General features: G+C 70.2%; 58 protein-coding genes, 2 tRNA genes and 1 riboswitch (2 of these 61 running past the window's edge). Of the genes, 29 read left to right on the forward strand and 31 right to left on the reverse strand.

Features of this window, described 5'->3' with window-relative positions:
* From pknB to H4W81_RS36080, 7 genes are all read right to left on the reverse strand, one after another.
* Positions 1 to 438 carry the 5' portion of a Stk1 family PASTA domain-containing Ser/Thr kinase gene (pknB, locus tag H4W81_RS36050; protein WP_192778885.1) on the reverse strand. 1,410 nt of this gene lie to the left of the window's left edge, so the window shows 438 of its 1,848 coding nt (coding positions 1-438); it begins with the start codon at positions 436 to 438; its stop codon lies beyond the left edge, outside the window.
* Positions 439 to 520: 82 nt separating this feature from the next.
* Positions 521 to 1,978 (reverse strand): serine/threonine-protein kinase, encoded by a 1,458-nt coding sequence (locus tag H4W81_RS36055; protein WP_318782219.1) that lies wholly within the window; start codon positions 1,976 to 1,978, stop codon positions 521 to 523.
* Positions 1,975 to 3,432, reverse strand: coding sequence for a peptidoglycan D,D-transpeptidase FtsI family protein (locus H4W81_RS36060; protein WP_192778886.1), 1,458 nt, complete (start codon positions 3,430 to 3,432; stop codon positions 1,975 to 1,977). The genes H4W81_RS36055 and H4W81_RS36060 overlap by 4 nt, the downstream gene beginning before the upstream one ends.
* Complete coding sequence (locus H4W81_RS36065) at positions 3,429 to 4,778, reverse strand: FtsW/RodA/SpoVE family cell cycle protein (RefSeq protein WP_192781249.1); 1,350 nt, start codon at positions 4,776 to 4,778, stop codon at positions 3,429 to 3,431. The genes H4W81_RS36060 and H4W81_RS36065 overlap by 4 nt, the downstream gene beginning before the upstream one ends.
* Before the next feature lie 30 nt (positions 4,779 to 4,808).
* A complete protein-coding gene (locus tag H4W81_RS36070) occupies positions 4,809 to 6,089 on the reverse strand; it encodes a Stp1/IreP family PP2C-type Ser/Thr phosphatase (protein WP_192778887.1) in 1,281 nt (426 codons plus the stop codon).
* Complete coding sequence (locus H4W81_RS36075) at positions 6,086 to 6,556, reverse strand: FHA domain-containing protein FhaB/FipA (protein ID WP_192778888.1); 471 nt, start codon at positions 6,554 to 6,556, stop codon at positions 6,086 to 6,088. Before H4W81_RS36075 ends, H4W81_RS36070 begins: the two co-directional genes overlap by 4 nt.
* Before the next feature lie 17 nt (positions 6,557 to 6,573).
* Positions 6,574 to 7,314, reverse strand: a complete 741-nt coding sequence (locus H4W81_RS36080) for an FhaA domain-containing protein (protein ID WP_183652927.1) — start codon at positions 7,312 to 7,314, stop codon at positions 6,574 to 6,576.
* A gap of 162 nt (positions 7,315 to 7,476) precedes the next feature.
* Here H4W81_RS36080 and H4W81_RS36085 point away from each other — a divergent pair.
* The 3 genes from H4W81_RS36085 (at position 7,477) to H4W81_RS36095 (ending at position 12,672) form a co-directional block, all read left to right on the forward strand.
* Positions 7,477 to 7,559: transfer RNA gene (locus H4W81_RS36085), tRNA-Leu, on the forward strand.
* Between the two features lie 380 nt (positions 7,560 to 7,939).
* A complete protein-coding gene (locus tag H4W81_RS36090; RefSeq protein WP_192778889.1) occupies positions 7,940 to 10,711 on the forward strand; it encodes a hypothetical protein in 2,772 nt (923 codons plus the stop codon).
* Entirely contained in the window at positions 10,708 to 12,672 is a 1,965-nt protein-coding gene (locus H4W81_RS36095; RefSeq protein WP_192778890.1) for a hypothetical protein, read from the forward strand. Before H4W81_RS36090 ends, H4W81_RS36095 begins: the two co-directional genes overlap by 4 nt.
* 31 nt (positions 12,673 to 12,703) lie before the next feature.
* Here H4W81_RS36095 and H4W81_RS36100 read toward each other — a convergent pair whose 3' ends face one another.
* On the reverse strand, positions 12,704 to 13,723 hold the full coding sequence (locus tag H4W81_RS36100; protein ID WP_192778891.1) for a hemolysin family protein: 1,020 nt from the start codon (positions 13,721 to 13,723) through the stop codon (positions 12,704 to 12,706).
* Positions 13,720 to 15,051, reverse strand: coding sequence for a hemolysin family protein (locus H4W81_RS36105; protein WP_192778892.1), 1,332 nt, complete (start codon positions 15,049 to 15,051; stop codon positions 13,720 to 13,722). Before H4W81_RS36105 ends, H4W81_RS36100 begins: the two co-directional genes overlap by 4 nt.
* Positions 15,052 to 15,292: 241 nt before the next feature.
* Between H4W81_RS36105 and H4W81_RS36110 the strand changes: the two genes are divergently transcribed.
* Positions 15,293 to 16,522, forward strand: a complete 1,230-nt coding sequence (locus H4W81_RS36110) for an LCP family protein (RefSeq protein ID WP_318782220.1) — start codon at positions 15,293 to 15,295, stop codon at positions 16,520 to 16,522.
* A 51-nt stretch (positions 16,523 to 16,573) separates the two neighbouring features.
* Here H4W81_RS36110 and H4W81_RS36115 read toward each other — a convergent pair whose 3' ends face one another.
* Positions 16,574 to 17,230 (reverse strand): GOLPH3/VPS74 family protein, encoded by a 657-nt coding sequence (locus H4W81_RS36115; protein ID WP_192778893.1) that lies wholly within the window; start codon positions 17,228 to 17,230, stop codon positions 16,574 to 16,576.
* A gap of 66 nt (positions 17,231 to 17,296) precedes the next feature.
* Between H4W81_RS36115 and H4W81_RS36120 the strand changes: the two genes are divergently transcribed.
* The 3 genes from H4W81_RS36120 to H4W81_RS36130 are packed head-to-tail and all read left to right on the forward strand — an operon-like array spanning position 17,297 to position 19,369.
* Positions 17,297 to 17,830, forward strand: coding sequence for a DM13 domain-containing protein (locus tag H4W81_RS36120; RefSeq protein WP_192778894.1), 534 nt, complete (start codon positions 17,297 to 17,299; stop codon positions 17,828 to 17,830).
* Positions 17,831 to 17,840: 10 nt separating this feature from the next.
* Positions 17,841 to 18,446, forward strand: coding sequence for a TenA family protein (locus H4W81_RS36125; protein WP_192778895.1), 606 nt, complete (start codon positions 17,841 to 17,843; stop codon positions 18,444 to 18,446).
* Positions 18,447 to 18,490: 44 nt separating this feature from the next.
* On the forward strand, positions 18,491 to 19,369 hold the full coding sequence (locus H4W81_RS36130; protein WP_192778896.1) for an Fpg/Nei family DNA glycosylase: 879 nt from the start codon (positions 18,491 to 18,493) through the stop codon (positions 19,367 to 19,369).
* 5 nt (positions 19,370 to 19,374) lie between these two features.
* Here the strand turns inward: H4W81_RS36130 and H4W81_RS36135 are convergent, their stop codons facing one another.
* The 3 genes from H4W81_RS36135 to H4W81_RS36145 form a co-directional block, all read right to left on the reverse strand.
* Positions 19,375 to 19,698, reverse strand: a complete 324-nt coding sequence (locus tag H4W81_RS36135) for a rhodanese-like domain-containing protein (protein ID WP_192778897.1) — start codon at positions 19,696 to 19,698, stop codon at positions 19,375 to 19,377.
* Positions 19,699 to 19,908: 210 nt separating this feature from the next.
* A complete protein-coding gene (locus tag H4W81_RS36140; protein WP_192778898.1) occupies positions 19,909 to 20,979 on the reverse strand; it encodes a sensor histidine kinase in 1,071 nt (356 codons plus the stop codon).
* Positions 20,976 to 21,665 carry a response regulator transcription factor gene (locus tag H4W81_RS36145; RefSeq protein WP_192778899.1) on the reverse strand — a complete coding sequence of 230 codons (690 nt, stop codon included), beginning with the start codon at positions 21,663 to 21,665 and terminating at the stop codon, positions 20,976 to 20,978. Before H4W81_RS36145 ends, H4W81_RS36140 begins: the two co-directional genes overlap by 4 nt.
* Positions 21,666 to 21,724: 59 nt before the next feature.
* On the opposite strand from H4W81_RS36145, the gene H4W81_RS36150 reads away from it, so the two are divergent.
* From H4W81_RS36150 to H4W81_RS36160, 3 genes are read left to right on the forward strand one after another with little or no spacing between them, the layout of a single operon-like run.
* Positions 21,725 to 21,892: a hypothetical protein gene (locus H4W81_RS36150; protein ID WP_192781481.1), complete on the forward strand. Its 168-nt coding sequence runs from the start codon at positions 21,725 to 21,727 to the stop codon at positions 21,890 to 21,892.
* Positions 21,893 to 22,114, forward strand: coding sequence for a DUF6412 domain-containing protein (locus H4W81_RS49620; RefSeq protein WP_192781482.1), 222 nt, complete (start codon positions 21,893 to 21,895; stop codon positions 22,112 to 22,114).
* Positions 22,115 to 22,143: 29 nt separating this feature from the next.
* Complete coding sequence (locus H4W81_RS36160; RefSeq protein WP_192778900.1) at positions 22,144 to 22,758, forward strand: YidC/Oxa1 family membrane protein insertase; 615 nt, start codon at positions 22,144 to 22,146, stop codon at positions 22,756 to 22,758.
* On the opposite strand, the gene H4W81_RS36165 is transcribed toward H4W81_RS36160, so the two are convergent.
* Together H4W81_RS36165 and H4W81_RS36170 are read right to left on the reverse strand one after the other, a co-directional pair.
* The gene (locus H4W81_RS36165; protein WP_397127719.1) at positions 22,728 to 23,174 is read right to left on the reverse strand and encodes an ATP-binding protein; all 447 of its coding nucleotides are present in this window, start codon (positions 23,172 to 23,174) and stop codon (positions 22,728 to 22,730) included. The genes H4W81_RS36160 and H4W81_RS36165 overlap by 31 nt on opposite strands.
* A 135-nt stretch (positions 23,175 to 23,309) precedes the next feature.
* Positions 23,310 to 25,148 carry a sensor histidine kinase gene (locus H4W81_RS36170; protein WP_192778901.1) on the reverse strand — a complete coding sequence of 613 codons (1,839 nt, stop codon included), beginning with the start codon at positions 25,146 to 25,148 and terminating at the stop codon, positions 23,310 to 23,312.
* A gap of 62 nt (positions 25,149 to 25,210) precedes the next feature.
* Between H4W81_RS36170 and H4W81_RS36175 the strand changes: the two genes are divergently transcribed.
* Positions 25,211 to 25,753 (forward strand): methylated-DNA--[protein]-cysteine S-methyltransferase, encoded by a 543-nt coding sequence (locus H4W81_RS36175; RefSeq protein ID WP_192778902.1) that lies wholly within the window; start codon positions 25,211 to 25,213, stop codon positions 25,751 to 25,753.
* Here the strand turns inward: H4W81_RS36175 and H4W81_RS36180 are convergent.
* Complete coding sequence (locus H4W81_RS36180; RefSeq protein WP_192778903.1) at positions 25,750 to 27,096, reverse strand: purine-cytosine permease family protein; 1,347 nt, start codon at positions 27,094 to 27,096, stop codon at positions 25,750 to 25,752. The two genes, H4W81_RS36175 and H4W81_RS36180, sit on opposite strands and share 4 nt — an antisense overlap.
* Positions 27,086 to 27,196: riboswitch (TPP riboswitch) on the reverse strand. Its footprint overlaps the gene before it by 11 nt.
* 530 nt (positions 27,197 to 27,726) lie before the next feature.
* Positions 27,727 to 28,122, reverse strand: coding sequence for a hypothetical protein (locus tag H4W81_RS36185; RefSeq protein WP_192778904.1), 396 nt, complete (start codon positions 28,120 to 28,122; stop codon positions 27,727 to 27,729).
* Between the two features lie 326 nt (positions 28,123 to 28,448).
* On the opposite strand from H4W81_RS36185, the gene H4W81_RS36190 reads away from it, so the two are divergent.
* The 3 genes from H4W81_RS36190 to mptB are packed head-to-tail and all read left to right on the forward strand — an operon-like array spanning position 28,449 to position 31,033.
* Positions 28,449 to 28,796, forward strand: coding sequence for an STAS domain-containing protein (locus H4W81_RS36190; protein WP_192778905.1), 348 nt, complete (start codon positions 28,449 to 28,451; stop codon positions 28,794 to 28,796).
* Positions 28,793 to 29,509 carry a glycosyltransferase family 2 protein gene (locus H4W81_RS36195; RefSeq protein ID WP_192778906.1) on the forward strand — a complete coding sequence of 239 codons (717 nt, stop codon included), beginning with the start codon at positions 28,793 to 28,795 and terminating at the stop codon, positions 29,507 to 29,509. Before H4W81_RS36190 ends, H4W81_RS36195 begins: the two co-directional genes overlap by 4 nt.
* Before the next feature lie 45 nt (positions 29,510 to 29,554).
* Positions 29,555 to 31,033 (forward strand): polyprenol phosphomannose-dependent alpha 1,6 mannosyltransferase MptB, encoded by a 1,479-nt coding sequence (mptB, locus tag H4W81_RS36200; RefSeq protein WP_318782223.1) that lies wholly within the window; start codon positions 29,555 to 29,557, stop codon positions 31,031 to 31,033.
* On the opposite strand, the gene H4W81_RS36205 is transcribed toward mptB, so the two are convergent.
* Positions 30,933 to 33,122: a hypothetical protein gene (locus H4W81_RS36205; protein WP_192778907.1), complete on the reverse strand. Its 2,190-nt coding sequence runs from the start codon at positions 33,120 to 33,122 to the stop codon at positions 30,933 to 30,935. The genes mptB and H4W81_RS36205 overlap by 101 nt on opposite strands.
* Positions 33,123 to 33,181: 59 nt before the next feature.
* Here H4W81_RS36205 and H4W81_RS36210 point away from each other — a divergent pair, with 59 nt between their 5' ends.
* The 5 genes from H4W81_RS36210 (at position 33,182) to serS (ending at position 37,288) form a co-directional block, all read left to right on the forward strand.
* Positions 33,182 to 34,366, forward strand: coding sequence for a glycosyltransferase 87 family protein (locus tag H4W81_RS36210; RefSeq protein WP_192778908.1), 1,185 nt, complete (start codon positions 33,182 to 33,184; stop codon positions 34,364 to 34,366).
* A 13-nt stretch (positions 34,367 to 34,379) separates the two neighbouring features.
* A complete protein-coding gene (locus H4W81_RS36215; protein ID WP_318782225.1) occupies positions 34,380 to 34,796 on the forward strand; it encodes a DUF4446 family protein in 417 nt (138 codons plus the stop codon).
* Between the two features lie 13 nt (positions 34,797 to 34,809).
* Positions 34,810 to 35,730 (forward strand): prephenate dehydratase, encoded by a 921-nt coding sequence (pheA, locus tag H4W81_RS36220; RefSeq protein WP_192778909.1) that lies wholly within the window; start codon positions 34,810 to 34,812, stop codon positions 35,728 to 35,730.
* Positions 35,731 to 35,786: 56 nt separating this feature from the next.
* Positions 35,787 to 35,963, forward strand: a complete 177-nt coding sequence (locus H4W81_RS36225) for a hypothetical protein (protein WP_192778910.1) — start codon at positions 35,787 to 35,789, stop codon at positions 35,961 to 35,963.
* A 62-nt stretch (positions 35,964 to 36,025) separates the two neighbouring features.
* Complete coding sequence (gene serS / locus H4W81_RS36230; protein WP_192778911.1) at positions 36,026 to 37,288, forward strand: serine--tRNA ligase; 1,263 nt, start codon at positions 36,026 to 36,028, stop codon at positions 37,286 to 37,288.
* Between the two features lie 322 nt (positions 37,289 to 37,610).
* Here the strand turns inward: serS and H4W81_RS36235 are convergent, their stop codons facing one another.
* Complete coding sequence (locus H4W81_RS36235) at positions 37,611 to 38,156, reverse strand: TetR/AcrR family transcriptional regulator (protein WP_192778912.1); 546 nt, start codon at positions 38,154 to 38,156, stop codon at positions 37,611 to 37,613.
* 89 nt (positions 38,157 to 38,245) lie between these two features.
* Between H4W81_RS36235 and H4W81_RS36240 the strand changes: the two genes are divergently transcribed.
* Positions 38,246 to 39,388 carry an FAD-dependent oxidoreductase gene (locus H4W81_RS36240; RefSeq protein ID WP_192778913.1) on the forward strand — a complete coding sequence of 381 codons (1,143 nt, stop codon included), beginning with the start codon at positions 38,246 to 38,248 and terminating at the stop codon, positions 39,386 to 39,388.
* Positions 39,389 to 39,452: 64 nt separating this feature from the next.
* On the opposite strand, the gene H4W81_RS36245 is transcribed toward H4W81_RS36240, so the two are convergent.
* The gene (locus H4W81_RS36245) at positions 39,453 to 39,656 is read right to left on the reverse strand and encodes a cold-shock protein (protein ID WP_183652851.1); all 204 of its coding nucleotides are present in this window, start codon (positions 39,654 to 39,656) and stop codon (positions 39,453 to 39,455) included.
* Between the two features lie 224 nt (positions 39,657 to 39,880).
* Here H4W81_RS36245 and H4W81_RS36250 point away from each other — a divergent pair, with 224 nt between their 5' ends.
* A complete protein-coding gene (locus H4W81_RS36250) occupies positions 39,881 to 40,690 on the forward strand; it encodes a Cof-type HAD-IIB family hydrolase (protein ID WP_192778914.1) in 810 nt (269 codons plus the stop codon).
* Here the strand turns inward: H4W81_RS36250 and H4W81_RS36255 are convergent.
* Together H4W81_RS36255 and H4W81_RS36260 are read right to left on the reverse strand one after the other, a co-directional pair.
* Positions 40,681 to 41,202, reverse strand: a complete 522-nt coding sequence (locus H4W81_RS36255; RefSeq protein WP_192778915.1) for a bacterial proteasome activator family protein — start codon at positions 41,200 to 41,202, stop codon at positions 40,681 to 40,683. The two genes, H4W81_RS36250 and H4W81_RS36255, sit on opposite strands and share 10 nt — an antisense overlap.
* Positions 41,203 to 41,207: 5 nt before the next feature.
* Positions 41,208 to 42,164: an NAD(P)H-quinone oxidoreductase gene (locus H4W81_RS36260; RefSeq protein WP_192778916.1), complete on the reverse strand. Its 957-nt coding sequence runs from the start codon at positions 42,162 to 42,164 to the stop codon at positions 41,208 to 41,210.
* A 115-nt stretch (positions 42,165 to 42,279) separates the two neighbouring features.
* Between H4W81_RS36260 and H4W81_RS36265 the strand changes: the two genes are divergently transcribed.
* Positions 42,280 to 44,145, forward strand: a complete 1,866-nt coding sequence (locus H4W81_RS36265; protein WP_318782227.1) for a MinD/ParA family ATP-binding protein — start codon at positions 42,280 to 42,282, stop codon at positions 44,143 to 44,145.
* Positions 44,146 to 44,189: 44 nt separating this feature from the next.
* Positions 44,190 to 44,462 carry a hypothetical protein gene (locus tag H4W81_RS36270; RefSeq protein ID WP_192778917.1) on the forward strand — a complete coding sequence of 91 codons (273 nt, stop codon included), beginning with the start codon at positions 44,190 to 44,192 and terminating at the stop codon, positions 44,460 to 44,462.
* 49 nt (positions 44,463 to 44,511) lie between these two features.
* Here H4W81_RS36270 and H4W81_RS36275 read toward each other — a convergent pair.
* A tRNA-Ser gene (locus H4W81_RS36275) sits at positions 44,512 to 44,598 on the reverse strand.
* Between the two features lie 83 nt (positions 44,599 to 44,681).
* On the opposite strand from H4W81_RS36275, the gene H4W81_RS36280 reads away from it, so the two are divergent.
* Together H4W81_RS36280 and H4W81_RS36285 are read left to right on the forward strand one after the other, a co-directional pair.
* Positions 44,682 to 44,987 carry an STAS domain-containing protein gene (locus H4W81_RS36280; protein WP_192778918.1) on the forward strand — a complete coding sequence of 102 codons (306 nt, stop codon included), beginning with the start codon at positions 44,682 to 44,684 and terminating at the stop codon, positions 44,985 to 44,987.
* A gap of 13 nt (positions 44,988 to 45,000) precedes the next feature.
* Positions 45,001 to 45,813 carry a BtrH N-terminal domain-containing protein gene (locus H4W81_RS36285; RefSeq protein ID WP_192778919.1) on the forward strand — a complete coding sequence of 271 codons (813 nt, stop codon included), beginning with the start codon at positions 45,001 to 45,003 and terminating at the stop codon, positions 45,811 to 45,813.
* Here the strand turns inward: H4W81_RS36285 and H4W81_RS36290 are convergent.
* Genes H4W81_RS36290 through H4W81_RS36300 form a run of 3 tightly spaced genes read right to left on the reverse strand, consistent with a single transcriptional unit; the run spans position 45,796 to position 48,308 of the window.
* A complete protein-coding gene (locus H4W81_RS36290; protein WP_225958960.1) occupies positions 45,796 to 46,467 on the reverse strand; it encodes a TIGR03943 family putative permease subunit in 672 nt (223 codons plus the stop codon). The genes H4W81_RS36285 and H4W81_RS36290 overlap by 18 nt on opposite strands.
* Before the next feature lie 5 nt (positions 46,468 to 46,472).
* Positions 46,473 to 47,450, reverse strand: coding sequence for a permease (locus H4W81_RS36295; RefSeq protein WP_192778921.1), 978 nt, complete (start codon positions 47,448 to 47,450; stop codon positions 46,473 to 46,475).
* Between the two features lie 18 nt (positions 47,451 to 47,468).
* A complete protein-coding gene (locus H4W81_RS36300; RefSeq protein WP_192778922.1) occupies positions 47,469 to 48,308 on the reverse strand; it encodes an NUDIX hydrolase in 840 nt (279 codons plus the stop codon).
* A 137-nt stretch (positions 48,309 to 48,445) separates the two neighbouring features.
* On the opposite strand from H4W81_RS36300, the gene H4W81_RS36305 reads away from it, so the two are divergent.
* A complete protein-coding gene (locus H4W81_RS36305; protein ID WP_192778923.1) occupies positions 48,446 to 49,381 on the forward strand; it encodes a DUF4328 domain-containing protein in 936 nt (311 codons plus the stop codon).
* Here the strand turns inward: H4W81_RS36305 and H4W81_RS36310 are convergent.
* The 3 genes from H4W81_RS36310 to H4W81_RS36320 form a co-directional block, all read right to left on the reverse strand.
* Positions 49,364 to 50,176: a class I SAM-dependent methyltransferase gene (locus tag H4W81_RS36310; protein WP_192778924.1), complete on the reverse strand. Its 813-nt coding sequence runs from the start codon at positions 50,174 to 50,176 to the stop codon at positions 49,364 to 49,366. The genes H4W81_RS36305 and H4W81_RS36310 overlap by 18 nt on opposite strands.
* 102 nt (positions 50,177 to 50,278) lie before the next feature.
* Entirely contained in the window at positions 50,279 to 51,175 is an 897-nt protein-coding gene (gene sigJ / locus H4W81_RS36315) for an RNA polymerase sigma factor SigJ (protein ID WP_192778925.1), read from the reverse strand.
* 122 nt (positions 51,176 to 51,297) lie between these two features.
* Positions 51,298 to 52,359 (reverse strand): GlxA family transcriptional regulator, encoded by a 1,062-nt coding sequence (locus H4W81_RS36320; protein WP_192778926.1) that lies wholly within the window; start codon positions 52,357 to 52,359, stop codon positions 51,298 to 51,300.
* A 97-nt stretch (positions 52,360 to 52,456) separates the two neighbouring features.
* Between H4W81_RS36320 and H4W81_RS36325 the strand changes: the two genes are divergently transcribed.
* A complete protein-coding gene (locus tag H4W81_RS36325) occupies positions 52,457 to 52,852 on the forward strand; it encodes a hypothetical protein (protein WP_192778927.1) in 396 nt (131 codons plus the stop codon).
* Between the two features lie 16 nt (positions 52,853 to 52,868).
* On the opposite strand, the gene H4W81_RS36330 is transcribed toward H4W81_RS36325, so the two are convergent.
* Together H4W81_RS36330 and H4W81_RS36335 are read right to left on the reverse strand one after the other, a co-directional pair.
* Positions 52,869 to 53,249 (reverse strand): YbaB/EbfC family nucleoid-associated protein, encoded by a 381-nt coding sequence (locus H4W81_RS36330; protein WP_192778928.1) that lies wholly within the window; start codon positions 53,247 to 53,249, stop codon positions 52,869 to 52,871.
* Positions 53,250 to 53,262: 13 nt separating this feature from the next.
* Positions 53,263 to 53,652, reverse strand: a complete 390-nt coding sequence (locus tag H4W81_RS36335; protein WP_192778929.1) for a YbaB/EbfC family nucleoid-associated protein — start codon at positions 53,650 to 53,652, stop codon at positions 53,263 to 53,265.
* A 138-nt stretch (positions 53,653 to 53,790) separates the two neighbouring features.
* Between H4W81_RS36335 and H4W81_RS36340 the strand changes: the two genes are divergently transcribed.
* Together H4W81_RS36340 and H4W81_RS36345 are read left to right on the forward strand one after the other, a co-directional pair.
* On the forward strand, positions 53,791 to 54,105 hold the full coding sequence (locus H4W81_RS36340; RefSeq protein ID WP_192778930.1) for a hypothetical protein: 315 nt from the start codon (positions 53,791 to 53,793) through the stop codon (positions 54,103 to 54,105).
* Positions 54,105 to 54,844: the 5' portion of a hypothetical protein gene (locus H4W81_RS36345; RefSeq protein ID WP_192778931.1), read on the forward strand. It continues 193 nt past the right edge of the window; only the first 740 of its 933 coding nucleotides appear in the window; it begins with the start codon at positions 54,105 to 54,107; its stop codon lies off the right edge, out of view. The genes H4W81_RS36340 and H4W81_RS36345 overlap by 1 nt, the downstream gene beginning before the upstream one ends.

Genomic DNA, 54,844 nt, shown 5'->3' on the forward strand with positions numbered 1-54,844 from the left:
GATCATCACGTTGGCCGGCTTGATGTCGCGGTGCACGATGCCGCCGCGGTGGCTGTAGTCGAGCGCCCGCAGGATGCCGTCGACCAGCTCGACCGCGCGCTCGGGCAGCAACCGCCGGTCGGCCCGCAGCAGGTCGCGCAGGGTGCGGCCGTCGACGTACTCCATCACGATGTACGGCACCGGCGCGCCCTCGGACGTGTCCTCGCCCGTGTCGTAGACCGCGACGACGGCGGGGTGGTTCAGCGACGCCGCGGACTGCGCCTCGCGACGGAAACGGGCCTGGAAGGTGTGGTCACGCGCGAGATCGGCCCGGAGCGTCTTGATCGCGACGATGCGGTCCAGCCGGATGTCTCGGGCGCGATACACCTCGGCCATGCCGCCACGCCCGACGACGCCGTCGAGCTCGTAGCGACCTCCGAGTAGCCGAGGCTGAGTCATTTCCTGCACTGTCCCTTACCGTTCATCTTGGGTACCGGCCGGCTCGCGGGCCGCCAGTGTCCATCATCGACCCCGCGACGCATCACGTCTCCTCGTTCGGCGGGATGGTTTCGCCCGGGTCTGGGGAGCCACTTGTTGTCACTGTTGGCGTCGGGGTGGGGGTTGGCGTTGGGGTGGGCGTCGGTGTCGTCGGGGTCGGTGTAGGCGTCGGTGTCTTCGTCGGCCGCTGCGTGGGAGAAGCCGACGTGCTTACCGTAGCTGACCGTGAGGGTACCGGCCGTGACGTCCTCGACGGAACCGTGGCGGGCCGCCGGGATGGTGTCTTGGTCCTGCTCGGCTTCACGGTAGGGCGGGTTTCCGCCGTTTTTGTGGGCTCTATCACGTTGGGTGTTTCGTTGGGGCTGAAATTGGCGATAGTGAATGTCCCAAGCCCCACAGCCGCCGCGCATCCGGCCGTCGCGACCAGCACCGTGGTGCGCCGCCTGCGCCGCCGCGCGTCGGGGGCGGCCCGGGTCTCGGGCGCCCACGGTTCGGGGTCGGTCGGCGCGGGCCGGGGGTCGGTGGCGGCCCCGCCGTACGGTGGCTCGGTGGGCACGCCGTACGGCAGGTCGGTCGGCACGCCGTACGGCGGATTGGTGCCCGCGCCGCCGTACGCCGGGTCGACCCGGAAACCGCCGGGGTCGGTGAGCATCGAGAGCTCGGTGCCGGCGTCGTCGGCGCCGAGCACCGACTCGCGCAGGACGAACGCCCGGTCGGCCAGCTCGCGCGCGCTCGCGGGCCGCATCGAGGGCTCCTTGGCGAGCAGCGCCATGACCAGCCCGCGCACGGGCGCGGGGATCGACTCAGGCAGCGGCGGCGGCGGTGCGCTGAGGTGCTGGAGCGCTATCGCCACCTGGCTGTCGGCGTGGAACGGCGTGCTGCCCGTCAGGCACTCGTAGGCCACCACGCCCAGGGAGTAGAGGTCGGTGGCGGGCGTCAGCGGCAGACCCTGCGCCTGTTCGGGGCTGACGTACTGGGCGGTGCCGAGCACGGTGCCCGTCTGCGTGACGGGCGCGGCCTCCATGGCGCGGGCGATGCCGAAGTCGGTGACCTTGATCGTGCCCTCGCGGGTGACGAGTAGGTTGCCGGGCTTGATGTCGCGGTGGATGACGCCCGCGGTGTGGGCGGCCTGCAGCGCCTTGGCGGTCTGGTGGATCACGTCGAGCGCCACCTCGGGGCCCAGCGCGCCGGTGCGGGCGAGGATCGCCGACAGCGGCTCGCCGGGGACCAGCTCCATCACCAGGTAGGCCAGCTCGCTCGACTCGCCGTAGTCGAAGACCTGGGCGATGCCGGGGTCGGACAGGCCCGCGGTGATGCGCGCCTCGTTGCGGAAGCGGGCGAGGAAGCTCGGGTCGGCGGCCACGCCGCCCCGCATGATCTTGACGGCGACCTCGCGGCCGAGCAGTTCGTCCCTGGCCCGCCAGACCTCGCCCATGCCGCCGACGGCGATGCGCGACACCAGGAGGTAGCGCTCGCCAAGCCTGCGGCTGGGGGAGGTCACTTGGCGAGCACCGCCTCCATCACGGCCTTCGCGATGGGCGCCGCGGTCTGACCACCGGAGGCGTCGGTGCCGGCGCTGCCGGACTCGACGATGACCGCGACAGCGACCTGCGGGTCCTGGGCGGGTGCGAAGGAGATGAACCAGGCGTGCGGCGCCCTGCCCTGGGCGGTCTGCGCGGTGCCGGTCTTGCCGCCCACCTCGACGCCGGGGATCTGGGCGCGGCTGGCGGTGCCGTTGTTGACGACGCTGACCATCATCTGCCTGAGCTTGGCCGCGGTCTCCGGGCTGACGGCCTCGGAGAGCTCCTCGGGCTCGGCCTCGTCGATGGTGTCGTTCTTGGCGTCGGTGATCTTCTGCACCAGGTAGGGCTTCATGACCTTGCCGTCGTTGGCGATGCCAGCGGCGATCATGGCCATCTGGAGCGGCGTCATCTGGTTGCTGCGCTGGCCGATGGAGGCCTGCGCGAGCGCCGCCTGGTCCTCCTTGGGACCGACGTCGCTCTTGGACACGCCCATGGGGATGGTCAGCGGCTGGCCGACGCCGAACTTGCTCGCCTGCTCGGCCATCTGGTCGTAGCCGAGATCCATGCCGATCTTGCCGAACGGCGTGTTGCACGAGCGCTCGAGCGCGTAGACCAACGGCACCTGGCCGCCACCGCAGGCCGCGCCGCCCGAGTTGGGCAGGTCGGCGGTGGTGTTGGGCAGGTCGAGCACCTGGGGCGCGGGGACGACCGTCTGCCCGTCGCGGCTGGAGTCGTCCTCGAGGAAGGCCGCCGCGGTCAGCACCTTGTAGGTGGAGCCGGGCGGATAAGTGCGATTGATCGCCCTGTTGACCAGCGGGCCGTTGGTCTTGTCCTCGTCGAGCTTGTTGTAGGCGTCGAACACCGTCTCCTTGTTGGTGCCCGACAGCACGTTGGGGTCATAGGTCGGCAGCGAGACCATGGTCAGGATCGCCCCGGTCTTCGGGTTGAGGGCGACGACCGCCCCCCTCTTGCCGCTGGCCGCCAGCGCCTCGTGGGCCGCCTTCTGCGCCCGGGGGTTGATCGTCACCTCGACGTTGGCGCCGCGGGTCGGCTCGCCGGTGAACAGGTCGATGCTCCTGCGCAGCAGCAGGTCGGGGTGGGTCGAGTCGAGGTAGCGGTTCTCGCTGCCCTCGACCGCCGACGCGCTCTCAGGCGAGAAGTAGCCGGTGACGTGCGCGAAGACCTTGCCGTCGGGGTAGTTCCTGACGAAGCGGAAGTCGCCCTTCTTCTTCTCCACCGACTCGGCCAGGATCGTGCCGCCGGCCGTGATCCGGCCGCGCTGGACCTCGTAGCGGTCGTAGAAGTTGCGCTTGTTCCTGGCGTCCTCGTTGAAAGTCTCGGCCTTGATGGCCTGTATGTAGTTCACGTTCACCATGAGCAGCCCGAACATGACCAGACATGCCACGGCCGCGCGCTTCAGAGTGCCGTTCATCGCTGGAACACCTGCGTCAGTCCTTCGTCCTGGATCGCCTGGGGCGGGGGGCGTCGGGCGGCATCAGACATGCGTACCAGAAGGGCGATAAGGACCCAGTTAGCCAGCAGTGCCGAGCCGCCCTGTGACATGAACGGCGTGACCAGACCCGTCAGCGGGATCAGATTCGTCACGCCCCCGACGATGATGAAGATCTGCCAGGCCAGGGTGAACGACAGGCCGCCCGCCAGCAGCTTGGAGAACGGGTCGCGGGCCGCGATCGCCGTGCGCAGGCCGCGCTCCACGATGAGCGCGTAGATGAGCAGCAGCGCCATCAGGCCCGTGAGGCCGAGTTCCTCGCCTGTGGCGGCGAAGATGAAGTCGGAGAAGGCCAGTGGGATCTCGTCAGGATGGCCCTGGCCCAGCCCCGTGCCGAGGATGGCGCCCGCTCCCAGCCCGAACAGCCCCTGCATGAGCTGGTAGCTGCCGCCGAACTCACGGTCGTAGTACGCGGGATCGCCTGGATTCAGCCACACGTCGAACCGGTCGCCCACGTGGCTGAACAGCTGACCCGCGATGAAGGCGCCGCCGACGAACAGCAGTACGCCGATCAGCACCCACGAAGTGCGCTGCGTGGCGATGTAGAGCATCACGACGAAGCCGCCGAACAGCAGCAGCGAGGAGCCCAGGTCACGTTGCAGCACCAGGACGCCGATCGCGACCACCCAGGTGATGATGATGGGGCCAAGGTCACGGGCGCGTGGCAGGTCGATGAACAGCAGCCGCCGCCCGGCCAGCGCCAGCACGTCGCGTTTGGCCACCAGATAGCCGGCGAAGAACACCACGAGCGCGAGCTTGGCGAACTCGGCGGGCTGGATGCTGAAACCGCCGACGCTGATCCAGATGCGGGCGCCGTTGATGGTCTTGCCGAGGACGGGGGTCAGCGGTGAGATCAGCAGGATCAGGCCTACGAAGCCGGCGGTGTAGGTGAGGCGCTGCAGAGCGCGATGGTCGCGCAGCACGATCAACGTCACGGCGAAGAGCACCACGCCGACGCCCGTCATGACGATCTGGTTGGTGGCGGACGCGCCGCCCTGTCCCGCTACTTCCAGCCGGTAGATCATCACCAGGCCAAGGCCGTTGACCAGGGTGACGAGCGGCAGGATCAGCGGATCCGCCCATGGGGCGAACTTGGCCAGCACCAGGTAGGCGGCGAGCATGAGGCCGCCCAGGCCCAGGCCGTACGTCAGCATGCCCGCCGGGACGACGCCGTCGACGGCGAGCCCGACGTTGGCGTAGGCGCCCATGACGATCGCCACGGCGCCGGCCAGCATGAACAGCTGCGCCGCACGACGTTTGGCCGGCATGGGGACGGGGGTCGCGACCACTTCGCTCACCTACTGGGACCTCGTCTTGCTCGGGGACGGGGAAGGAGAGGGGGAGGGGGTGGTCGAGTCGTCCTGCTCGTTGGCGTCGAAATTCAGGCTGTTTATCTTGGCGAGGCCCTCGGTCTCGTCGGCGACCTTGATGCCGTCCTTGACCATGGCCTGCTCGGGCGCCGACAGATCGGAGAGCTTGCGGCCGGTCTGCTTGGCGACCTCGAAGAACTGGACGGGGCCCACCTCCTGCTGCAAGCCCCTGAAAACGACCACTTCGCCGTCCCTAGCTCCGACGAAGTACTGGTCCTGAACCCATTGCCAGCCGAAGTAGCCGCCGAACCCGGCGGCCACCACGGCCACAACCAGCACGGAGACCAGCACGGGCCACACACGGCGACGCTTGCCACGACCCGACGCCTCGGCGTCCTGGTGGTCGTCATCGTCGTCGGCGAACACCGGCTGGGGAGCGGTCACCGCGCTTACTCGCCCCGCCGAATCACCCGGGGAGCTCGAACGCGAGCGGCTCATTCCCGCCGCGCCCACCACGGCGGCCTCGGACGGGACCGGCAGGCCGTCGGCCACGTCGACGACGTCGGCGAGCACGCACGTGATGTTGTCGGGGCCACCGCCCCTGTTGGCCAGATCGATGAGCTGGCGGACGACCTCTTCGGGGTCGTCGATGTTGGTGAGCGTCGCGTGCAGTGTCTCGGCGCTCACCACCCCTGACAACCCGTCGGAGCAGAGGAGGTAGCGGTCGCCGAGCTGGGCCTCGCGAAGGGTGAGGTCGGGATCGACCTCACCGCTTCCGTCGAGCGCTCGCAGGAGGATCGACCGCTGGGGATGCGTCGCCGCTTCCTCCGGGGTGATCCGCCCGTCGTCCACGAGCTGCTGGACGAGCGTGTGGTCGTGGGTGATCTGGTAGAGCTCCCCGCGTCTGAGCAGGTAGGCGCGCGAGTCGCCGACGTGCACCAGGGCGACCTGGGTGCCGGACCAGAGCATGGCGGTGAGAGTGGTGCCCATGCCCTTGAGGCTGGGATCCCGCCCGACCATCTCGTGCAGTTTGCGGTTGGCGTCGCGTACTGCTGCCTCGATGGCGTTGAGCAGGTCACCCCCCTGTTGGCTCTCTTCGAGAGAGGCCATTGCGGCGATGGCGACGGAGCTCGCCACCTCGCCGTGTGCGTGCCCGCCCATGCCGTCGGCGACGGCGAGCAGGCGGCCGCTAGCGTACGCCGAGTCCTCGTTCCCTTCGCGGAGGAGGCCGACGTCCGAGCGGGCGGCGTAGCGGAGTGCGATGGTCATTTGCGCAATTCAATGACTGTCTTGCCGACGCGGATCGGAACACCGAGCGGCACCGGGGTCGGGCGGGTGACTTTTGAGCGGTCGAGATACGTGCCGTTGGTGGAGCCAAGATCTTCCACGATCCACTGACCGTCCTGAGGGAAGAGTCGGGCATGCCGGCTGGAAGCGTAGTCGTCGGTCACGACCAGCGTGGCGTCGTTCGCCCTGCCGATGGTGATGGGCGTCTCCGAGAGATTGATGATGGTGCCCTGCAGGGGACCGCCCGTGACGACCAGCTGGCGCGGCTCCCCCTTCTTGTTCTTGGGTTTGGCCGCCGGTTTCGCGGGCTTTGCCGGCTTGCCTCTGGTCGCCGGAGCCGTGCGCGAACCGAACAGGTCGGTCCGGATCACCCCGACTGCGGCAATGACAAAGAACCACAGCACCGCCAGGAAGGCGAGCCGGATCAGCAGCAGCGTGAGCTCGGACATGGACCGTTTGTCTACCCCTAATCGCGCCGGAACACCAGAGTCGTGCGCCCCAGGGTGACACGAGTGCCGTTCTGGAGCTCGATCCTGCGTACCGGCTGGCCGTTGACGAAGGTGCCGTTCGTGGAGCCCAGATCGACGAGCACGACCTGGGGACCCTCGACGCGCAGCTCCGCATGGTGACGTGAGACGCCTGGATCGACAAGACGAAGATCGCAGTCGGTGCCCCTCCCGAGCAAGGTCACCGGAGTGGTGAGCTCGTAGGAGCGGTCGCCCTGCGGGTCGTCCTGTGTGGAGACGAGCAGCCTGGGCCTGCCGCCGAACGCGCCTGGCCGGGAGGCCGGCAGGTCGCTCTTGGGCTGGCGGATCTCGTCCTGCTCGACCGTCGCCCCTCTGATGACGCCCGAGCGGATGCGGAACAGGCCGACCGCCAGGTCGGTGGCCGTCTCGAAGCGGACCCGGACCGGTCCCACGAAGGAGTAGCCCTGCTCCTTGGCGTACTCCCTGGCGAGGTTGGCCAGCTCGTGGCTGATGCTGTCGGCGTAGACCTCGAGCCGTTCGGCGTCGGTCGTCGACAGCTCCACCACGAAGTCGTTGGGTACGAGCGTCCGGCCCTGAGCCACGATGGCGGCCCGCTCGTCCATCTCCCTCTGCACCGCGCTGGCGACCTCGACCGGCTGAAGGTCAGATTTGAACGCCCGCGCAAAGGCCCCCTCAACCAAGCCTTCGAGCCTTCGCTCGAAGCGCTGAAGGACTCCCACCGGGTACCTCCCTTCCTCCGTGCATATCGTCGCGGCCGCTGAGGTGCCCGTGGCTCCTGAGTCGCTCTCTTGCACCCAGCTCTTCTCTCCGCGTCTTGATGCGATCGTATCCGGGTTCGGTACCAGCGTCTGATCCGTGCTACTGTTTCTCCGCACCCAAAAGGGCGGGTGGCGGAACGGCAGACGCGCACGGTTCAGGTCCGTGTGTCCGAAAGGACGTGAGGGTTCAAATCCCTCCTCGCCCACTCCGGTCGCCGATGAAATCGGCAGACCCACAGTGACGAAACAGGGCCCCGGTTCGCAAGAGCCGGGGCTTCTTTATTTGATCCGGGCCCACACCTGCTCGAAGCACGTTACACGGGTCGGCTTGCAGACCGCTTTCTAGTCACTAGCAACGTTTCGGCGGGTTGCGGGGTTTCGCTGAGAGCTGAGCGATTGGTGCGGAGCAGGTCCGGCCGGGCACCAAACAGCACTTTTCTGGCCAACGGCATATAACCGACACTCTCCGTTGACGGGTCATACCTGTGCGTATAGCGTCACGGCTGCGTCGGCCCGGCGCCCCGGTGTGACGGGGAGGCCGACGAGATCGGCGCACACACCTTCCCTACCGGTGAGGAGTTCCGTCGTGCCTGAGGCCCCCCTCCATCTCGGTTACTCGATCCTTCCCGACAGCACGCTCGAGCCTGGAACGTTCCGAATCTCGGTGAGCGCCGCACAGGGCGAGCGGCGAGCCTTCACGCTCTCCCTTCACGACGAGAGCGGCGCGCCCGTGGCCGAGCTGGCCTCGGACGGCGGCGCGGCCCACTCCGGCCCCTGCCCGCTGGACGCCCTCGGCGAGGGAAGGCCGACCGCCAGGCTCCACTCCGCCGACGGCGCGAGCGTGACGGTGGCCACCCTGCTCGATGAGGCCGCGGCGCTGGACCGGCGCCGGATCCACTTCACCTGGCCTGGCGCGGAAGCCGTACCGGGGGCGGGAGCCGTACCGGACAGCCCCGGCAGGCCGCTGGCCGAGCTCGACCCGAACGGCTCCCCCGTCGTGCTGAGCTACGACATCCCCGAACCGACCAGTTACCGCGGCCGCCAGATCATCGAGCTCGACATCCCCTCCTCCTACTTCGTGAAGCCCAGCACGACCCGCACCCCGCCCCTCTACGTCAGCCACTCGATCGGCGCCGACGCCGCGCTCACCGAGGGCTGCTTCCGCGTCTCGCTGACGCCGCCGGTCGGCGACCCCCGCCAGTTCACCTGCAACCTGTTCAACGAGGCCGGCACGCAGGTACGGAGCGTCAGCGCGATCGCCGGCCCGACCGAGTCGTCGCCGTTCACCTTCGACCAGTTCACCGGCACCACGATGACCGCCAGGGTGAACCACCAGGGAAGCAATCAGCCGGACATCGTGATCCCGCTGGTCTTCCCCGAGGGGCCCGCCGTGGCGCTGAACCGGCGCAGAATCCTGCTCACCTGCTCGGCCGCCACGGTCACCGGCCCGTTCCAGCGGGACGCCACGGCCCCGAGCACCGCGACGGGCGGCGAGGTCGTGGCGGCCTCCATGTACATCGGTCACTCCGTCACCCCCGACGACAGCCTGCCGACGGGCACGTTCGGCTTCTCCATGACCGTCCCTCCCGAGCAGCAGCGGGAGTGCTACTGCTGGCTGGTCAACGAGGCGGGCGCGGTGGTGTGGGGCATGCGTTCGGTGGCGGAGGTGACCGACTCCACCCCGTGCGCCTTCGGCCCCGTCCCGGGGAGCACGCTCACCGCCAGGCTGAACTACCAGGGCAGCGAACTGCCCGACGTGGTCGTCCCCCTGGCCTTCCCCGGCAGCCTCGCGTCGGCGCTGAACCGGCAGCGCCTGCACTTCGTCTGGTCCCATCAGCCCGTGGCGCTCGACCCGAGCGGCTTCGAACCGCAGGGTGACGAGCTGGTCGGCGCGGCGAGCCCCGGCAGACGGGCAAGCGAGCTGACGGCCGAGGAGATCGCCGACAAGTTCAGGCTGGCCCAGGACACCGCCTACTTCGACCCCGCGGTCTTCCCCAACGTCCAGGGTGGCGACGACGCCACCAGCAGAGGGCTCATCATCGAGGAGCTGAAGAAGCTCGACGAGAAGACCGTGGTCGTTCAGCTCATGGCGGGGAACAGGCTGGCGGTCTACAGGGACGCGAGCGGCCGCTACACCCACCGCTTCATCCCCGCCCCCCGCGGGGGAGCGCCCGCGCTCATGCTGGTGGAGTACTACCGCCTGTCCTCCTTCCCCGCCAGGTACGGCGCGGGCCGCACGATCAAGACGTTCTCGCTGCTCCCAGGGGAGCGCACGGAGATCCAGGTGCGCAGCTACAAGCGCACGGAGAAGGCGATCAGCCAGGCCTCCTCCATCCTCGACTCCACCAGCGACGAGGTCGAGAGCGACTTCGAGCAGAGCGTGCAGGCCGAGCACGCCACCCAGGACAACACCGGCAGGGCGTTCGAGTATCACGCGGAGGCGAGGGCCGAGGTCACGGCCACCTGGGGCTGGGGCAAGGCGAATGCCTCCGTGAGCGGAGGGGTGAAGGGCTCGTCGAACGCCACCCGCGAGGAGCTGGCCAAGAACGTCTCCACGGCCGTGGCGCACAACGCCGCGCGCGCCTCGTCCCGGCGGGACGTGACGGTCGACACCAGTCTCGACATGAAACAGGAGGAGAGCGAGGAGCAGGCCATCACCCGCACGCTGGAGAACGTGAACGTCAGCAGAACGCTGAACTTCGTCTTCAGGCAGATGAACCAGGAGTTCGTCACGCTGCTGCACCTGGTGGACGTCAGGGTGGCCTTCTTCAACGGCTTCACCGAGTCGCGTAACGAGGTGGCGCTGCCGAAGCTCGGCCGGCTCCTCGAGCTCTACATCGTCGAGGAGCACCGGCAGGAGGTGCTCACGGGCATCATCGAGGAGCTGCGCAGCATCGTCGACCACACGGGCAGGCCGAACCCGGAGTTCGTGGAGGAGGTCAGCGCGGACGACACCAGCCCCTACCTTCGGGTCAATCCCGCGGCCACCTCGACCTACCGCCCCGCGCCCGACGCGCACGAGATCACCGTCCCCGGGGTCATCGTCTCGGCCGACTCCCACGTCATGCGCACCGACGGCATCGTGGTCGACACCTTCCTCGGCAGGGGCAACGGCCTGGACGAGTACTCCACGGGCCTGCAGCGGCAGGCGGTCCGCGCCCGCCAGATCGAGAACGACACCAGGCAGGCCGAGTTGGACAGGCTCCAGCTGGCCGTCCAGCTGGTGCGCGAGCGCGACAGCGCGGGCGTGGAGCTCTACCAGCACCTGTTTCCGGTGCTGCCGGTGGTCAACCACATCGGGCAGGCCTCGATCACCGGAGGTCCCAACGGCCAGCCTGCCAAGCCGGTCGAGCCATGAGCCACACAGGAGCGCAGCCCGTGCCGCCGGGGGGCGCCGTGCTGTCCGACGAGAAGGTACTGGCCGACGGCAAGGTGACGCACGAGAAGGATGTGACTTCAGAGGACAGGGTGCGGCCGCAAACGGTGGTCCAGACGCAGGTGGAGACCGAGGACGCCCTGCACGCCGATGTGGTCGGGGACGCCGTGCTCACAGAGGGGGCCACCGATCGCGTGGCCGGCCCGCCGAGCGGGCAGGTTCCGGAGGAGGAGCTGCCCAGGTTCGAGGACGGGCCCAGGGGCCCGTCACTCAGCCAGGACGCCGCCGCCTATCTCCGCCTCCTCCAGAAGCTGTACACCTCAAGGGGAAAGGGGGTGAGTTGGAGGTCGGCGCCGCTGGCGCCCGTGTACCACCGCATGAAAGAGCTGATCAAGCGAGTCAAAACCATGATCGCCGAGATCGCGGAGTTCGAGGAGAGGAAGGCGCCCCTCCACCGGTACTTCGCGGACACGCTGGTGGACGACCTGAACGCCCTCTACGCCCTGATCGTTCACTTCGCCAGGCGCCTGGAGCATGACACATGGCGCGACGACCCGACGGAGGAGGAGCTGATCCTCCACCTGTTCAGGATGAAGTCGGGCACCCGCTACCTCTCGGGCGACGGGGATCTCGGCCACACTCCACCCACGAGCATGGTCACCCAGTGCAGGGTCGGCGGTAAGACCTTCCGTCACAAGGGGCTGCCGATTCTCGTCATCAAGCTCGAGCACCTGCCGCCCGCGATCGTGATGACCATCCTGGAGATCCGCAACAGGCGAGGCGTCTCCGGCGTGGTCTACGAGGGGAAGGACAGGGACACGGAGCCGAAGACGGCAGGAGGCCTCCGGTCGTGGCACCAGAACGAGCTCGGGCTGCTGCCGCCGCCGCCGAAGGGCGACCCCACGGGGTGGGCCAGGCCGCGAGGTCGTAGCTATCACGACTTCTGGACGGCGGACTCCGTCGAAGGCCTCGCGGGCAGGCAGAAGGACAAGAACCTGAAGATAGGAGAGACCGGGCTGTACGAGCTGACGGTCGTCGGCACGAGGTCGGCCGACATCAGGCTGCTGTACGACTACGCCCGTGACCGCTTCTTCCTCACCTTCCACTACAAGATCATCCTCGCCCCCGACAACACGACGACCAGGCCGAAGACCAAGCAGCTCAGCGTGGCGGCCGAGGAGCTCAAGCTGCCGACGGAGGGCGAGAAGTGGACCAGCGGCCTCTTCCTCGTCGACCTTCCCCTCGATTCACCCTGCGTCTCTGCGCTGGCCTCCAACGAGGAGGAGAAGGAGAAAGAGGACGAGAAGCCGTCCGCCAAGCCGTTCCCTCGCATGCTCGTCGGACCCAAGCTCGCGAAGGGCAGCGTCTCGCTCCAGGTGCCGAAGGCCCTCTGGGACCAGGCGATCAAGGCGTTCAACCAATTCCAGGAGGTTCAGGATCCCCCGAGGCCGCGACTGCGCCCCGGCAACGAGGAGAGCGAGATGATCGTCTACAACTACGTGACGAAGACGTTCTTCGACTTCCACCTCACCTGCATCTGCGACAAGAAGCGTCAGAACATCAAGAGGATCCATCTCGCCGTCCGCCTCACCGGCTGTCACACCTCAGTGATCTACTGGTGGTACGCCCTGTCGTGGACGGAGACCCCGCCCGAGGTGAAGAAGATCATGGAGCTGTGGGAGCAGAAGAAGCAGCCTGCGAAAGGGCGGCAAATCGACCTCGGCAAGGTCGCCTGGCACCTCGAGGGGGAGCCGAACGGACATGGCGTCGCCGAGCTGACCAGCTTCTGGGAGAGGATCGAGCCCTACGAGCCCCTGCTCGACGGCACGGCCCTCCTCGACAGGCTCCTCGAGGAGCTGCTGTCCAAGGCGAGGCACGTCGAGGTCGTGACTTCGCAGTCGGAAGAGGACAAGGGCAAGGTCTTCTTCCGACTGCACCAGTGAGTCCCCCGGCCCGTGCGGGGCCGGGGGACGGTCAGGCGGCCCTGGTGTCGAGGAGTTCGCCCAGCAGGTCGCTCAAGCTCACCATGCCGATGATCGACAGATCGCCCCCCGTGACCAGGCCCAGGTGCGCGCGAGCGTCCTGGAGGGCGGCCACGGCCTCGGGCACCTGGGTGACGCAGGCGAGCCTGGGCAGCGGTCTGGCCAGCTCGCCCGCGGAGACCTCGGGACGCAGCAGCGCGTCGCGCGCGTGCAGCACGCCCCTGATGTCCACTGGAGTGCCGACCAGCAACCGGAGGTGACCGCTCTGGCCCGCCGCCCGTTTGATCTGGTCGGCGCCTGCGTCGGCGGGCACCATCACGACCTGGTCGATGGGGACCATGAGGCGTTCGATGCCCTCGGCCTCCAGGCGCAGGGCCCGGGTGAGCAGGTCGTGCTCCTCGCGGTCGAGCAGGCCCATCCGGCCCGACTCCCCGACCAGCATGGCGAGCTGGCGCGGCGTCCTGGTGGTGGCCAGCTCGTCACGGGCGTGCACGCCGAACAGGCGCAGGATCAGGTTGGTGAAGCCGTTCAGCAGCCACAGCAGCGGGCGCGCCAGCGACGTGAAGGCCCTGAAGGGGACGGCCAGCAGCATCGCGGCCTTCTCGGGACGGGTCAGCGCCCACGACTTGGGCGCCATCTCGCCGATGACCATGTGGAGGAAGGTCACCAGGGCGAGCGCGATCGTCAGCGCGATCGGCACCCGCAGTCCCTCGGGCAGGCCGACGAGGGCGAAGACCGGCTCCAGGTAGTGCTCGATCGCGGGCTCGGTCACCATGCCGAGGCCGAGCGTGCACAGCGTGATGCCGAGCTGCGCGCCCGCCAGCATGAGGGACAGCTGCTTGCCGCCCTCCACCGCGGACTTGGCGACGAACCTGGTCAGCTTGGTGCCGCCCGAGGCCATCTCCTCCAGGCGGTGCCTGCGCGAGGAGACGAAGGCGAACTCGGCGGCCACGAACAGCGCGTTGAAGGCCAGCAGCGCGAGGCTGAGCGCGATCAGGGTGAGCGGGTTCACTTGGCCACCTCGACGGGCTGCTGGGCGGGCGCCAGCCGTACCCACTCGGGAACGCGGCGCTGCAGGGACAGCACCGTGAGGACGGCCTGCGCCTCCTGCTCGTCCGCGGTGAACGGGTCGGACTCGGGGGTGAGCTCCACGGTGACGGCGTCGCCTGGCTCGGCCATCCGGCCGAGCCTGGCCAGGACCAGGCCGGCCACGGTGTCGTAGTCGTCGCTCTCCGGGAGCGCGACTCCGGTGGCCCGCTCGACCTCGTCCAGCCTGAGCGTGCCGGGCACGTCCCAGACGCCGTCTGGACGCTCCAGCACACCGACGGGCTCGGGGTCGTTCTCGTCGACGAGCTCGCCGACCAGCTCCTCGGCCAGGTCCTCGACGGTGACGACGCCGGCCAGCCCGCCGTACTCGTCGATGACACAGACGAGGTCGGCCTTGGCGGCGCGCATCTGCGCCAGCACGAGAGGCAGCGGCAGCGAGTCGGGGATCAGCACGGCGGGGCGGGTGACGTCGCCGATGAGGCCGTCCTCCACGCCCGCGGCCAGCAGCTCGCGCACGCCGGTCACGCCCACGACGTCACCCTCGGGGCCGAGGACCGGGTAGCGGGAGTGACCGCACTCGCGCATCGTCGCGATGAGGTCGGAGATCGGCCGGTCGGCGCGCAGGACGACCACGCGCGGCCTCGGGACCATCGCCTCCTCGGCGATGCGGTCGCCGAACTCGAGCGCCCGCTCCAGCAGCTCCGACAGCCGGGGCGGCAGCTCGCCCGCCCTGGTGGACTCGGCGATGATCCTGGACAGTTCCTCAGGGGTGGCGCCGTGCTCCACTTCCTCCACGGGCTCGACGCCGACACGGCGGAGCAGACCGGTGGCGGCCGAGTCGAACAGCTTGATGACGGGGCCGGCGACGGCCAGGTACATCAGCGTCGAGCGGGCCAGGAACTTGGCCACGGGCTCGGGCTTGGCGATGCCGAGGTTCTTGGGGGCCAGCTCGCCGAGCACCATCTGGATGACGGTGGCCACGAGGACGCCGATCGCCACGGAGAAGGCCGCGGGCAGGTCCCCCAGCAGGGGCCGCACCAGCGTCGCGATGGCGGGTTCGGCGAGGAAACCGACGAGCAGGGCGGTGACGGTGATGCCGAGCTGCGCGCCGGAGAGCATGAACGACAGGCGTGAGGTGACCTGGAGTGCTCGTTCGGCCGCCGCGTCACCGGCGTTGGCCTGCTCCCGCAGGCTTCCTCGGTCGGCGGCGACGAAGGCGAACTCCTGGGCGACGAAGTAACCGGTCGCCGCAGTGAGAAGAAACAGGGCAAGAATGCCGAGATAGGCGCTCATTTCGAGCTCGCAGGGGGTCCCGTGCGCAGGCACGGGTTAGTACTCCATGGGTCCGGAGCGGACACGATCTTCCCTTCGGTAGAGGTCGTCCATAAACGGTAACGACCGGGGTGGCGTCAGATGTTTCCGTAGTGACTCACGGTCTGATCTGTGTACTTTTTCATGGGAATTCCTTGGTGAGACGTCTGCACTGGTGGGAGCCACGAAGTACGGTCGAACCAACCGAGGGGGAGAAGACGACGTGTCCGAGGACGACCGCACGCGGGCCATGCGCTCACCGGGCGACGGCCGCCCGCTGCCGCGAAACAGGGACGACGGCGGGCCGCGCTCGGGCGGCGCGCCCGCGCACCCGGTCCCCGGCGGCGGGCCCACCAGGGCGCACGAGCAGCCGCCGGAGCCCGAAGCGCCCCGGTCCGCCGCTCGCGTGTACGGCAAGGCTCGCTCGGGCAGCAGCCCGGTACGCCCCCTGAAGAAGCCGCCGCGCGAGCCACGTGAGCCTCGCCTGCGCGGCCGCGTCAAGGGCGGGACGATCCTGAAGATCATCGCAGGGGCGGTCGCGGTCCTGCTGGTCCTGGCCGTGGTCGGCTTCTTCTGGGTGAACTCGCGGATCCAGACCATCGACGGCGTGCTCGACGAGTACAAGGGCCGCCCGGCAGACACCCCCGGCACCAACTGGCTGCTCGTCGGCTCCGACAGCCGCGAGGGCCTGACGGCCGCCCAGCGCAGGAAGCTGGCCACCGGCCGGGCGGTCGGCCGGCGCACCGACTCGATGATGCTGCTGCACATCCCCTCGGGCGGCGACCGGCCCACGCTCGTCAGCCTCCCCCGCGACTCCGCCGTCAACATTCCGGGCCAGGTGCGGCGGGACAAGCTCAACTCCGCGTTCGCGATCGGCGGTCCCCAATTGCTGACCCGCACGGTCGAGAACGTCACGGGCATCAGGATCGACAACTACATGGAGGTCGGCTTCGCCGGGTTCGTCGGCATCGTCGACGCGGTGGGCGGCGTCGAGATCTGCGTGAAGACCCCGATCAACGACCCCAAGGCCGGGCTCAAGCTGAAGAAGGGCTGCCAGGAGATGGACGGCGGCACCGCCCTCGGCTACGTGCGCACCCGCAAGGGCGGCGCGCTGCCCGACTTCGAGCGCACCAAGCGACAGCGGCAGTTCCTGAGCGCGGTGGTGAAGAAGGCGGCCAGCCCGGGGGTGCTGATCAACCCGTTCACCTCGATCCCGCTGGCCATGGGCGCCACGGACGCGGTGCGGGTCGACACCTCCACCGGCGCCTTCGACCTGCTCTCTCTCGGCCTGGCCATGGGCGGCGACCCGGTGACGACCGTGGTGCCGTTCGGCGGCAACGAGAACGTCGCGAGCGGGCAGGCGGTCAAGTGGGACACCCCGCGGGCGCTCCGGCTGTTCGACGCGCTCAAGGAGGACCGGCCGGTGCCCAAGGACGTGCTGGACAAGGGCTGAGCCACGACGCGCGGGCCGCCTCCCCTCCGAGAGCGCGGCCCGTGCAGGCGCTCAGCCGGAGGCGCTGGTCGCGGCGCCGATGGCGGCGCTGGTCGCGGCGATCATGATGACCGCGTTGATCTCGGCGATCGTCTTGGCCACGGCCTCGCCGGCCCACGCGCCCTCGGTGATCTCCTTGATCCGCTCCTTGCTCACCCCCGGGAAGGCCTTGCGGTCGAGCTTGGCGGCGTGCAGGACGGCGATGAGCACCGCCGTACGCTCGTCGGGGTCGGCGCCGCCGAGCACGGCCGCCACCCTGGCGCGGATCTCCGCCTCCACCCTGCCGTCGGCCTCGGGCCAGCGCGTGGTGGGGAAGATGCCGAGGACCTTGCCGCGCTCCTGCGTGAGGACGCCGGTGTCGGCGAGCCTGGTCAGCAGGCGGGTCCTGAGCTTGCCCTTGCCGAGCTTGGCGACCCACCAGGCGGGCTTGCGCTCCTTGCCGTCCTCGATGATGCGCGCCATGGCGGCGTCGAGCTCGGGATCGCCGCCCCTGCCGGCGTCCTTGACGACCACCCGCTTCTGCGAGAGCTCGATCCTGCCCTCGACCGCCAGTTCGGCGAGGACGGCGCCGCCGAGCGCGGCGTCCAGCTCGGTGGAGCCGATCAGCTGTTTGCCGTCCTGCTCGCTGTGCGCGAGGAGCAGGACTTCTTCGGCGATGGTGACGCTCATGTCCCGACAGTACGTCGTAAGAGGTCCGTAAGCGTTGGGCCGCGGAACGCGTGGTGACCTGGAGACATGAAACTGCTCCGTCATCCCGTGACCTGGATCGCCGTCGCGGCGGTCTTCGGGGTCGCGATGTACCTGTTCCAGCCGTGGCGGCTCTTCACCACCGTCGAGGTGAACGAGCCGCTCCCCGAGGTGGCCGTCGCCGCCTCGCCGAGCGCCACGCCCACGTCCGCTCCGCGCGCCGCCGTCCGGGCTCCCGCGCCCGAGGTGCTGCTGTCGGGCAGGTTCGTGACCCATGAGCACAGGACCTCGGGCGTGGCCAAGGTGCTCAGGCTTCCCGACGGCAGCCGCGTCCTGCGCATCGAGAACCTGGCCACCTCCGACGGTCCCGACCTGCGCGTGTGGCTGAGCGACCAGCCCGTCACCGACTCCTGGCACAACTTCGACGACGGCGAGTATCTGGAGCTCGGCGACCTCAAGGGCAACAAGGGCAACGCCAACTACCCGATCCCGGCCGCCGCCGAGCTCGACCGGCTCACCAGCGTGTCGATCTGGTGCAAGCGCTTCAGCGTCTCCTTCGGCGCCGCGGCTCTCACCCGTTAACGTGCTCGGTATGTCGATTTCAACGGAACTGCACGCCATCGGCCGTCCGCTGCTCGAGGCACAGCTCGCGCACCCGACCGTGGCGGGCATCGGGAGGGGAGACCTCGAGGAGAAGGTCTTCAGGTCGTGGCTGGAGCAGGACTGGCTGTTCCTGCACGACTACGTGCGGGTGTTCGCCCGGCTGGCCTGGCAGGCTCCCGCCGCGCACCTGGGAGACCTCGTCGACCTGGCGCACACGACCTTCCACGACGAGCTGTCGCTGCACAGGTCCCTGTCCGCCGAGTTCGGCGCCGACCTCGACGGCGCGGTGAAGGGCCCGGCCTGCGCGGCGTACACCGCCTTCCTGCTCGAGTCGGCGGCGAACTACGCCGAGGGCCTGGCCGCGCTCTATCCGTGCATGTGGGGATATTCCACGCTCGGCCAGATCCTCGCCGAGAACAAGCCCGCCGAGCCGCGTTACCGCGCCTGGGTCGACACCTACGCCGACCCCGGTTTCGCCGCGCTGACCAGGCGCATCGCGGAGATGATCGATGAGGCGGCGCCCGACCGGCCGAGGGCGAAGGAGCTGTTCACCGAGGGCATGCGGCACGAGCTGGCCTTCTGGGACGTGCCGTAGCGCGGACGCTGCCGTCCACAGCCTGTGGACCATACTCTGGACGCATGCCGGAACTTCCCGAAGTGGAGTCGCTCGCCGAGTTCCTGCGTGAGCGGGCGGTGGGCCGCACCATGCTGGCCGTCGACGTCGTCGCCTTCCAGGCGCTCAAGACCTTCGACCCGCCCGTCACCGCGCTCGGCGGCCTGACGGTCACGGGCGTGACGAGACATGGCAAGTTTCTCGACCTCGACTGCGACGGCCTCCACCTGGTCTTCCACCTCTCGCGGGCGGGGTGGCTGCGCTGGCGCGACGACCTGTCGGGCGCGAAACCCGTCCGTCCCGGCAAGGGTCCGCTGGCGGTGAGGGTACGGCTGGCGCCCGACGACGACGGCGTGGCCCCCGGGTTCGAGCTGACCGAGGCGGGCACGCAGAAACGCCTGGCCGTCTACGTCGTCAAGGACCCCATGGCGGTCCCTGGCATCGCCTCGCTCGGCCCCGACCCGCTCGCGCCGGAGTTCACGCCGAGCTCGCTCAAGCAGATCGTGGGCGGCAGCCGTACCCAGATCAAGGGGTTGCTCCGCGACCAGAAGGTCATCGCGGGCATCGGCAACGCCTACTCCGACGAGGTGCTGCACGCGGCCAGGATGTCACCCTTCAAGATCGCCGCCACGCTGACCGACGCGCAGATCGCCGACCTGCACGAGGCGATCGTCACCACGCTCCGCGACGCGGTCGAACGGGCCCACGGGCTGGCCGCCAAGGACCTGAAGGCGGAGAAGAAGTCGGGGCTTCGCGTGCACAACAGGGCGGGGCAGACGTGCGACGTGTGCGGTGACACGATCCGCGAGGTGTCGTTCGCCGACTCGTCGCTGCAGTACTGCCCCACCTGCCAGACCGAGGGCAAGATCCTCGCCGACCGGCGGATGTCCAAGCTGCTGAAGTAGCCGCTTCAGGCCACGAACGGGGGCTGGCCGGTCTCGCTCACCATCGGCTTGCGGGCCAGCTCCCACGACTGCATGCCACCGCCGACGTTGACGGCGTCGCGGCCGATGTGGTTCAGCCAGGCGGCGGCGTGCGCCGAACGGCCGCCCACCCTGCACACGACGTAGACCGGCTGGTCGGCGGGCACCTCCTCGACCCTGGCCTGCAGCTCGCCCAGCGGGATGTGCACCGCCTCGGGGGCGTGGCCCGCCACCCATTCGCTCTGCTCGCGGACATCCAGCAGGTAGGCGTCGGCGGGCACGTCGGTCACTGCGATCTCAGGAACGGTCATGCTTCCATTCTCGGTGAGCCGAACCCATGACCACGCCGTCTTCCCAGACCAGGGGGTTGGGGCCGAGGTCTTCTGGGGTGTGGGGGAGGGGAGCCGGCCGAGCCCCATGGCTGCGACATCGCCGCCGCGCTCGACATTCACGCCGAAGGCCATCGCCTTCGGTCCCTGCACCGCGAGGCGGGAGCATCCCCGGCGGGAGAGGTCACGTCCTCAGGACGCCACGGGCAGGCGGATCTCGAACCGGCATCCAGGGCCCTCGTTCACGGCGGAGACGCTGCCGTCGTGCGCGGCCACCAGGCCCTGGGTGATCGCCAGTCCCAGACCTGCTCCCCCGTCCCTCGTCGGCGTGCGGGCCTTCTCGCCGATGAAAGCGACATCGAAGACCCTGGGCAGATCCTCTTCGGGGATCCCGCCACAGGCGTCGGTAACCGTCAGGCAGGCCAGCCCACCCTCTACGGAGACGTTCACGGCGACTGTTCCCCCCGTAGGGGTGTGCCTGATGCCGTTCACCACCAGGTTGCGCAGCGCTCTGCCCAGCGCGCCCGCGTCAGCCGACACCGCCACCACCGCCGGCGTGGCGCACAGCCGCACACCCTTCTCCACCGCCAGCGCCTCCACTCCGGCCACCGTGTCCGCCACCAGATCGCCCAGCCCGATCATGGACTTGTTCAGCCGCAGCGAGCCCGCGTGGATGCGTGAGAGCTCGAAAAGGTCGTCCACCATCGCCGACAGGCGCTCCACCTCCAGCCTGATCTGGGTGGGATACCGGCGAGCGTCGCCGACGCCGTCCTCCAGCGCCTCGGCCATAGCCCTCATCCCCGCCAGCGGGGTCCGCAGGTCATGGCTCACCCAGGCGACCAGCTCCCGCCGCGCCCCCTCAAGCGCCCGCTCCCGCGCGTACGACTCCTCCAGGGTGCTGGCGATGGCCCGCAGTTCGGCGGGCAGCCCCTGCGGCGCGACGAAGGAGGGTTCGCGCACCGCCGCCGCCAGCCGCCTGCTCGCCGCCACGATCTGCCTGGCCAGTACGAACGCCACGCCGAGGCCCACGAGCCCGCCCACCGCCACCACGCTGAGCACGAGGTCCCTCGCGGCGCCGTCGATGACCATCCTCATGGTGATCGCCGCGACGCCCGCCACCGTCGCCAGCACCGCGACCGCCACGACGACGGCGAGCATGACGCCGATCGACCGGGTGCGCAGCCGCCACATCAGCGCGAGACCGGCCGCCGCCACCACCACGCCGAGCCCGGCGGTGACGGTCACGATCTCGAGAAGGGTCATGACAGCGGCTCGTACCTGTAGCCGACCCCCCAGACCGTGACGATCCTGCGCGGCACGGTGGGGTCGGGCTCGACCTTCTCCCTCAGCCGCCGCACGTGCACGGTCACCGTGGAGGAGTCGCCGAACGACCATCCCCACACCTGGTCGAGCAGGGCCGCCCGGCTGAAGGCCTGGCGGGGGTTGCGCATCAGGTAGGCCAGCAGATCGAACTCGCGGGCGGTGAGGAGGATCTCCTTGTCGCCGAGCCGTACCTCGTGAGCGCCCACGTCCACGACCAGGTCGGCGTCGCGCAGCACCCCGCTGCCGCCGGTGACCGAGGCGCCGCGCGCCCTCCGCAGCACCGACTGCACGCGCAGCGCCAGCTCGCGAGGGCTGAACGGCTTGGTCACGTAGTCGTCGGCGCCGGTCTCGAGGCCGACCACGCGGTCGATCTCCTCGCCGAGCGCGGTGAGCATGATCACCGGTACCGGCCAGCGCTCCCTGAGCTTCTTGCACACCTGGAGGCCGTCGACCTTGGGCAGCATGAGGTCGAGCACCATCAGGTCGGGCGGGTCGGCCAGCGCCCTGCGCAGCGCCTCGGCCCCGTCGCCCACGCAGTCGACCTGGTGGCCGTCGCGTTCGAGATAGCGCGCCACCACCTCGGCGACGGTCGGGTCGTCGTCGACGACCAGGATGCGGGTGCTCACTCAGCCACGGTACGGCTAATCCCCTCGCGGACGCATGGTCCAGGACGTACGGTAGCCCCATGGGTCGAATGGTCATGCTCGTCGCAGGCGCCCTGCTGGCGCTCTGGGTGCTCTTCGCGTTCGTCGTGCCCATGATCATGGGCTTGCTGAAGCTCGCGCTGATCGTGGGCGTGATCGCGGTGATCGTCTTCATCGCCGTCTCCCTGGTGGGCAGGACGGCCAGGTAAGTGTTCCAACTCGTGCTGGCGGATCCCGCCGGCCTGGTGCTGATCGCCGGGCTGGTGCTGATCCTGCTCGCCGTCTGGGCGAGCGGCGTGCTGCTCGCCCAGCGGGGCGGCACGCCGTCCTTCCCCATGGCCTACGCCAGGAAGACGGCGTTCCTGCGCCAGCGCGATCCCGACGCGGCGGGCAGACCGCGCCCCAGAGCTCCGTCATCGCACTCCTTCTAGAAACGAAGACCTTTCTATGAGGAGTTGTGATGATCGATTCTTTTGTCATGTTCATCACCGGCTTCGGCGGTAACACCGCGCTGGTGATCGTGCTGTTCACGCTGGCCGTACGGCTGCTGCTACTCCCGCTCAGCATCAAGCAGGCGCGCGCCGCCAAGATCCGCATGCGGCTGGCGCCGCGCCTGCAGGAGCTGCAGAAGCGCCACAGCCGCAATCCCGAGCGGCTGAGCAAGGAGATGTCGGCCCTCTACGCCAAGGAAGGCACCTCGCCGTTCGCGGGCTTCGGTCCCGCGCTGGCGCAGATGCCGTTCCTGTGGTTGATGTATCAGGTCGCCACCCACCCCCTGATCGGAACGGACCTGCTCGGCCGGCACCTGGCCGCCGTGGTCGCGCAGTACGGCCTCATCAGCTGGCCGGTGCTGGCTTTCGCCGGCGTCATCGTGGCGATCGCGCTGATCGCCTGGTACACCTCCCGCAGAATGGAGGCAGGACAGCTCAAGATCCTCAAACTGCTGCCCTACGGCACAGTGATCGCCGCTGCCGTGCTACCGCTGGCCGCGGGGATCTATCTGCTGGTCTCGACCGCATGGACGGCCGGCGAGCGCCGGGTGCTCTACCCGGCTTCCTTGAGCGCGGCGACCTGACCGTTGGCGTGCTGACCGTTGGCGTGCGGGGCGGGGAGCACGGCCCATACCGTGGTCGTCTCCCCGTCGTGCCGGACGCCCCAGCTCTCCGCGACGTATTCGACAATGCCGAGGCCGCGCCCGCCGAGTGACGACATCGTGGGACGGCCCGCACGCGGCTCGGTCGCCGCGCCTCCGTCACTCACCGCCACCTCGACATGATCATCGCTCCACAGCCACGCCACCCTGACCATGCCAGAGGTCAGCGGACGCGCATGCCGTAGCGCGTTGCTCAGCAGCTCGCTCACCACCAGGACCGCATCATCGATCGCGGTGGTGTAGACCCCCCACTCCTGCAGGTCAGTGCAGAGACGCTGGCGCGCGACGGCGACGCTGGACAGTGCGTACGGCAACATCACGACGCTCGACACACCCACCTCCCCGCTCCCATGTCCCCCCAGGGAACGCCCCCGGATACGACCGAAATGCCCCGTTACACAGTCCCAGAAACCGTGTCTCGATCACAGCTTGTACACATTGGACGATAGATCAGCGCATCCGTGACCGGCTCGTTACCGGCCCGGTGTGTCGTCCGCGATAGTGAGAGCAAGTCGCATCCGAGTGCCTCCACCTGGGCGGGGATGGGCGGTGACCTCGCCGCCCTGAGCCCTGACCAGACTGCGCACGATGTAGAGCCCGAGCCCCACACCGCCGAATCTGCGCCGGTCACCGCTGTCGACCTGGACGAAACGCTCGAATATTCGGTCACGGTCATCCGCGGCGATGCCGACACCTTCGTCGTCCACCACCACGATCACGTGCCGTTGCTCCGCCCACGCCTCGACACTGATCAGCCCGCCGTTGGGTGAGTACTTGAAGGCGTTCTCGAGCAGCTGCCCGAGCACGATGTCGGTGGCCAGCGCGTCACCCCGCACGTCGGGCAGCCCGTCGGGGATGACCACCTCGACCCGGTGCCTGTCGGACAGCACGGGCAGGCCCAGCGTGGCCGCGCGCACCCGCTCGGACAGGTTGAAGGTCTCGACGCGGACCGCGAGCTCCTCGGCGCCCGCGCGGGCGCCGAGCAGCAGGTGATCCATGAGCTGCCCGAGCGATCTGGCCCGCTCGGCGATCGTGTGGACGGCGGAGCGGCGTTCCGGATCGGTCAGCTTGTCCCAGCGCGAGTCGAGCGTGCTGGCGAACCCGCGCACGATCGTGATCGGTGTGCGAAGTTCGTGGCTGGTCGTGGCCAGGAACAGATCCTTGGCCTCCTCCAGTTCCTTGGCCGTGGTGATGTCGCGGAAGTCGACGACGATCTCCCCCGTCTCCTCGATCTTGGCGCTGACCACGTCGAGCCAGCGCCCGTTGGCCAGCTGGAAGGTGAGCTTCTCGCCGGGCTCGGGCAGCGGGAAGGGCGGCGGCCCGCCGATGACCTCGTCGACGGGGATACCGGTGAGCTCACCGGCTGCGGGGTTCCACTGGACCACCCTGCCGGGCTCGTCGAGCACCGCGATGCCGTCGGCGCTGGCGTCGAAGACGGCCCGCTCGTGCGCCCGCTGCCGCAGCGCCTCCTGGTAGGCCATGGCGTTGCCCACCGCGATGCCCGCGTGCCCGGCCAGCAGCTCGAGCAGCTCGAGCTCGACATGGCCGGGCTTCCGCTTGGCGAACAGCGCGTAGAGCGCGCCGTAGGGACGGCCGCCCACCGCGGCCAGTCCGAGCGCGATCGTGTGCAGGCCGGGCAGCTCCGCCCAGACCAGGTCGTCGAGGCCGCTCGACTCCAGCATGACGGTCTTGCCCGTGCGCATGAGCTTGCCGACCAGGCTGCTGCGCAGGTCGGAGGTGGCGTTCCTGAGCGTCTCGGGCAGTTGGTAGGCGCTGACCAGCCTCAGCCGTTCGTCCTCGATGAGCACGAATCCGCCCGCGTCGGCCCCCGTCAGCTCGGTGAGGCTGGCCGCGATGCGGTCGAGCACGGCGGGCAGCTCCAGCTCGGCGTTGATGTCGCCCACGACGTCGGTGAGCCTGCGCACCAGCCTGGCCCGGTGCGCGCCCCTGTCCCTGGCGACGAGGTCGTCCTCAGGCAGATGGTGGACGTGCACGTAGCCGATCACGGCCGTGCCCTGGAGCAGCGCGCTGGTGTCGACCCGCACGTCGAGAACCGTGCCGTCCCTGTGGAAACGCTTGGTGCGCAGCGAGACCTCGCCGCCGGTGCGCACCCTTTCGAGCACCGCGTTGTGCTCGGCGGTCAGCTCGCCAGGGACGATCGGCGCGCGCCGCCCGACCATCTCCTCGGTGCTCCATCCGAACAACCGCTCCGCCGCTGGGTTCCAGACCAGCACGGTCTGGTCCCTGTCGAGCACGACGACCGCGTTGGGGGCGCTGGAGAGGACGGCAGCGGCGATCTCCTCGTCACCCACGCTTCCATACTGCCCGTGGCGCGCCTGCTCCGTAGGCGGATCCGTCCGATACGCTGCGGGTTATGTCGGCCGGCGACCTCGAAGCCCTGCTGAGGGTCACCTCAGCCACCTATCGTGCTGGGCGGTCGCCTGACGTGGCCGTCGGCACCTACGAAGGCGCGCTCGGCAGGCTGGTGCTCGCGGTCACCGGCAAGGGCGTGGTCGCCTGCAGCTTCGAGGACGAGCACACGATCGTCGAGCGGCTGACGCGCGTGGTGGGCGGACTCGTCGGTCCTGACGCGCGCCGCCTCGACCCGGTGCGCCGCGAGCTCGACGCCTACTTCTCCCGGCGCCTGCGCGCCTTCACCACCCCCGTCGACCTGCAGCTGGCCACGCCGTTCGCGCGCACGTTGCTGCAGATGACCATGGCTGTGCCGTACGGCACCAGCACCACCACCGCCGACCTCGGGGCGCGCATCGGACGGCCACAGGCGCTGCGCGCGGTGGGCAACGCGCTGAACGCGAACCCGGTGTGCGTGATCGTGCCATGCCACCGGGTCCGCGACCGCGAGAGCTATCCGGGCGGGGCGACCGCCCTTGAGCGCCTGCTGAGGATCGAGGGTTAGCGCCTGCTTCGCCGTACGAGGCCGATGGCCAGGGTGATCAGGCCCGCCACCAGGAACGCGCCCACGGCCGCGCTCATCCACGGCTGCCTGGTGAAGCCCAGCGCCGTGCGCGCGCCGTCCCAGATCGCCGCCCACCAGCTGATCGTCGAGGGCGCGGCCAGCAGCCACCAGGTGACGAAGCCCAGCGCCCACGGCGCGACCATCGGCCAGCGCGAGGGGGCGTTCTCGCTGGTGTTCCAGGTCTTGCCGCGGCCGAGCAGGAAGTAGTCGACCACGAGAACGCCCAGCATCGGCACGAAGACGGCGCCGATGATGCTGAGGAAGGCGCTGTAGGAGTTGACGTCGACGAGCAGCGCCACGCCGATGGTCAGCACGCCGATCGCGACCGAGAAGAGGCGCCGGTCCACCCGGGGCATGAGGTTCTGCAGGGACATGGCGGTGGAGTAGACGTTCGCGAAGGACTGGTCGGTCTCGCGCAGCACCAGGATCCCGAAGAAGAGCGCGCCCAGCGGAGCGGCCACGAACGGTCCGAACACCGTGGTCGGGTCGTTGAGCACGGCGTCGTGCCCGGCGATCGCCACCGCGTACACACCGATGGCCAGGCAGGCGACCTGCGCGATCGTGTAACCGCCGACGACGCCGGTGAAGGCGGCGCGGCTGCTGCGCGAGTGCCTGGCGTAGTCGGCGGCCACCGGTACCCACGACACCGACAGCGCGATCACGAAGTCGACGGCGGGGGCGAAGGCGTCCCACGTGCCGCCGGTCTGCGCGGGGGCCTCCCGCAGGAAGACGACGGCGAACCAGACGGTCGAGATGATCACGCCGATCGTGACGACGCGCCTGATCAGCCTGATCGCGCCGAGCGGGTAGATCGTCAGACCGGTGGTGATCGCCCCGGCGAGGAGCACCCAGACCGCGTACGGCACGGCGTCGCCGAAGATGGCCTGCGCGCCCATCGAGATGACCCACAGCTCGAAGGCGCCCCACCCGAGCATCTGAATGATGTTGAGCACGGTCGGGACATACGAGAGCCTGGCCCCGAACAGCCCTCTGAGCAGCACCATCGCGGGCTGGCCGGTCTGCGCGCCGGGGATGGCGGCCAGGCCCACCATGGCGGTGCCGACGAGGCTGCCGACGACGGTCGCGGTGACCGCGGCGGTCATGGACAGCGGGTTGTCGTCGAGGAGCGGGTTGATGAGGAACAGCGCGAAGGAGAAACCGAGAAGGCTGACGCCGAGATTGGCCCAGAAGGCGCCCTGGTCGAGGACACCGAGCGTCTTGGGCGCAGCCTCGTCGAGGGTCAGGGGGACTTCTGCACGCTTGGGGTCGATGACATGCGTCATCACACGCTCCCTACGCCGGCATTACCCGGACAGGTTCATGCGGTCGGCAACGGCAGTTGCCCTCTCAGCCCGGTTGCCCCGAGCTCCCGCGGTTTGGACTTGTGAGTGCGGCCGGGGTCTGCCCAGCTCGCGCCCCAATAATGCACTATTCGTCCGTCTTCAACCACCCCACGGCTCTTCACGCTATGTCTCGCACTGGCGTCGGCGGACGTCCACCGACGTACAGCTACGTGCGCGGCGGTAGCTGTACTTTCCAGCCTTACGATCCGCGACTGCATCGCCCTACTGGAGAGCGAGGCCGCGTGATGGCCAAAAGACGCGCGCGAACACGCGCCAACGGCGAAGGGACCATCTCCAGGACGAGGCGCGGCGTGGACCTGCGGCCACGAAGACTCCCACGTTGGAGGCACGAGCCGTCTACTGGCTCAAGGAGGTTGTCATAGGGCCCAACCATGCGCTGCTGACCGTGGTGACCTACGAGACATATCCGCGGCGGCGTACATCGAACAACAGCGCCGACCGATCTGACGGCGCCATCCCCTGACGGGGACCGCATTCAAGGCAGAGGCCTGCTGTGGACCTTCGGTAAGGACGCCTCCCATTTCACAACCCCATGCATGGTGACCCTCCTCAGGCCGACTCGGGAAGCGCCTGGATGGGTCCGAACGAGTCGGAGAAGGCGCGGAAGGTCGGGCATGGCCAGCGCCACATGCAGCTGCGACATCTCAGGATCGGATGGGTGGGATCACTGGTGATGCCGCCGGCGTCGCGCGGCTGGTGCAGGTCAAGGAGGCGCAGGCCGAGCTCCGTGAACGCGAGCAGGTCGTCGCGGGCGTCGGTGAGGAAGTCGAGGTCCTCGGTCGACAGCCGCGTGCGGACGGGAACGAACCCGTCGTGGTTGACCAGCCCCCGAAGGCGCGCGGTCTCCTCGCGCCATGAAGCGGCCTTCTCCGTGCGGACCAGCATGGCCTCCAGGTGTTCACGTAGTCGCTGGCGGATGGGGTCCTCGTAATGGTCATCGTTCATCGACTGCTCCCGCGGCGGCCCGGGGCACGCAGGCCGGAGACGAGTCGTGAGCGAGTGGGTTGCATGGCGTCCTCTCCCTGAGATGCAGGCGCCGGGGCAGGGGTGCGGAGGACCTCCAAGCCGGGTATCCCTGCCGGTCAGGAATGCTGACGCGACAGGCATGGAAGCCGTTATCACCTCACCCCTCTCCGGTCCTTGCCGGTTTCACACTGTCAAGCTTCGCGTACTCTGCGTTTTCATGGGGCCGAAACGGGGGACAAAAACCAGACCGCCCCCTATCGGCGTGAGAACGTGACCCGGAGCCCCGACGCCGCTAGCCTGCCCATGTGGAGCTCAAGGTCTCGACTCGATCACATGCCGGCCATGCCCTCGTGGAGATCGCCGGTGAAATCGACCTCTATACGGCGCCCCGCCTGCAGTCGGAGTTCACTCGACTGCTGCAGGACGGGCCCAGCCGTGTGGTCATAGACATGTCCGGGGTGGATTTCTGCGATTCCACCGGCATGAACGTGCTGCTCTCGGCGCTCAAGCGGGTCAGGGAGCGCGGCGGGCAGCTCGAGGTGGCCGCGCCGCGGCCCGCAGTCAGGAAGATCCTGCAGGTCACCGGCCTCGACTCGGTGTTCACCGTGCACGAGGAAGTGCCTGAGGAGCTGCTGATCTCCGAGGGCTCGTGACCGACACCGCGGTCATCGTCCCCGCCAAGGACGAGGCCGAACGCATCGGCGCGACCGTCGCGGCGGCACTCGAGCTGCCGGGCGTCGATCTCGTCGTGGTCGTCGACGACGGCTCGGCCGACCAGACAGGCAGGATCGCGCGCGCCGCCGGCGCCAGGGTGGTCCGCCACAGCCGCAACCGCGGCAAGGCAACCGCCATGGAGAGCGGCGCGGAGGCGGTGCGGCTGCTCGACGGTCCCGTGCCCAGACACCTGCTCTTCCTCGACGCCGATCTCGGTGAGACCGCCCGCGCCGCCTCCGCACTGGTGGAGCCGGTACGGGCGGGCGAGGCGGACATGACCATCGCGGTCTTCGCCACCAGGGTGAAGCTGGGCGGCCACGGCCTCGTGGTCCGACTCTCCCGCGACGGCATCAAGCGCGCCTGCGGCTTCTCCGCCACGCAGCCGCTCAACGGCCAGCGCTGCCTGACCAGGGAGGCCTTCGAGGCGGCCCAACCGCTGGCGCACGGCTTCGGCGTGGAGACCGGGTTGACCATCGACCTGGTGCGCAAGGGCTTCAGGGTGGTCGAGGTCGAGGTGGAGATGGCCCACCGGGCGACGGGCAACGACTGGCACGCGCAACTGCACCGCGCCAGGCAGCTTCGCGACGTGGCGCGGGCCCTGGCCGTGCGCGAACCGGTGATCCGCGACAACCTCGCCAAACTCCGGCCGTAACCGGCTCGGGTGCGGGCTGTCCTCGGGGTGTGCTGGAATCTCCGGGTGACATCGCAGACGGGGACCGAGGCGGGGCCGGGGCTGGTCGCGCGCGCCGCGCCCGTGCTCGTCGCCGGGTCCGTGCTGCTGACGATCATCATCGGGCTGCTGGGGCCCTCGGCCATGGTGCCGGGGCTCGGCGGGCCGGGCTGGCTGCCGCCGTACTCCCTGGACGCGCGGCCCGCGCCGCACCTCGTCGTCGCGCTGGGGGCGCTCGCCGTCGCCCTGGGCGGACTGGGACTCCTCTGCGGCCTGTGGCGCCCGCACAGTTCTCAGGGCGGAGCGCGCGCCCTGGTGCTGGGCGGCTGTGCGGCCGCCGCCGTGCTGGCCTTCCTGCCGCCCTCGGGGTCGGCCGACCACCTCAACTACGCGGCCTACGGTCGCATGGTCACACTCGGGATCGACCCCTACACCAGCGGCGCCGCCGACCTCCCCGGCGATCCCATCGCGGCGGCCGTGGAGCAGCCGTGGCGGGAGGAGCCCAGCGTCTACGGACCCGTGGCCACCGCGGTGCAGGCGCTGGCGAGCTGGGTCGGCGGCGACTCCGTCAGGCTGACGATCTTTGTGATGGCGCTGGTCAACGCGGCCGCGTTCATCGCCACGGGGCTGCTGCTCGACCGCCTCACCCGCGCCGACCCACGGCTGCGGCTGCGGGCCGCGCTGCTGTGGACGGCCAACCCGCTGCTGCTCTACCAGCTCGTCGCGGGGCTGCACGTCGACACGCTGGCGATCGCCTTCATGGTGGCCGCGCTGGCGGTGAGCGCCCGAGGTCCCGCCCTCGCGAGCGCCGCCGTCTCCCCAGGACGGCTCGCCGCCTCGGGAGCGCTGCTCGGTCTCGGCGTGGCGGTGAAGCTCAACGTGGGTCTGGTGGCGCTCGGACCGGCGTGGGAGCTGAGGCGGCGGCCCAAGCGGCTGGCCCTGGTCGCGGGCGTGGCGCTCGCGGTGGCCGCGCTCGGCTACCTCTGGGCCGGGGCGCACGCCTTCGACCAGGTGAGCAGGGCGGGCAAGGCGATCTCGCACGCCTCGTCCTGGAAGCTCGTCCAGGGGTGGTTGCAGGCGGTCGTCGGTGAGGGGAGCGCCTATCGGGGCGAGATCCAGGTGGGCGCGCTGGTCGTGCTGGCCCTGCTGGCCTGGGCGCTGCTCAGGCTCGCGCCGCCGCCGGCCGACGCGGCGAGGGTGGCGGCGGTCGCCGTCGTCGCCTACGTGTTCGCGACGCCGTACATCCTGCCGTGGTACGACGGGCTGGCGTTCGCGCTGGTCGCCCTGGTGGCGGCGTCGCGGGTCGACCTCTTCCTCACCGCGCACCTGACGCTGCTGTCGCTGGCCTACCTGCCTGCCAGGGTGGACGGCCAGCCCCCCGACCTCGAGTGGCTCAGGACGGTCGTCAGGCAGCAGGTGGTGCCGTGGTCGCTGCTGGCGCTGACGGCGGGTCTGGCGTGGTGGGCGTGGCGAGCTGGAGCGCGCGCACGCACGCGGCCAGAGTGAGCGGCACGGCCACCGTCAGCGCCATGGCGGGGATCGCGATGCCCGAGTCGTTGACCAGGAAGCCGACGAAGGCGCAGGTCAGCGCGCCGAACAGGCCCGCGCGCAGGGTCGGGGCCAGGCCGTAGGCGCGGCCGAGCGCCGAAGCCCCCCACCGCGAGGGCCGGTCCAGGACGAAGAACAGGAAGGCCAGCGCCACCAGGGACAGCAGGGTGAGCTGCCAGTTGCCGACGGTGATGCCGATCATCGAGCTGAACTTCCGCCACACCACGGTCAGGGCCTGCCCGTCGATGATCTGCTGGACGAAGGTGCCCAGGTGGGTGCGCTGGTCGGCGGCGCGCAGCCAGTCGGCGAAGGCGATGGCCCCGATCAGGACAGCGCCCGCCAGGCCGACCAGCAGCAGTTTGACCAGCGAGACCCTGCGGCCCGAGAGCAGGATGAGGAAGACGGCCAGGCCGATCACGAACGCGGGCACCCCGCCGAAGTCGGCGCCCCACCCGGGCCAGCCGTCCGCGAACACCGCGAACGCGCCGTAGGCCGCGCACAGCAGCACCACCACGATCCTGCGCAGGCGGCCGAGCAGCCACTGGGCGATCCCGGCCAGGGCGAGGACGGTGCCGGTGGCGTAGACGGCGAAGGCGATGTTGCTGAAGCCGTAGAAGCGGCCTCCGGTGACGGGTTCGTACCCCGTCACGGCGTTGACCTGGAGCCTGGAGCCGGTCATGACGTCCAGGAGGAGGGCCACCGAGGTGACGCCCGCGACCACGGTGAGCGGGCCGAGGACGTGCGCCCGCCACGGTCCCGCGAACGCCAGCGCGGTGATGAGCCCCGCGAAGGCCAGGATCGTGCCGATCAGCGCGGGCATCGCGGCAGGCAGGCTCCACCACGGCACCAGCTGGGCCAGGAAGGTGGAGACCGCGACGGCGCCGCTGACCACGGCCACGACCTGGACCGCGGCCAGCACCCGCGAGCTCGCCGCGTCCTCGACCGGCGCGTCGGCGCCCAGAGCGGACCGGCGCCTGCGCAGGACGAGCGCGGCGACGGCGTAGAAGAGCACCTGCACCGCCACGAAGACGGCGAAGAAGGGCCCCCGCACCTCTCTGAGCACCTGGCTGGCGAGGTCCTCGTCGGCGAGGCGGGTGACGGTCTCGGCGACGGTGGGCGGCGCTTCGCCGCCGTTCTCCCACGCCCGACCGACCACGCCCGCGGGCACCGTGAGCCCCAGGTTCCTGATCGCGGTCGCGGTCAGGTCGGTGATCGTGACCAGCGCGTCCTGGCGGGTCGAGGTCGCGGTCAGGAACCCGTGGCGGTACGGCCCGCCGTGCGCGAGGGCCACGTGCAGGTGCGCGGCCGTCGAGGTGTCGGAGAGCCCGGCCACCAGGACCGTGGTGCCGGCGGGCAGCCGGTCGAGGAACGCGCCGATGCTGCGGTCGGCCGCGGCCGCGGCGGCCTGCCTGGCGGCCACGGCGAGGTCGGGGGGTACGCTGTCCCGGTCGGCGGGCAGCGCCGTCCACGCGCGGGCCAGCTGGTCGGCCTCCATCACGATCAGGTCGTAGGAGGCGGGGTCGGCCAGTCCTTCGGGGGCGTCCGCGTAGGCGCCGACCTTCCCCGACCTGTTGGCCGCGCCGAGGGCCGCGCCCGGTCCGACGGCCGCGACCCTGCCGCCCGCGTCCTCGACGGTCTGTCCCAGCGTGCCGAGCACGGCGTCGTAGCCGGTGCCCGCCTGGAAGGCGGTCAGCTCGGCCCAGCCGGGTACGGCTCCCGCCGTGGGCGCCCCCGGCATGACGCAACCGGGCGCGCCCGCGCGCTGGCCCGCCGACACCGTCAGCCAGCCGGCCATCGGGCAGGAGGTGCCCCTGTTCGGCGGCGGGACCACGCGGGTGGACAGCGAGGCGGCGGCGCCCCCGCCGACGAGCTTCCAGAGGTGCGGTGTCCGCGCCTGGTCGAGGTCGCTCCACTGCAGCCCGGGCACGCCGACGACCGCGACCCTGCGCTCCACGGCGGCGCCTGCCGTGGAGGAGGCCGCCCCCACGAGGAGCGGAAGCAGGGCGAACAGGCCCAGGCACAGGCGCGCCAGGGTGCGGTACGGCATGCGGGGACCCCCAGAGTCAGCGCCCGAGAACGGCTAGAGCCACGGTAACGTGCCACATCGTGACAGGTGGTGTAGCGCCCTCGATCAGGCGCCGATGGTGGCTGTGGCCGCTGGCCTTGGCGCTCGTCGGGCTGGCCGTGTGGCCGCTCGTCGAGACGTGGCTGACCAACGCGGACGACCAGCGCCTCGTCGACCTCGACGTCTACCGCACCGGCGGCCAGATGGTGCTGGAGGGCCGTCCTGTCTACGACTTCATCACCCCGGCTCCCCAGCTGCTGCCCTTCACCTATCCGCCGGTCGCGGCGCTGCTGGCCGTACCGCTGGCCTGGATGTCGTGGGAGACGGCGCAGTGGGTGTGGACGGCGGGCGTCTACGCCGCGCTGGCCGTCACCGTCGGCTTCGCGTTCCGGCAGGTGAACAGGAACCCGCTGGTGTTCGCGGTCCTGATGGTGGCGTGCGCGTACCTGATGCCGATCCGCGACCAGGTGCGCTTCGGGCAGGTCGACATCCTGCTCGTCGCCCTGTGCCTGGCCGACTGCGTGGCCAAGCGGCCGTGGTGGCCGCGCGGGTTCCTGATCGGCCTGGCCACGGCCGTGAAGCTCACGCCCGGTGTCTTCCTCGTCTACCTGCTGGTCACCAGGCAGTGGAAGACGTTCTGGATGGCGGCCTTCTCCACCGCGGCGTTCACGCTGATGCCGTTCGCGGTCATCCCTCGCGACGCGGTCGACTTCTGGTTCAGGGCGCTGCTCGACCCCGAACGCCTGGGCGCGAACGCCGCCACCACGAACCAGTCGATGCGCGGCATGCTGATCAGGCTCTACCTGAACGACTGGGTGACGTCCGCGCTGTGGCTCGCGCTCGTGGCCGTCGTCGCGTGGTACGGCTTCCGCTTCGCCCGCGAGGCCCTCGACAGGGGCGACACCATGACCGCAGTCGCGCTGGTCGGGCTCATGGCCGTGCTGCTGTCGCCGGTCGCCTGGATCCACCACCTGGCCTGGGTGGTCGTCGTCCTCGGCGCGCTGGTCGGCAACGGGAGCGACGTGGTGCGGCTGCGCGTGGCGGCGGGGGTATGGCTCTACTACGTGGTGCCGATCCCCTGGTGGGGCGTGGCGATCAAGGCAGCCGAGATCCCGGTCGTCAGCCCGCTCATCGGGAAGATCGTCCAGAACGCCTTCGGGCTGGGCGCCATAGCCCTCGTCTGGCTGCTCGGGGTCTGGTTGCCCAAACGACGCCAGATCTTGTGACACTCTTGGTGATGTGTTGATTACTCTCTGGATGGTCGTGGGCGCGCTCGCCGGGGTCAGCGGCGTCGTCATCGGATACGTCGCGCTCAGGCAGGCGCGGGCGGCCGTCGACGACTGCCAGCAGATGATCGCCAGGCAGGCCGGCGAGAGCAAGGGCGACCTCAAGGCCATCCGCGACGTCGCGGTCTACCGCTACGACGCGCTGGCGGAGATGACGGGGCGGCTCTCCTTCTCCGTCGCGATGATCAATGGCCTGGGCGACGGCATCGTGCTCACCTCCATCAACGGACGCTCCGAGACCCGCACGTACGTACGCCCCGTGGTAAGCGGAAAGGGTCAGCAGCCGCTGTCTCCCGAGGAGGAGGAAGCCGTGCGGGCGGCCAGGCTGGGTCTCGGTCCCGAGTTCGAGCCCCAGATGGCCAGACGTTGATTACCCTGTAGTTATGTCTCGTCTCGCCTACCTGGGGCCAGAGGGCACCTTCACCGAAGAGGCCCTGCGGCTCATGGAGCCCGACGCCGAGCGCCTGCCCTGCGCCACAGTCGGGGCCGCGCTCAACGCGTGCCGCTCAGGCGAGGCCGACGGCGCCGTCGTCCCGCTGGAGAACTCACTCGAGGGCGCGATCACCACCACGCTCGACGAGTTCGCGTGGGGAGAGCCGCTGCTCATCTCCGCCGAGCTCCTGCTGCCCGTCCGGTTCTCGCTGCTGGCCAGGCCCGACACCCAGCTCTGGCACATCAAGCGCGTCTACACCCACCCCGCCGCGATCACGCAGTGCAGGGCGTTCCTCTCCCGCGAGCTGCCCGACGCGGTCGTCGTGGCCGCGCCGTCCACGGCCGCGGCCGCGCAGGAGGTGTCACTGCCGGGCTCGCCCTACGACGCTGCGATCGCGGCGCGCATCGCCGGCGAGCACTACGGCCTGGTCGAGGTGGCCACCGACATCGGCGACCGCTCCGACACCGAGACGCGTTTCGTCAGGGTGTCGCGGCCGGGGCCGCTGCCCGAGCCGACCGGCTCCGACCGCACCACGCTCGTGGTCTTCCTCACCGACGACCACCCGGGCGCGCTGCTCGAGATGCTGACGGAGTTCTCGGTGCGCGGGGTCAACCTGAGCCGCATCGAGTCGCGTCCCACCGGCGAGGGCATCGGGCGCTACTTCTTCCACTTCGACTTCGAGGGCCACGTGGCCGACGCCCGCGTGGGCGAGGCGATCGCGGGCCTGCACCGCATCTGCGGCGAGGTGCGCTTCCTCGGCAGCTACCCGCGGGCCGACGGCGTGGCTCCCCGCATCAAGAGGGGTACGGCCGACGGCGACTTCGCCGAGGCGGGCGACTGGCTGGCGAAGATCAGGTCCGGTCAGGTCTAGCGTCGCGCACAGCGCGCGCTCACCAGGTGGACAGGCCGGTCGGGGGTCTCAGCGCCGTGTCAGCCTGTGCCAGCGGGCGGCGCGATCGTGGGCGGCATGCACACGAACACGACCAAGACCCGGGTCCGCCGCCCACCCTCACCAACGTGCCCTTCGTCGTGGTGCCCCTGACCTCGCTGATCGCCATCGTGTTCCTCGCCCTCCCGTCGTCGAACGCCTACTTCCGCAAGTAGCGGTCCTGTGCCGTACGGGATATCGGGTGTGGCGGCCCTGTGCGCATAGGTAGCCTTGGGGGGTGATTGACCTGCGTACCCTTCGTGACGACCCCGACCGGCTACGGGCTTCGCAGCGTGCCCGCGGTGAGGACGACACCGTCGTCGACACGCTGCTCGACCTGGACGAGCGCCGCCGCGCGGCGCTGACCTCCTTCGAGTCCCTGCGCGCCGAGCAGAAGTCCATGGGCAAGTCGGTCTCCAAGGCCTCCGGCGAGGAGAAGCAGGCGCTGCTGCGGCGGGCCAAGGAGCTCGCGGGGCAGGTCAAGTCGGCCGAGGCCGAGGCCGAGAAGCTGGGCGCCGAGCTCGAGGAGCTCATGGCCACGATCCCCAACATCGTCGAGCCCGAGGCGCCCCACGGCGGCGAGGACGACTACGTCGTGCTCGAGACCGTGGGCGAGCCCCGCGGCTTCGACTTCGAGCCGCGCGACCACCTGGAGCTCGGCGAGCTGCTCGGCGCCATCGACATGGAGCGCGGCGCCAAGGTCTCCGGCTCGCGCTTCTTCTTCCTGCGCGGCGTCGGCGCCAGGCTGCAGCTCGGCCTGCTCAACATGGCCATGCAGCAGGCGATCGAGTCGGGCTTCATCCCGATGATCACGCCCGTGCTGGTCAAGCCCGAGACCATGGCGGGCACCGGTTTCCACGTCGCCCACGACAAGGAGATCTACCGTCTGCCCGAGGACGACCTCTACCTCGTCGGCACCTCCGAGGTCTCGCTGGCCGGCTACCACGCCGACGAGATCCTCGACGGCGCGCAGCTGCCGCTGCGCTACGCGGGCTGGTCGTCCTGCTTCCGCCGCGAGGCCGGCTCCTACGGCAAGGACACCCGCGGCATCATCCGCGTCCACCAGTTCGACAAGGTGGAGATGTTCTCCTACGTCCGCCCCGAGGAGGCGGCGGAGGAGCACCAGCGGCTGCTGGTGTGGGAGAAGGACATGCTGGCGAAGATCGAGGTGCCCTACCGCGTCATCGACACGGCCGCGGGCGACCTGGGCATGTCCGCGGCCCGCAAGTTCGACTGCGAGGCGTGGATCCCCACCCAGAAGCGCTACCGCGAGCTGACCTCGACCTCCAACTGCACCGAGTTCCAGGCCCGCAGGCTCGGCGCCCGCTTCCGCGACAAGGACGGCAAGCCCCAGCACCTGGCCACGCTCAACGGCACGCTGGCCACGACGCGCTGGATCGTCGCCATCCTCGAGAACCACCAGCAGGCCGACGGCTCGGTCGTGGTGCCCAAGGCCCTGCGCCCCTACGTGGGCCTCGACGTGCTGGAGCCGGTGAAGTAGCGGTCCGCCCGGCGGCGACCAGCTCGGTCGCCGCCGCGGCGTCGCGCACGCGCAGGCGAGGGTGATCGCGGCCGTTATCGCGATGGGCCTGCAGACCCCCCTCGTCGTCACCCCGTCCCTTCTGGCCTCGGATCCACCACGCGACGGCGAGGGCCGGAAGGGCCAGGAGGTGCGTGGGATCGGCCAGGACGCGCGAAGGGCCCGCCACGAGGGTCCGGGCATGGGAAGCCACCTCCGCGCCCGTTGCTGTGCCTTTGACGGCCGCGAAGAGGGCCGCTGTCACGTGGGCGGCCGCCGCGTCGGCCCTGCGGCGCTCGAGGAGTCACTCCGTCAGGTAGCGCTGGATCGTCGGGCCGAGCCAGGCGACGATCTCCTCGCGCGTCATGGCCACCACGGGTGGCAGGCGCAGGATGTAGCGGGTGAGGGCGAAGCCCAGGATCTGGGAGGCGGCGAGGCCCGCGCGGGCGGGGGCCGTGGCGGGGTCGGGGCAGAGCCGGGCGGCGAGCGGGCCGAGCTGGGTGGCGAAGATCTCGCGCATCCGCTCGGCGGCGGCCTCGTTGGTGACGCCGGTGCGCAGCAGCACCTGAAGGGCCTCGTTCGCCTCCCACAGGTCGAGGAAGTGCAGGACCATCGCGGTGCCGACGCGCTCGCGCGGTGTCGCCGCCAGGTCGGGGAAGTGCAGGTCGAAGTGGGCCGCGGCGGCGAAGAGCTTCTCCTTGTTGCCGAAGTAGCGCATCACCATGGCGGGGTCGATGCCGACGTCGGCGGCGATGCCCCTGATCGTGGCCTTCTCGTACCCGTCGGCGGCGAAGCGCTCGCGGGCGGCGGCCAGGATCGCGGTCTTGGTGTCCTCGGACGATCTCCTCATGTCAACAACTGTAGGCCAACACATGTTGACATCGCTAGCCGGTCGAGGTCATAGTGATGCCAACAAGCGTTGACCAAGAGGAGGTCACCATGAACGCCACCACCGACGTGCTCGTCATCGGAGCCGGGCCGACCGGCCTCGCCGTCGCGGTCTCCCTCGTTCAGCAGGGCTTCGACGTCACCGTCGCCGACGCCCAGGCCGAGGGGGACAACACCTCGAGGGCGGCCGTCGTGCACGCCAGGACGCTGGAGGTGCTGGAGCCGCTCGGCGTCACGGAGAAGATGACGGAGCTCGGCATCCACTCGCCGCGCTTCACGATCAGGGACAGGGACAGGGTGCTCGTGCCCGTGGACTTCACCCGGCTGCCCACCGCCTACCCGTACACGCTGATGATCTCCCAGGCGGACACCGAGCGGATCCTGCTCAGCAGGTTCGAGGAGCTGGGCGGACGGGTCGCCAGGCCGTACCGGGTGGTGGAAGTGGAGCAGGAGGGCGAGGGCGCGACGGCGACCTTCGCCGACGGCAGCGTGGTGCGCGCCAGGTACGTGGTCGGCGCGGACGGCATGCACAGCACAGTGCGGGAGCAGGCGGGGATCGGCTTCACCGGCGGCACGTACGCCGAGTCGTTCTCCCTGGCGGACGTCCGGCTGAGCGGCGGCGTGCCCGCGGACGAGGTCGAGCTGTTCTTCTCACCCGAGGGGCTCGTGGTGGTCGCGCCGCTGCCCGGCGGCACGTTCAGGATCGTGGCCACGGTCGAGGAGGCGCCCGAGCAGCCCGATGTGGCCTTCGTGCAGAGCCTGCTCGACGCACGCGGCCCGGTGAAGGAGCGCGTGGTGGTCGAGGAGGTCATCTGGGGTTCGCGCTTCAGGGTGCACCACAGGGTCGCCGACGCCTACCGGTCGGGGCGGGTGGTGCTCGCCGGCGACGCGGCGCACGTGCACAGCCCCGCGGGTGGGCAGGGGATGAACGCGGGGCTCCAGGACGCGGCGGCCCTGGGGGAGGCGCTCGGCGCGGCGCTTCGCACCGGCTCGGCGGCTCCGCTCGACGCCTACGCGGCCGTGCGGAGGCCGGTGGCCGAGCAGGTGGTGACGTTCGCGGGGCGGCTCACGGCGCTGGCGACGGTGAACCGCAGGCTGCGCCCGCTGCGCAACCTCGCGCTGAGAGGCCTGGCGGTCCTGCCGGTCTTCCGCGAGAAGCTGGCCTGGCGGCTGTCGGGGCTGGTGTATCGGTGAGGACCCCCGCAGACGAAAAGAGCGGGGATCCGAAGATCCCCGCTCTCATCTCGTAGCTATCAGGTCAGATGGCACGGACCTGGGAGGCCTGCGGCCCCTTCTGTCCCTGCGTGATCTCGAACTCGACCCGCGCCCCGTCTTCAAGGCTGCGGTAGCCGTTGCCGACGATCTCGGAGAAGTGCACGAACACGTCCGGCGCACCGCCGTCCGGGGCGATGAAGCCGAAGCCCTTCTCAGCGTTGAACCACTTGACGGTTCCCTGAGCCATAAAAGCTCTCCCTCAGGATGTGTATCTATGGGACCCGCACCTCGCGAATCCCGGTGTGTCGTATACAGCAGGCACCCGGGGTGGCTCAGACAATCTCATGCCGGTTTTCACTACGGGATCAGCTAATACAACGCCATCACATCTAACACCATTCCGCCGCGTTGGTGTTCCCTCCGCCAGGAAGATTTTGGACGGCGGCAGCACAGGGCAAACTGGAAGCTGTTATGCCGAGCCTCTCTCCTGCCCCGCGACTCGTGGCCACCGACCTCGACGGAACCGCCCTGCGCGCCGACGGAACCGTCTCCTCCCGCACCGCCGCCGCCTTCGCGGACGTCGAGCGAGCTGGGGCGATGCTGGTGTTCGTCACCGGTCGTCCGCCCAGGTGGATGCGGGTGGTCGCCGACGCCGTGCGCCATCACGGACTGGCCATCTGCGCCAATGGCGCCCTTGTCTACGACCTCCACACCGAACGGATAGTCGAGTCTCACCTCATCGAGCCCGAGGTGCTCGAAGAGGTCGTCGCTCAGCTTCGAGCGAACGTGCCCGAACTGGCATTTTCGGTCGAGTACGAAGGCGGATTTGCGCATGAGTCCGATTTCCGGCTCGGCGGCATGGACAGCAAGGCCGTGGCCGGGCTCAGAGTGGGCGCCTCGACGCTCACCTCACGCCCCTGCGCCAAACTCCTCGCACTTCATCCCGAGATGGACCCCGACAGCCTGCAGGAGGCCGTACAGGAACTCGTGGGGCACCTGGTGACCGCGACCCACTCCAGCGGCAGGGCGCTGATCGAGATGAGCGCGCAGGGCGTCACGAAGGCCTCGGCGCTGGCGGCGCTGTCGTCGAAGAACGGCATCAAGCCCGACGAGGTGATCGCGTTCGGGGACATGCCGAACGACCTGCCCATGCTCGCCTGGGCAGGCACGTCCTACGCGGTCGCCAACGCCCACCCCGACGTGCTCGCCGCGGTCGACCATGTGACCGCGGCGAACGACGACGACGGCGTGGCCCTCGTGCTGGAGAACCTCTACAGGTAAGGACCCGAGCCGCTGGCCCGGTGCGAGTCCTGCGGGAGCCCGCCGGGCAGCGCCTTGCGCATCTGCTCCAGCTGGGCGCGGGCGGCCATCTGCTGCGCGAACAGCGTGGTCTGGATCCCGTGGAACAGCCCTTCGAGCCAGCCGACCAACTGGGCGTGCGCGATGCGCAACTCGGCGTCGCTCGGTGGCGTGCCGTTGTCATCGGTGAAAGGCAGCGACAACCGTTCGAGCTCATCGACCAGTTCGGGCGCGAGACCGTCCTCGAGCTCCTTGATGGAGCTCTCGTGGATCTCCTTCAACCGCTTGCGGCTGGCTTCGTCCAGAGGCGCGGCTCTGACCTCCTCCAGCAGCGTGCGGATCATGCTGCCGATGCGCATCACCTTGGCTGGTTGCTCGACCAGGTGGGTGACCGACCGCTCTTCCTGCTCACCGTGCTCAGCCTTATCGCCCTGGGCGCTGAAGCCCTCGGGTCCCACCACCACGATGTGGGGGGTGTTCTCCTCAGCGTTCATAGCTCTCAACCTACTAGCAGGATCTTTCCGACGTGCTCTCCTGAATCGAGCATCTCGTGCGCCTTGGCCGCCTCGGCCATCGGCACCCGCGCGTGGACGACCGGCCTGATCGCGCCCGCCGACACCAGCGGCCAGACGTTGTCCACGACCCCGCGGACGACCACGCCCTTCTCGTCCGTGGGCCTGGATCGGAGCGTGGTGCCATGCACGGCGGCGCGCTTCCTGGTCAGCATGTGGAGGTCGAGCTCGCCCTTCGTGCCGCCCTGGAGGCCGATCACGACCAGGCGTCCGCCGGTCTTGAGAGCTTTGACATTGCCTGGGAGATATTTGGCGCCCATGATGTCGAGGATCACGTCCGCCTCGACCCGCTCGGCGAAGTCGTCGGTCCGGTAGTTGATCGCCTCGTCGGCCCCCAGCTCCAGGCAGCGCTCGGCCTTCTCCGGCGAGCCGACCGTCACCACCACGCGTGAGCCGAACGCCTTGGCGAGCTGGATCGCGGTCGTGCCGATGCCGCTCGCGCCGCCGTGCACCAGCAGCGTCTCCCCGCGCCGCAGCCTGGCGGTCATGAAGACGTTGGACCACACCGTGCAGACCGTCTCGGGCAGCCCCGCGGCCTCGGTCAGCGACAGCCCCTCAGGCGCCGGCATCACCTGCTCCCACGGTACGGCGACGCGCTCCGCGTACCCCCCGCCGGACAGCAGGGCGCAGGCCCTGTCGCCCACCGCGAACCCGACGACGTCGGGACCCACCTCGGAGATCACTCCGGAACACTCGAGCCCCGGGTACGGCGAGGCGCCGGGCGGCGGGTCATAGAAACCTAGCCGTTGGATGACATCGGCCCTGTTGACCGCGGAAGCCGTGACATCGATCACGACTTCTCCCCGCTCAGGACGTGGATCCGGCACCTCCTGCCACTCCAGAACCTCTGGTCCGCCGGGCTTGGTGATGACAATCGCTCGCATGTGACCCAAGGTAGCCCTGCGGGGAACTTGTGGGTTGCCTGCGTTCAACGGAACACAGGGCGTTAATCTGCAATGTGTTTGCTACCCCTTTACACCCATCCCGAGGGGGAACACGGTGGCAAGACACGATCGCGAAGAATCTCTCGAGGAACAGCTCGCCTGGCTCGACGCCATCAAGGAGAACGACGAGGAACCCGTCAAGGTCAGCGCCAAGACCGGCGCCGTTGCCACGGACGAGACCGTCGTTTCGCCATATCCGAAGGACCCCTGGCTGTCGGTGCCCACCGAGCAGGACACTCCGACTCCGCCCCTGTTCAGGGCCGCGGTCGACTCCGTGTACGGCCCCGCCGCCGCGGAGGAGCTGCCCGCCGAGGAGGCGGAGGCGGCCGAGTGGTTCGAGTCCTCGATCGAGGTGGAGCGCCCTCCGGCGTTCGGCAGGGACGACGACGACGCCTTCCTCGCGCCGTTGAAGCCGCTTCCCCGCCCCGACGACACCGACTCCTACCGGATGGGCGCGTTCGACCCGCCGGCCGAGGAGCGTCCCGAGCCCCAGGGCAGCATGTTCGACCCGCTGCCGCCCGAGGAGCGCACCGACCCCTCCTGGCCGCGCCCGCCGTGGCCGCAGCCGGCGGCGGAGAGCTTCGAGGGCATCGCGGACGTCGAGACCGTCCAGGGCGAGCTGGTTCCTGACGACGACGCTCCCGAGCCCGGCCTGCCGCGCCACGAGGAGCCCGAGCCCCGGTTCGAGGCGTTCCGCTTCGACGACCCGCTGCCGCGCGAACCCCGTGCCGCGTTCGGCGACTCTCCGCCGCGTGAACCCCGTCCCACGTTCGGCGACTCCCTCCCGCGTGAACCCCGTGCCGCGTTGGGCGAGTCCCTCCCGCGTGAATCCGGTGCCGCGTTCGGCGAGCCCCTTCCGCGCGAGCCTCGCGTCCAGGAGGAGCCGCCCTCGGCGGAGGTGGCCGTGCAGGAGGAGCCGTTCCCCGTACGCCGCCGCTCCCAGCCGCCGGTCCCCGCCTTCGCCGTGCCCGCCCGTCCCGCCGCGGGTGACCGGCCCACCGCCGAGAGCCTCGACCCCGACTCGCTGCTGCGCGGTCGTCGCAACGCCCCCTCCAAGGGCTGGCGCCGCCTGATCTACAAGGCCTCGGCCGGGTGGATCAAGCCGGGCGAGCCGCCCGAGGTGCGCCGCCGTCGCGCCCTGGTCGCCAGGGCGCGAACCCCCGTCGCGACGGGACACCACCGCGTCGCGGTGCTCAGCCTGAAGGGCGGCGTCGGCAAGACCACGACGACGGTCGGCCTCGGCGCCACGCTCGCGCAGGTCCGCGGCGACCGGGTGATCGCGGTCGACGCCAACCCCGACCGCGGCACGCTCTCGGACAAGCTGGAGCTGGAGACCTCCGCCACCGTGCGCGACCTGCTCAACGAGCGCGCCCAGGTCAAGCGGTACGTCGACATCAGGGCCTTCACCTCGCAGGCGCCCTCCCGCCTCGAGGTGCTCGCCTCCGACCGCGACCCCTCGGTCTCCGAGGCGTTCAGCGCCGCCGACTACCAGCAGGTCGCCCAGGTGCTGGAGAACTTCTACTCCATCTGCATCACCGACTGCGGAACCGGACTGCTCCACTCGGCGATGTCGGGGGTGCTCGGGCTGGCCGATCAGATCGTGCTGGTCAGCTCGCCTTCGGTCGACGGCGCGCGGGCGGCCTCGGCGACTCTCGACTGGCTGGAGGCCCACCACTACGGCGACCTGGTGAGGGACGCGACGGTGGTGCTGTGCAGCGTGCGGCCGAGGTCGAAGTCGGCCGTGGACATCGCCAAGCTCGAGGCGCACTTCGCGGCGCGCTGCCGTACGGTCATCCGCGTGCCGTACGACCCGCACCTGGAGGAGGGCGCCGAGATCGACCTCGACCGGCTGCAGGAGCCGACGAGGGAGGCGTACCTGCAACTCGCCGCCGCCGTCGGGGACGGCTTCGCGGGAGCGTGAGCGGAAGGTAGGCGACGGGGCGAGAGTGCTGAGACAATCGCCCCATGCCACGCTTCGAGCGCCTGACCGTCGAGGAAGCACGCACCCTGAGCCGCAACGAGTTGCTCCCCCGGATCGAGGAAGAGCAGAAGTTCTGGTACGAGCGCATGAACAGCGGACAGATGCGCGTCGGCGACGACGACGCGTTCAAGACCTTCAACCGGATCATGCACATCGTCATCAACCCCGACCGCGCCGCCTCCGCCGACCTGGTCAGCGGCGCACCCGAGGAGCAGGACTACTGGACGAAACCGCTCGGCGAGCTCGGCCACCTCTGACCAGACGAGGGAGGCCTCCGAGAGAGTGGCTGTCTCGGAGGCCGCGAGGCGGAGGGTAAGGGATTCGAACCCTTGAGGCCATCGCTGACCTGGCCGCTTTCAAGGCGGCTGCACTCGTCCACTATGCGAACCCTCCAGTGCGCACACCACCTTAGCGGCTAACGCTCGATGCGGCAGGGGTGTACCTTCGGAGAAGGCTCCTACGCGGGAGGCACCTCGTTGGCAGATCTCACTGTGGTGGTGGAGCGCTCCGCTGGAGCAGCGATCGTGCGCCTGCGAGGAGATCTCGACAAGCTTTCCGCGCCCGTGCTGCGCGACCAACTGGTCCTCCTGCACGACGAGAGAGTCCACACGATCGTCGTCGACGCCACTGAGCTGGCCTTCTGCGACTCCAGCGGGCTGTGGGTGCTGATCGAGCACCAGCGCCTGGTGCGCGAGCACGGCGGTGACCTGCGGCTCACCGGCGTCCACGGCGTGCTGCGCAGGGTGCTCGACGTGACCGGGCTCAGCGCCGTCTTCACCTGAGGAGATCAGCCGTATGCACCGCGAGTCCCACCTGCTCCAGGCCCTGCTGGGCACCCATTCGGAGGCGATGTGGCTCGGGCTCGGCGGCGGCATCGGGTTCATGTGCTTCGTCTTCAGGTACAAGGGCGAGCCGCCGATGCTGACCGTCGTCGCCCAGGCGCACCCAGAGCCGATGATCGGCAAGGCGCTCGTCCGCACCGGCGTGCCGCACCAGGTCAGGCAGACCGGCTCGCCCCGGGTGGCCGAGCGGAACCTGCGGGCCGCGCTCGACGCCGGTCACCAGGTGATCTGCAGGATCAGGCACGATCCCTACGACGTGGCCGTGCTCGGCGTCGAGGGCGACACGGTCAGGCTCCTCGACGGGGAGGTGCCGCTGGATCGGTTCATGAGCGAGTGGTCGGCCTTCAGGAAGGGCAGGCACCACCTGACGGAGATCACCGGCCCGCCCGCCATCGAGCCCGACGGCAAGGCGGCGATCAAGGACACCGCCGCCAAGTTGACCGGCCCCGTGCTGGGCAACGCCTTCGACGTCAACTTCGGCCTGTCGGGCATGCGGCGGCTAGCCGAGCACCTGGCCGACCCCGAGGTGCTCGAGAACGCGCGGCGGCGGCTGCCCGAGTGCCTGGAGGTCGAGTACACCGCCCCTGGCGCCACCCGGCCGCTCTACGCCGACTTCCTCGACGAGACGGGCGGCCATCCGGCCGCCCCTCTCTACCGGACGGCCGGCGAGCTGTGGTCGCGGGTGGCTCGCGAGCCCTCTCCCGAGCTGGTGCGGCGCGTCGCCGAGATCGAGGAGGAGGCCGCCGACCTACTCGTAAGGTTCTGACGGCGGGTCGACCCGCTCCACCTCCGAGGCGTCGAGCTCGGCGTAGACGATGCCGGTGGCGTCGTCGTCGACCTCGGTCGGCACCCAGGTCCCGGTGACCCGCACCCAGGAGTCGGAGGTGGGCTGCGGCGAGCCGCGCACGATCACCTTCAGCGCGTAGGCGTCGGCGGCGCAGCACGCCAGCTGCATCCGCGTGACGAACCACTGCCCCTTCTTCTTGGCCGGTGTGACGAAGCCGGTCAGCTCGACCGTCTTCCCCTTGAGCGTCTGGTTGGAGTCGCCGAAGACCCTGCCGATGAACTCGCTCATCGTCATCTCGGTCGGCCCGGCGTCCTTCAGTGGCGCGTAGGCGTCGAGGACCTGCGGCGGGGGCGGGGCCGCCGACCTGGCGGCGGCGAACGAGCCCAGCGCGGGCGGCGCGATCAGGAAGACCGCGAACACCGGCAGGCACAGCAGCCAGGCCACGCGGGGTCCGTGATGGTGCTCGGCCGACCTGCGGACCAGCCCCACCAGCCCGATCGCGAAGATGACCAGCCCCGCCGCGATGAGGAAGGGCCGAAAGCCCGGCTTGACGTAGTTGACGTAGGTGGTGGAGAACGCCGAGATCCGCAGCAGCGCGCCGCCGAGCAGCATCAGCACCAGATTCTGCGACATGCGGTTCACAGCAGGATCCATCCGACGACGACGCTCGCGGCCACGGCGAGCACGAGGGTGACGGGCACGAACCTGACCGCGAACGCCTTGCCGAACGTCCCGGTCTGCAGCGCGATCAGCTTGAGGTCGACCATCGGCCCGACCACCATGAAGGTCAGCTTCGCGGTAGGGGAGAAGGCCGACAGCGACGCCGCCACGAACGCGTCCGCCTCCGAGCAGATCGACAGCAGGACGGCGAGCGCCGCCAGCACCAGCACCGACAGCCACGGCACCTCCGCGACCGCCGTCAGCCACTCGCGCGGCACCACGACGTTCAGCGTGGCGGCGGCCAGCCCGCCCACGATCAGGAAGCCGCCCGCGTGTAGCAGGTCGTGCCGCATCGCCTCGAGGAACGAACCGTGGTGATGGGCGCGGTTGCGGATCCACTCTGTCTTGCCGAACCGCAGCCACAGCCAGCCCACCGCCACCGCCGCCACCAGCGAGGCGAGGAAGCGCGCGAGCACCATCAGTGGTTCGTTCGGAAAGGCCACCGCGGTGGCGACCAGCACGACCGGGTTGATCGCGGGCGAGGACAGCAGGAACGCCAGCGCCGCCGCGGGCGTGACGCCCCGCTTGATCAGGCCCGAGGCCACGGGAACGGAGGCGCACTCGCACCCCGGCAGCACCGCTCCGGCCAGTCCCGCCACGGGCACGGCGACCGCGGGCCGCTTCGGCAGCGCCCTGGTCCAGAAGCCGGGCGGGACGAACGCCGCGATGGCCGCCGACAACGCCACCCCGAACACCAGGAACGGCAGCGCCTGCACGCAGATCGCCACGAAGATCGTGGCCCAGGTCTGGAGCGCGGGCGCCGTGAGGTAGGGCGCGACCAGGAACCTGCCCGCGAGCAGGGCGGCGATGATCGCGAGGAAGAGCCACGGCACCTGGGTGGAGCGCGGCCTGCCCCATTCGTCGGGCGGGATCTCGAGTGTCCGGGGGACAGACATGGACACATGCTGCCAGGCTCAGAGCCGGTCGAGCAGCCACTTCGGCCCGGCGACGAGCGCGCCGAGCCCGGTCACCAGCTCTCTCAGCGCCCGGTCCGCCGTGACGACGAGCACGCGCTCCCAGGGCTTCGCCTGCCGTACGACCTCGACGATGGTGTCGTCGCCGCTGCCCGGCGCGGCGACGACCGAGATGCCCTCGACCTCTTCCGCGCCGCGCGCCGCGCCCTCCACGACCGCGACCACGCGGGGGAACCACTGCGCGAGCACCTCGTGCGGCAGGCTCTTGCCCGCCGCGTCGTTCAGCAGCCTGGAGGCCGCGGCTCTGCGGTCCTTCCACCAGCCGTGCTCGGCTCTCGCTCCGACGATGTTGGCGATGTCGAGCACCACCAGCTCGGGCGGCAGCGCGGCCTGGATCGCCGGCCACGTCTGGGCGAAGCCCGGGTGCAGCCGCCGCTTCGCCATCTCGGGCAGGGTGAGCCAGTGCAGGGCGTCACTCTCACTGTTGCCGGGCACGGCGTCCAGCAGCGCCTCGGCCTCGGCGATCACGGTGTCGAAGGCCCAGCCGCCGTGGTCGTCGTGGTAGACGCCGCGCACGCGCAGCTCGTCGAGCTTGAGCACGGCCTCCTCGCCCGCCTCGCGCAGCGCCGCGTGGACGGGGTCCTCGTGACTGTCGCGGGCCCCTCCCAGCAGGCCCCAGGTGCCGCCGTGATGGCTCCACACGGCCCGCTTCTGCATCAGGACGTGGGCGACGCCCTCCTCATCGCGATGGACGGCGAGCAGTCCCGCCGCGCCGTACCTGCCCCAGTGCCTGTGGCCCTGCCGACAGATCGTCCACCCGTCGCCGTCCTTGGTCGCCACCCTCGCCTCCCCCTCGCCGAACTCCAGTCTTCCCGATGGCCGGCGTCTGGCGACGGTCCGACGCGAAGATCATCTGTTTCGCCCGGTCGTGATCCGGCATACTGACGCGCACCTTGCCCCCCGTTGAAGGACTCGCGGTGCCCGCTTGCTCCCTGCGCCCCATCCGGCCGTTCGCCGCGCTCGTCGTCGTGGTGATCGCCCTGGTCGCCGTCGCGTCCGTCGCGATGTCGCTCGCCCATCTCCTCCACGGGGCGATCTGGCGGCTCAGGTATCCGCTGATCTACCTTCCGGCCGGGTTCGCGTTCGTGTGCTGGCTGGCTCGCGCCCGGGCCAACGCGTACGCGATCTCCCCAGGGGTCTTCCACACCTACGCCGCGCCGTTCGTGGTGGTCGGCTGGGTCCTGCCGGTCGTCAACCTGTTCGTGCCCAAGGGGATCGTCGACGACATCTGGGCCACCTCGCGGCCCGGCGGCCAGCCGTCCGGCACTGACCTGGTCAGGGTCCGCCGCTCGAAACTGGTCTGGGCCTGGTGGGTGAGCTGGCTGGGTCTGGTCGCCGTGCACGCGTACTCGGTGCGGTCGGCCCCCGGTCCCGTGGTGTCGGTGGCCACGATCGTGCTGTCCCTCGCCGCGGGCGCGCTCGCGATCGGGGTGGTCCTGACGATCACCCGGTTCCAGGAGGAGGCGCGCACGAAGGGGACGTTCGTGCCCGCCCAGCGGCTCGGCCTCGTCCCCGTCGTCGTGCGCGACCAGGACGAGGCCGTGGCGTTCTACGTCGGCACGCTCGGCTTCGACCTGTGCGAGGACCGGACCGGCGAGGACGGCGAGCGATGGGTGACCGTCCGGCCCCATCACGCGAAGGAGACCGCGCTCCTGCTGGTCCGCGGTGCCGCTCCCGCGGGGGAGAGGCGCCTGGTCCTGCACACCGACGACTTCGAGCTCGACCACGGGCGGATGGCGTCGGCGGGCGTCGCCTTCGACGCGGCGCCGCGGCGGGAGTTCTACGGCACGGTCGCCTCCTTCAGCGACCCCGACGGCAACCGCTGGGACCTGCTGTCATCCCCCGCCCGCTGACCCGCGTCTCGTCCCGATCACGATGAGGTACGGCCGGGGCTGGTGCACGCCCTGCTCCGTACGGTAGCCCTCGTAGAACTCGGCGAACGCGCGGTGCAGTTCCTCGCGCCGGTCCGGATCGAGTGACTCGGCCAGCGTCCTCGTCGGCCCGTAGACCGTGGAGAAGAGCTCCCAGACCTCCTCGCCCGACTCGCCGACCTGCGGCGCGTCGCCCTCCTCGAAGCGGAGCTCGAAGTACTCGCCCAGGCGCTGCTCGACGTAGCCGCGGTTCCCCCACTGGAACGGCGAGCCGGCCCCCGGCGGTGGCGGGGGCATGAAGGGCTTCATCACGTTGAACATGTCCACGACACCGCGCTCGTCACTCCAGTTACCGAGCGCCAGCCGGCCCCCGGGCTTGCAGACCCGCGCCAGCTCACGGGCGACGGCGGCGTGGTCGGGCGCGAACATCGAACCGACGTTGGACCCGACGGCGTCGAAGCTGCCATCCGCGTACGGCAGGCTCTCCGCGTCGCCGACGTCGTAGGTGATGTCGAGGCCGTCCTCGGCGGCGAGCCGCTTCGCGGTCGTGATCAGCGCGGGCGCGAGATCGACCCCCGTGACCTGCGCACCTGCCCGTGCCAGCAACGTCGCGAGCGCGCCGGTTCCCGTCGCGACGTCGAGCACTCGCTCACCGGGGCGAACGTCGAGCGCTCGCGCCACGTGGTCGAGTAGCGGCTGGTAGTGCTCCGGCAGCCGTTCGTAGGGGCCGGTGCCCCAGATGACGCTCTGCCGCTTCTTGAGCTCTTCGAACCCCATGCCCCCGCTCCTTCCGGCGCGCCCCCTGATGGGGCGGTGCCGTACACCCCCAGCCAGCACCTCCCCTTCGCGCGCCGCCGGAAAACCCTGGGTGACGTGCTCCTACTGGTTCACCTCGTCGTCCAGAGGGCCGAGATCGAGTTCGGCGAGGCGATCCGGGTCCGCGATCACGTCGATCTCGACGATCCTGCCGCCCGTGACGACGAAACCCATGACGGACAGCGGCCGTCCCTGCGCGGCGACCACGACGCCGGCGGCTCCGTTGATCAGCGCCGGGCGGGCGAACGGCGAGAGCCGTCCGAACGTGACCGCCTGCGCGGCCACGGTGCGGGCGCCGTGGAAGGCGACGGTGTGGCGGGCGCGCGCCGTGCCGCCGTCGGACCGCAGGACCACGTCGGGGTCGAGCACGGCGACGAGCGCGTCGAAGTCGCCGTCGCGGGCGGCGGCGAAGAACGCGTTGACGACGTCCCGCTGGCGTGAGAGGTCAGGGTCGGGTGCAGGGGCCTGCCCCTGCACGCGGCGGCGGGCGCGGCTGGCGAGCTGCCTGGTCGCGGCGGGTGACCGCTCGATCAGCGGGGCGATCTCGTCGAACGGCACGGCGAACATGTCGTGCAGCACGAACGCGAGCCGTTCGGCCGGCGCCAGTGTGTCGAGCACCACCAGCAGCGCCAGTCCGACCGCGTCGGCCAGCAGCGCCTCGTGCTCGGGGTCGGCCCCGCCTTCGAAGCTGACGATCGGGTCGGGCAGGTGCGTGTCGAAGGAGTCCTCGCGCCGGTTCTCGCGCGAGCGCAACACGTTCAGGCACACCCGCGCCACCACGGTCGTCAGCCACGCGCCGAGGTTCTCGACACCGCCGGTGTCGGCACGGCTGAGGCGCAGCCAGGCGTCCTGCACGGCGTCATCGGCCTCGCTCACCGAGCCGAGCATCCGGTAGGCCACCGCCCGCAGGCGAGGCCGGTGCTCCTCGAAACGCTCCGCCAGCCATGCGCCGTCGTCCACTGTGTCACATTCCTTCCGCGTGAGGCGTCGTAACACTAGACCCACGAAACGCGGCCGATGTGACCGGGAGGCCCGCTCACCAGCGGTGCCGGTGTGCGGCGTGCGCGCTGCCTGAGCGCGTCCTAGGTTTCCGACGGCGCCGCGCTCGGCTGCGACTGGGCTTGCGACGGCGCCGCGTTCGGGCGCGACTGGGTTTTCGACGGCGCCGCGCTCGGCTGCGACGCCATGGACGACTGGGTGAGCCGGTAGTGCGAGGGCGGGACGCCGTAACGGTCGATGAAGGCTTGACGCAGGGTCTCGGCCGTGCCGAATCCGCAACGGCCGGCCACGGTGGCCATGGGCAGGGAGGTGGAGGCCAGCAGGTGGGCGGCCGCTTCGGCGCGGGCCTGCCGTACGAACCGGCCCGGGGTCTGCCCGAGGTGGTGGAGGAACAGCCGCGTCAGGTGCCGCTCGCTCACGCCCGCGCGGGCGGCCAGCGCCGCTACGGTCAGGTCCGCGTCCAGGTGGCCGGTGATGTGGTCGACCACCCGCTTGACCAGGCTGTCGGACGGCGGCGGGGCGGCGGTGAACATGCTCATCTGCGCCTGGTTGCCCGGCCGCTGCAGGTAGGTCACGAGCTGCCGGGCCACGGTCCGGGCGAGCTCGGCGCCGTTGTCCTCCTCGATGAGGGCGAGCGTCAGGTCCAGGGCGCTGGTGACGCCGGCCGAGGTGTAGACGTTCCCGTCACGGATGAAGATCGGATCGGGATCCACGTGGACCTCCGGATGACGCGTGGCGAGCTGGCCCGCCCAGCGCCAGTGGGTGGTGGCGCGCCGGCCGTCGAGGAGCCCGGCGGCGGCCAGGATCCACGTTCCCGTGCAGACGGACGCCACCCGCCGGCTCTCGCGCGCCAGCCGGCGGATGTGCGCGAGGATCAGCCGGTTGGCGGCCGCGTCCTGGCTGCCGATCCCGCCGGAGACGAGCAGTGTGTCGATCGGGCCGGTGACCCGCTCGAGTCTCTCGCTGGTGTGCAGCGTCACGGTGGGGCCGCAGTCGATGGGCCGCGCTCCCGGTGTGACCAGGCGGACCCGGTAGTAGGGAGCCGCGCCGTGCCAGTTCGCGCATTCCAGGCCCGCCACCACGCAGGCGATGTCGAGTAACTCGGCGGCGTCGTACCCGACGACCACGAAATGCCGCTCCTCCATGGCCCGACTGTAGGCCGGAAAGACCGGCTGCCCAAGATTCCGGACCAGCCCGCCCGCATTCCTTGGGCGCGGCCTCCCCGGCTCACATAGTCGAACCATGACTCAGACAGCGGCGAAAGCGCGCGGCGGATGGCTGCGCTTCACCCTCCACTACATCGAGATGATCGTGGCGATGTTCGTCGGGATGTTCGCCCTCGGGTTCCTCCAGTCCGCGGTGGGCCTGGAGTTCTCCCACGCGCGGTATCCCGAGCTCGGCTACCTGGTGATGGCCTGCAACATGTCCGTCGGCATGGCCGTCTGGATGCGCTTCCGCGGCCACGCCTGGCGGCACACCCTCGAGATGTGCGCCGCCATGTTCGCCCCGGTCGTCCCGCTCTTCCCGCTGCTCTGGCTGGGTGTCATCGACGGCGGCGCCTTGATGCTCCTCGCGCATCTGGCCATGTTCCCCCTCATGCTCGGCGTGATGCTCCTGCGCCGCTCGGAACACGGCTGATCCGTATCCCGAAGGATCAGTGCCACTCGCCGCCCAGCAGGCGTTCGAACTCGGCGCTCGCCTCGGCCGGGTCGTAGCCGGGCAGGGCCTCGCGCATCAGGTCATGGGTCTGCCGCTCGGCGTCCGCGCACGCCGCCCGCACCGCCGCGAGCGTCTCCTCCGCCAGGTCGAGGCTGCCCAGGCGCAACGCACGGGGGCCGTAGGTGACGCCGAGGACATGGCCGTTCGGGTTCACGGTCGCCTTGACCTGGCCGGACGGCCCCTCACCGGTGCCGACGATCGCGTCGAGCTCCTCCTGTGCCGTCTCCAGCCAGGCCAGCATCCGCTCGCCCTGGCGGGCGGCCTCGTCGAGATCCTGGTCCCTGATGTTGGCAGGGTCGATGTGCGGGCCGTACACGCTTGCCTCCAGCCTAGAGAAGATCGCGGGCCGCCTGCTCGACCCGCTGGCGCACGAACATCTCGTCGAGCGGCTCCTGCAGCGCCGCGGCCCTTTCCCCGACCTCGTCGGCGATCTCCTTCGCCTGACGTCCGGCGTCCTCCTGCGCCGCCCGGAGCACCGCCGTCACCTTCTCGCCGAGCGCCACCTCGCCGAGGCGCAGCGCTCGCGGGTCGATGCGCAGGCGGGTGAGGCCACCCTGACCGTCGGCCGACGCCTCGACCAGCCCGTCATCGCTGGCCGCCCGGCCCTCCACCCGCTGGATGGCGGACCGCGCAGCCTGTAGCTCGCGCATGATCTGCTGGCTCTGGGCGACGTACTGCGCCAGGTATTCGGGGTCGTCTTCCGGTGCAGGCGACCGCATCTCGACCTCCGGCAGTCAGGGGACGGGTGGAGCCGCTCAGTGTAGACGCATCCCCTTTCGACCTTGACAGTGAGATGTACATCTCACGTACCAGAAGAGTTGCGCAAGTCACGATACGTCCCGATATGGTGCTTGGGCATGACGGGATTCGAGATCGCGTCGGGAGCGGTGGGGCACGAGGGGACACGTGTCAGCACCCACGGGGCGGACCACGAAGCCGCGATGCAGCGGCTCAGGGAACGAGGGAACGGCGTCGGCTTCTGGGGCGACGACGGGCTGTTCGGCATGATCGCTGCCACGTACGCCGAATGCACCCAGGTCTCGCTCGCCGCGCTCACCGGGGTCTCCGGGGAGGTGGCCGGCACCGGCGAGGCCATGACGGGCGTGGCCAGGAACACGCGCGACATGGAAGACGCCACCAGCGAGAGCATCGGCCGCTTCACATGGGCGTGATGCTTCCGCACGAACTGAGCGGGTTCCTGGGGATGCTCGGCGTGCCGTGGCCGAACATCGATGAGGACGAGATCAGGAAGGACTCCACGGCGTGGCGCGTCGTCAACGCCGCGGCAGCCCCCGCGGGCGCGGCGGCCGATCTGGCGGTCCGCGTGACGCAGCAGGTCTATCACGGTGAGTCGGCCACGGCCCTGGCCAACCGTTGGAGCGCGGTCGGCGGGGACGGCGGCCACATCTCCCAGGCCATGGCCGCCGCGAGGATGGCGCCGGTGGCGCTCGACGGCACGGCCGCCGTCGTCAGCGCGGTCAAGGTGGCCGTGGGCACGCAGGCGGCCGCCGGGCTCACCTATGTCGTACAGGCACTGGCGTTCAGTGGTGCGGCGGGTGTGACGCTGGCCACCGCGCGTATGTTCCTCACCCGTCATGCCATCGGGAAGGTGATGCGCGAAGGCGCCGAGGGCACCGGTAAGGTGCTGGCTCCGGCGTTGAGCCGGCGGGTGACCGACCCGATGCGCCGCATCCTGGAGAACCTGCGCCGCCCGATGGGCCCAGGCGGTCGCCCGCTCGCGGTCGGCCCTCGCGGCGGAGTCCCGATGCGGCCCACCGGCCCGAGGACACCGGCCGGCCCTCGCTCCGTCCAGGACGGCATGGCCCAGATGGGCCGCAGGAACAACAGGAACTCGGGCGGCAACAGCGGCGGGGGCCGCGGCGGGAGAAGCTGGGGCAGGAGAGACCAGAC

This window comes from Nonomuraea africana (genome assembly GCF_014873535.1).
Classification (GTDB): Bacteria; Actinomycetota; Actinomycetes; order Streptosporangiales; family Streptosporangiaceae; genus Nonomuraea; species Nonomuraea africana.

Excerpts from the sequence above, each read along its gene's own strand:
- H4W81_RS36180 (WP_192778903.1), bottom strand. The coding sequence starts at position 27,096 with ATGACGCATGTCATCGACCCCAAGCGTGCAGAAGTCCCCCTGACCCTC.
- H4W81_RS36115 (WP_192778893.1), bottom strand. The coding sequence starts at position 17,230 with ATGAGCGTCACCATCGCCGAAGAAGTCCTGCTCCTCGCGCACAGCGAG.
- H4W81_RS36255 (WP_192778915.1), bottom strand. The coding sequence starts at position 41,202 with ATGAACGCTGAGGAGAACACCCCCCACATCGTGGTGGTGGGACCCGAG.
- H4W81_RS36185 (WP_192778904.1), bottom strand. The coding sequence starts at position 28,122 with ATGAACGATGACCATTACGAGGACCCCATCCGCCAGCGACTACGTGAA.
- H4W81_RS36290 (WP_225958960.1), bottom strand. The coding sequence starts at position 46,467 with ATGTCGCAGAATCTGGTGCTGATGCTGCTCGGCGGCGCGCTGCTGCGG.
- H4W81_RS36340 (WP_192778930.1), top strand. The coding sequence starts at position 53,791 with ATGACGGGATTCGAGATCGCGTCGGGAGCGGTGGGGCACGAGGGGACA.
- H4W81_RS36245 (WP_183652851.1), bottom strand. The coding sequence starts at position 39,656 with ATGGCTCAGGGAACCGTCAAGTGGTTCAACGCTGAGAAGGGCTTCGGC.
- H4W81_RS36125 (WP_192778895.1), top strand. The coding sequence starts at position 17,841 with ATGTCGATTTCAACGGAACTGCACGCCATCGGCCGTCCGCTGCTCGAG.
- H4W81_RS36240 (WP_192778913.1), top strand. The coding sequence starts at position 38,246 with ATGAACGCCACCACCGACGTGCTCGTCATCGGAGCCGGGCCGACCGGC.
- H4W81_RS36150 (WP_192781481.1), top strand. The coding sequence starts at position 21,725 with ATGGGTCGAATGGTCATGCTCGTCGCAGGCGCCCTGCTGGCGCTCTGG.
- H4W81_RS36130 (WP_192778896.1), top strand. The coding sequence starts at position 18,491 with ATGCCGGAACTTCCCGAAGTGGAGTCGCTCGCCGAGTTCCTGCGTGAG.
- H4W81_RS36325 (WP_192778927.1), top strand. The coding sequence starts at position 52,457 with ATGACTCAGACAGCGGCGAAAGCGCGCGGCGGATGGCTGCGCTTCACC.
- H4W81_RS36320 (WP_192778926.1), bottom strand. The coding sequence starts at position 52,359 with ATGGAGGAGCGGCATTTCGTGGTCGTCGGGTACGACGCCGCCGAGTTA.
- H4W81_RS36295 (WP_192778921.1), bottom strand. The coding sequence starts at position 47,450 with ATGTCTGTCCCCCGGACACTCGAGATCCCGCCCGACGAATGGGGCAGG.
- H4W81_RS36095 (WP_192778890.1), top strand. The coding sequence starts at position 10,708 with ATGAGCCACACAGGAGCGCAGCCCGTGCCGCCGGGGGGCGCCGTGCTG.
- H4W81_RS36120 (WP_192778894.1), top strand. The coding sequence starts at position 17,297 with ATGAAACTGCTCCGTCATCCCGTGACCTGGATCGCCGTCGCGGCGGTC.
- H4W81_RS36260 (WP_192778916.1), bottom strand. The coding sequence starts at position 42,164 with ATGCGAGCGATTGTCATCACCAAGCCCGGCGGACCAGAGGTTCTGGAG.
- H4W81_RS36135 (WP_192778897.1), bottom strand. The coding sequence starts at position 19,698 with ATGACCGTTCCTGAGATCGCAGTGACCGACGTGCCCGCCGACGCCTAC.
- H4W81_RS36065 (WP_192781249.1), bottom strand. The coding sequence starts at position 4,778 with ATGCCGGCCAAACGTCGTGCGGCGCAGCTGTTCATGCTGGCCGGCGCC.
- H4W81_RS36060 (WP_192778886.1), bottom strand. The coding sequence starts at position 3,432 with ATGAACGGCACTCTGAAGCGCGCGGCCGTGGCATGTCTGGTCATGTTC.
- H4W81_RS36205 (WP_192778907.1), bottom strand. The coding sequence starts at position 33,122 with ATGCCGTACCGCACCCTGGCGCGCCTGTGCCTGGGCCTGTTCGCCCTG.
- H4W81_RS36250 (WP_192778914.1), top strand. The coding sequence starts at position 39,881 with ATGCCGAGCCTCTCTCCTGCCCCGCGACTCGTGGCCACCGACCTCGAC.
- H4W81_RS36270 (WP_192778917.1), top strand. The coding sequence starts at position 44,190 with ATGCCACGCTTCGAGCGCCTGACCGTCGAGGAAGCACGCACCCTGAGC.
- H4W81_RS36310 (WP_192778924.1), bottom strand. The coding sequence starts at position 50,176 with ATGGGGTTCGAAGAGCTCAAGAAGCGGCAGAGCGTCATCTGGGGCACC.
- pheA (WP_192778909.1), top strand. The coding sequence starts at position 34,810 with ATGTCTCGTCTCGCCTACCTGGGGCCAGAGGGCACCTTCACCGAAGAG.
- H4W81_RS36175 (WP_192778902.1), top strand. The coding sequence starts at position 25,211 with ATGTCGGCCGGCGACCTCGAAGCCCTGCTGAGGGTCACCTCAGCCACC.
- H4W81_RS36235 (WP_192778912.1), bottom strand. The coding sequence starts at position 38,156 with ATGAGGAGATCGTCCGAGGACACCAAGACCGCGATCCTGGCCGCCGCC.
- H4W81_RS36070 (WP_192778887.1), bottom strand. The coding sequence starts at position 6,089 with ATGACCATCGCACTCCGCTACGCCGCCCGCTCGGACGTCGGCCTCCTC.
- H4W81_RS36160 (WP_192778900.1), top strand. The coding sequence starts at position 22,144 with ATGATCGATTCTTTTGTCATGTTCATCACCGGCTTCGGCGGTAACACC.
- H4W81_RS36075 (WP_192778888.1), bottom strand. The coding sequence starts at position 6,556 with ATGTCCGAGCTCACGCTGCTGCTGATCCGGCTCGCCTTCCTGGCGGTG.
- H4W81_RS36140 (WP_192778898.1), bottom strand. The coding sequence starts at position 20,979 with ATGACCCTTCTCGAGATCGTGACCGTCACCGCCGGGCTCGGCGTGGTG.
- H4W81_RS36335 (WP_192778929.1), bottom strand. The coding sequence starts at position 53,652 with ATGCGGTCGCCTGCACCGGAAGACGACCCCGAATACCTGGCGCAGTAC.
- H4W81_RS36105 (WP_192778892.1), bottom strand. The coding sequence starts at position 15,051 with ATGAGCGCCTATCTCGGCATTCTTGCCCTGTTTCTTCTCACTGCGGCG.
- H4W81_RS36285 (WP_192778919.1), top strand. The coding sequence starts at position 45,001 with ATGCACCGCGAGTCCCACCTGCTCCAGGCCCTGCTGGGCACCCATTCG.